This window comes from Pseudomonas sp. BNK-15 (assembly GCF_047456105.1).
GTDB classification, from domain to species: Bacteria; Pseudomonadota; Gammaproteobacteria; order Pseudomonadales; family Pseudomonadaceae; genus Aquipseudomonas; species Aquipseudomonas putida_E.
In genome coordinates, this window is record NZ_CP179898.1 from 2422421 (window position 1) to 2478532 (window position 56112).

Consider the following 56112-nt stretch of genomic DNA (forward strand, 5'->3'; position numbering starts at 1 on the left):
TGTGGGTGACGTTGCGCAGGCCGAAGGCGATGGTCACGCAGTCGAAGTGGTTGTCCGGGAATGGCAGTTTCTCGGCATCGGCCTGGACGAATTCGATGTTGCCGGCAACGCCACGGTCGAGCAGGCGGTCGCGGCCCACCTTGAGCATCGAGTCGTTGATGTCGGCGAGCACCACTTGGCCGGTAGGGCCGACCAGGCGCGAGAACTTGGCTGCCAGATCACCCGTGCCGCCGGCGATGTCCAGCACCCGATTGCCGCTACGCACACCTGACAGCTCGATGGTGAAGCGCTTCCACAGGCGGTGCATGCCGCCGGAAAGCACGTCGTTCATCAGGTCGTACTTGGCAGCCACCGAGTGGAACACTTCGGCGACTTTCTTCGCCTTCTGGCTCTCGGGCACATCCTGGTAACCGAAATGGGTGGTGGGTTCGGCGTGTTCGCCTTTGCGCTGGTCGTTCATATCGCTTCACCGGAAAAAATTATCGCCATTCTAGGGCGAACGGGCGCATTTGTCTTGGCGGGGTGTACCGTGCGGCAGGGGCGGGCATAATGCCGATTATGTCTTCATATCCAGGAACACCCGCATGACCCAGATCAGCGTCGAACGCAAACACTCCCTCGGTCGCGAGGCCGCCCGTGCCAAGGCCCAAGCGCTGGTGGACAAACTGAGCCAGGAATACGACCTCAAGGCCACCTGGAACGGTGACCGTGTGGACGTCGCCCGCAGCGGCGCCAACGGCAGCGTACATATTGGCGAGGACAGCATCCGTGTCGAATTGAAGTTGGGCATGATGCTGTCGATGATGAGCGGCACCATCAAGAGTGAGATCGAGCGGGCGCTGGACAAGGCTCTGGTCTGAAAGCTGCAGCTGCTCTTAGGGTGAAGATTCTAATTTCACTCATTACCTTATGCTCAAGCCCAGCCTCCATGGGCGGTTTCTCCCTCCACTCATGAGCATGAGGTATAGAGCATGGCCAAAGTGAATGTGAAGAAAAAGGATGACGCCCAAAGCACGCTGGGCGAGGTGCGCGGCTACGCGCGCAAGATCTGGCTGGCAGGCATCGGCGCTTACGCCCGTGTTGGCCAGGAGGGTTCGGACTACTTTCAGGAGCTGGTAAAAGCCGGTGAAGGGGTCGAGAAACGTGGCAAGAAGCGCATCGACAAAGAACTCGATGCCGCCAACACCCAGATCGACGAAGCGAGCGAAGAAGTCAGCCGCGTACGTGGCAAGGTCGAAGTTCAACTCGACAAGATCGAGAAGGCTTTCGACGCGCGGGTCGGTCGCGCCTTGAATCGCCTCGGCATTCCGTCTAAACATGACGTTGAGGCGTTGTCCATCAAGCTTGAACAGCTGCATGAGCTGCTTGAGCGCGTCGCGCACAAACCATAAGGAGAGCAGGATGGCTGGCAAGAAGAATTCCGACAAAGACGGCAGCTCCTGGGTCGGCGGGGTCGAGAAGTACTCCCGCAAGATCTGGCTGGCAGGGCTGGGTATCTATTCGAAGATCGACCAGGACGGCCCGAAGCTGTTCGACTCGCTGGTGAAAGATGGCGAGAAGGCCGAGAAGCAGGCGAAGAAAACCGCCGAGGATGTCGCCGATAACGCCAAGGCCTCGACCACTTCGCGTGTGTCCGGCGTGAAAGATCGCGCACTGGGCAAGTGGAGCGAGCTCGAAGAAGCCTTCGACAAACGCCTGAACAGCGCCATTTCGCGCCTCGGTGTGCCAAGCCGGAACGAGATCAAGGCCCTGCACCAGCAGGTCGATAGCCTGACCAAGCAGATCGAGAAGCTGACCGGCGCCTCGGTCACACCGGTCTCCTCGCGCGCTGCTGCAGCCAAACCGGCAGCCAGCAAGACTGCGGCCAAACCGCTGGCCAAGGCAGCAGCGAAGCCTGCGGCGAAAACCGCGGCGGCAAAACCTGCGGCCAAGACTGCTGCGGCCAAGCCAGCAGCGAAACCTGCAGCCAAGCCGGTTGCCGCCAAGCCTGCAGCCAAACCCGCTGCGGCGAAGAAGCCCGCCGTGAAAAAAGCGCCGGCCAAACCCGCCGCCGCCAAACCGGCAGCCCCAGCGGCCAGCGCCACACCGGCCGCTACCGCAGCGCCGTCGCCAAGCGCGGCACCGGCCAGCAGCGCGCCGTCGGCACCGGTGAGCGCTGAAGCCTGACACCGGGTTGCCCTCATCGCCGGCAAGCCGGCCCACAGGTACCCCGCTGGTTTCAATGCCAGCAGGGTAGGTGTGGGAGCCGGCTTGCCGGCGATGGGGCCAGCTCCAGCACCTTGTAAGCTATCTACCCCTCCAGATACCGCACCGCCAAATGCTCCGCCGCCTCCCGCGCAGGCGCCTGCAGATGCGGCGCCACCAGCATCATCACCTGGTACACCACGATCCCTACATCCCCCTCGCGCCCCAGTACCCGCTGGTAATCCAGCGAAAACATGAGCGTCAGGGTGATCTGCTCCACCAGTTGCCCCAGTGCCTGCGTCTCACTGACCACCTGGCCCTGGCCCTTGAGGCTGGCCAGCAATGCCGCCAGTGTGCGCTTGAGCGCATTGATCAGGCTGCGCATGCCCCGCGCCAGCTTGGGCAGGCGACCGGTCAGGTTCGACAGGTCCTGGAACAGGAAGCGGTACTGGGCCATGCGTTCGACAATCAGGTGCAGAAACAGCCAGTAGTCCTCGGCATCCAGGCGCACTTCCAGCGGCGGGTCCAGCAGCGGCACAAGCGCTTCTTCGAAGCGCTCGAACAGGCCGATTATCAAAGGCTCTTTGCCGTGGAAGTGGTAATACAGGTTGCCAGGGCTGATCCCTAGCTCGTTGGCAATCTCAAGGGTCGAAACGTTGGGCTCGCCCTGCTGGTTGAACAGCTGCAGGGCGCATTCGAGAATACGGTCGCGGGTCTTCATCCAGTCGTTGTGCTCATCGGGTCAGGACATAGGTGCCTGGCGCGGGGCCCAGCGGTGGGTAGGTTGCGTTGCCCAGCTCCACCCGCGGCGCCTTGAGCGGGCCGGAACGTGGGGTTATCCATTCCAGCCACAGGGGCCACCAGCTGCCGTCGTTGCGCTTGGCATCGTGGAACCAGGCCCGCGGGTCGCTCGATAGCCTGGGGTTGTCCAGGTAGTAGGCCTTGGGGTTTCCGGGCGGGTTGATGATGCTCTGGATGTGCCCGCTGTTGGCCAGCACGAACCGTCGCTCGCCGCCCAACAGCAGGGCCGAACGGTACACGGCATCCCATGGGGTGATGTGGTCATTGCTGCCGGCCACGGTAAAGCTGTCGAGGTTGACCTGCTTGAGGTCGATGGGCGTGCCGCAGACTTCCAGCCCGGCGGGGTGGGTGAGCGGGTTGAGCTTGAAGAAGTCCAGCAGTTCGCCATGCAGGGCAGCGGGCAGTCGCGTGCTGTCGGCGTTCCAGTAGAGAATGTCGAAAGCAGGGGGCGTTTTGCCCAGCAGGTAATTGTTGACCCAGTAGTTCCAGATCAGGTCGTTGGGCCGCATCCAGGCGAAGATCCGCGCCACTTCGCTGCCATCCAGTACCCCGCGCTGGTAAGAGCGGCGCTTGGCCGCTTCGATGGTCTGCTCGTCGGCGAACAGGCTGGCGGGGCTGTCAAACTTGCTGTCGAGCAAGCTGACCAGGTAGGTGGCGCTGCGCACCCGGCGCAGTTGGTGCTTGGCTTGCAGGTGGCCCTGCAGCGCGGCCATGGTCAGGCCGCCGGCGCAGGCCCCCATCAGGTTGGGGTCGCGGTTGCCGCTGATGCTGCGGCAGGCGTTGAGCGCCTCTTCAAGTGCCTCAACGTAGCTGGACAGGCCCCATTCGCGGTGGCGCGGGTCGGGGTTGCGCCAGCTGACCATGAACACCTGCAAACCGTTCTTGAGCATGTACTGGACGAAGCTGTTAGTCGCCTGCATGTCGAAGATATAGAACTTGTTGATCTGGGGCGGCACCACCAGCAAGGGCCGAGCGTGCTGTTTTTCACTCATCGGCTTGTACTGGATCAGCTCCAGCATCTCGTTGCGAAACACCACAGCGCCCGGGGTGGCGGCCAGGTTGCCGCCCACCTCGAAGGCGCGCTCGTCCACCTGGCGCGGCAGGCCGTCGTTGTGGCGCAGGTCATCGAGCAGGTGGGCCACGCCGCGCACCAGGCTCTGCCCGCCGGTATTGAGCAGTTCCTTGACCGCCAACGGATTGAGCAACGAGTTGCTCGGTGCCAGGGCGTCGTTGATCTGGTTGAACAGGAAATGCGCGCGGGCCCGGTCATCGTCGTCCAGGTGGCTTTCATCGATCCACAGGCGGGTCTGCTTCTGCCAGGCCAGATAGGCCTGCAGGCCACGGCGGTAAAACGGGTTCTGGCTCCATGTAGGATCGCTGAAGCGCGCGTCCCGCGGGCTTGGCGAATAGGGTGTGTCGCCGAGCATCACGCGCCCCAGCTGGCCGCTCAGGGCGAGCAGGTGGCGTGCGGTATGCAACGGGTTGAGCAAGCCATGGCGGCCAACATTGCGCAGCGTGGAAATCAGGTCGCGGCCGCGCAGGCCGACGATCGCGTTCTGTGCGTTCATGCTCATGGCGGGGAGCGTTGTCGTTCCTTTGGCCGGTTTGTCTTTCATGGCAGCACTCCTTCGTCAGGCCACGGTCGGGACAGAACAACAGCAAACAGCACCCTAGCCGCCGGAGGCCGGGCGGGGGTGCATGACCGCGCGCTGACGTTCTTGCTCGAGGAACTTCATGATGATCGGGGCGACGGCCTCAGCCCGGGTGATCAGGAACAAATGACCGTCGTCGATAATATGTAGCTGGGCATTGGGAATTCGCCAGGCCAGCAAGCGCATGTTGATCAGTGGGATCAGCGGATCGTCGTCGCCGGCCAGCACCAGGGTGGGCTGCTGGATCTTGTGCAGCCAGTGGATGCTGGTCCAGCCCAGCCCGGCGAACAACTGCCAGTAGTAGCCCAGCTTACCGCCGGAGCGCACCTTGGAGGCATGGTGCATGGCAAGGTCAGGGTTGCGGCGAAAGGCGCCGCCATAGATCAGCGGAGCGATGCGGATCACATGTGAGGGCTGGATGTAACGCCGAGGGCTGGCCATGTTCCACAGTACTTTCGGCTTGCCCGGCACCATCACTGCACCGGCGGCGGTAGCGGCCAGCACCAATTTCTTGCAGCGTTCCGGATAGTCATGGGCGAACTGCTGGGCCAGGGCGCCGCCCCAGGACACCCCGATCACGTTGACCTGGCCGTAGTCCAGGTAGTCGAGCATGCGTGCGGTCAGCTTGGCCAGGCCGGGGAAGCGATAGGGGTGGCGGGGGGTGGAGGAGCCACCCACGCCTGGCACGTCGAAGGCAATGACTTCGAGGTCCGGGTCCAGCGCTTCGATGAACGGGAACACCAGCTCCAGGTTGGCGCCGATGCCATTGAAGATCAGCAGCGGCGTCAGGTGCGGCTTGCCTGGGCGCACGGCAGTGCGGATGGACTGGTCGTCCAGCTCGACGGTCCGGAATATGTAGTGTGACGACATGCGCATGACTCTGTGGTGAATGAAGCGCCGTGGCCTGCCGGTGGGCAGCCACGGCGTTACAACTCAACGTTCGTGAACGTAAGTTCCCGGTGCGGCTTCACCTGCGGCATAGGCACGGTTGCCCAGGCGGGCCGGCGCCTTTTTCAGGTCGCCGGCGCGCTCGCTCAGCCATGCCTGCCAATACAGCCACCAGGAGTCGGCATGCTTGTCTGCGTTCTCTTGCCAGGCCAATGCGTCGCCGGGGCGGTCCGCGCCAGTCAGGAAACGCGCCTTGGGGTTGCCCGGCGGGTTGAGGATGCTCTGGATGTGGCCGCTGTTGGACAGGACAAACTCGATCTTGCCGCCAAACAGGTGCGCCGAGCGGTAGCACGACTGCCACGGGGTAATATGGTCGGCGGTGCCGGCCACACTGAAGATGTCGCACTTGACCTTTTTCAGGTCGATGGCGGTCCCGCACACTTCCAGTGCATCGGCGCGGGTCAACGGGTTGTTCTTGAACATTTCGATCAGGTCGCCGTGGAAGGCCGCCGGCAGGCGCGTGGTGTCGTTGTTCCAGAACAGGATGTCGAATACGGGCGGCTCGTTGCCGAGCAGGTAGTTGTTGACCCAGTAGTTCCAGATCAGGTCGTTGGGGCGCATCCAGGCGAACACTTTGGCCATGTCGCTGCCTTCGAGCACGCCGGCCTGGTAGGAGTGGCGCTTGGCCGACTCCAGAGTCTGCTCGTCGACGAACAATGCCACCTGGGTATCCAGGGTGGTGTCCAGCACGCTGACCAGCAGGGTCAGCGCATTCACCTTCTTCTCGCCCAGCGCGGCGTAGTGGCCAACCAGTGCGGTGCAGGTGATGCCGCCGGAGCAGGCACCGAGCATGTTCAGGTCCTTGCTGCCGGTAATCGCCAGGACCGCGTCGACCGCTTCCTTGAGTGCGTCGATGTAGGTCGACAGGCCCCACTCACGCTGGGCTTTGGTCGGGTTGCGCCAACTGATGATGAAGGTCTGCTGATGCGAGCGCAGGCAGAAGCGCGCCAAGCTTTTCTCAGGGCTCAGGTCGAAGACGTAGAACTTGTTGATCTGTGGCGGCACCACCAGCAAAGGGCGGGCGTGCACCTGCTCGGTGATTGGGCTGTACTGGATCAGCTCCAGCACGTCATTGCGGTACACCACGGCGCCTTCGCTGGTACCGAGGTTCTTGCCCACTTCAAAGGCGTCCATGTTGACCTGGCTGGGCATGCCACCGTTGTTGACCACGTCCTTGGCCAGGTTGGACAGGCCGTCGAGCAGGCTCTTGCCGCCGGTTTCGAAGAAGCGTTTGACCGCCGCCGGGTTGGACAGGGTATTGGTCGGCGCCATGGCTTCGGTCATCAGGTTGATGACGAATTGCCCGCGGCTGATGTCCTGGGGCGACAGGTCGCTGTTGCCGATCCAGTCCTGCAGCTCCTTGCGCCAGGCCAGATAGGTTTGCAGGTAGCGGCGGTACAGCGGGTTCTTGCTCCAGGCCGGGTCCTGGAAGCGACGGTCGTCGCCCTCGGGGGCCAGGCTGGACTTGCCCAGCAGCACGTTTTTCAGCTCCAGGCCGAAATGTGCCACGTGTTTGGCGCTGTGCAGCGGCTGGCGCACGGCCTGGCGCAGCACGGTACGCGCAGAGCTCAGCAGGTCCTTGCGGCGGATGCCGATGACCGGGTTCAGGCCCAGGGTGTTGTCCGAGGCTTGCCGCTGCAACTCATCGTTGTTCTTGTTACTCATCTACGACGCTCCGTTGTCCTGAGACGAGTACCGGTTTGCTGTGGCGCATGCACAGTCGACAGCCCGGTACTGCTACTCGGGTGACCAGTGATAAGGAACAGCGGTGCTGCGGGCCGGATGCAATCGGCGATGAGCTGCGGGGGAATCTGCGTGTGAAGACAGCCTGCTTTCGCTCGCGACCTCTACATACCGGCCATGCCCTGACTGCCTTCAAAGCAATGCAGGGAACTTGCCAGCTCCATTGGTTACCCGACTTTCATGTAATGCGCAAGACAGCCCTTGAATGAGCTGTCTGTAGGGCATTCAAGCAGATGAGATTAGAAAATGCGCTCTAAAGCGTGGAAGGCTTGAGCTAGAGCATCAGTTTGACCACTGTTTCGGCAGGATCGCGGGATTTGCCGGCCTTGTGCAACTCATCGAGGTACTCGGCCCAGAGTTGTTCCTGACGCAGGCACAGTTGCTCCAGGTATTCCCAGGTGAACAGCCCGCTGTCATGGCCGTCGTCGAAGGTCAGTTTCAGTGCATATTGGCCAGCGGGCTCAAGGCCGCTGAGGCCGACATTGATCTTGCCGAATTGCAGGATGGGGTTGCCGTGGCCCTGGACCTCGGCGGAGGGGGAGTGCACGCGCAGGAATTCGGCGGGCAGGTGATAGGCCTCGTCGGGACCGTAGGTGAGGCTGAGTGTCCTGGAGGCTTTGTGCAGGTTGATGGCGGTTGGCATGCGGGCCATGGTCTGAATCTCTTCTGAGCGACAAGCTTCAAGCTTCAAGCTTCAAGCTTCAAGCTTCAAGCTGCAAGAAGTGATATTAGAGCCACCATGGAAAGATCATGTGAGCGCAGTGCTGCAAGCGACGCCAAACAGCTTGTCGCTTGCAGCTTGCAGCTCGCCGCTTAAAGGATGTAGCGCGACAGGTCTTCGTTCTGGGCCAGCTCACCCAGATGGCCGTTCACGTACGCTGCGTCGATCTGGATCGGTGCTTCATCATGTGTACTGGCCAGGTCGCCTGCACTGAACGACACCTCTTCGAGCAGGCGCTCGAGCAGGGTGTGCAGGCGGCGGGCACCGATGTTCTCGGTCTTCTCGTTGACCTGGAAGGCGATCTCGGCCAGGCGCTTGATACCGTCTGCCTTGAACTCGATGTTCAGGCCTTCGGTCTTGAGCAGCTCGCGGTACTGCTCGGTCAGCGAAGCGTGCGGCTCTTGCAGGATGCGCTCGAAGTCTTCCGGGGTCAGCGCCTTGAGCTCCACGCGGATCGGCAGGCGGCCTTGCAGTTCAGGGACCAGGTCGCTCGGCTTGCTCAGGTGGAACGCGCCGGAGGCGATGAACAGGATGTGGTCGGTCTTGACCATGCCCAGCTTGGTGTTGACGGTGCAGCCTTCGATCAGTGGCAGCAGGTCGCGCTGCACGCCTTCACGGGACACATCAGCGCCGCCGACGTTGCCACGCTTGGCCACCTTGTCGATTTCGTCGATGAACACGATACCGTGCTGTTCGACCGCTTCCAGGGCCTTTGCCTTCAAGTCATCATCGTTGACCAGGCGGCTCGCTTCTTCGTCGCGAACCATCTTCAGCGCTTCTTTGACCTTGAGCTTGCGCGCCTTGCGCTTGCCCTTGCCCATGTTGGCGAACAGGCTCTGCAGCTGGTTGGTCATCTCTTCCATGCCGGGCGGCGCGGCGATTTCGACGCCGACGGCGTCGGCCACCTCGATTTCGATTTCCTTGTCGTCCAGTTGGCCTTCACGCAGGCGCTTGCGGAACAGCTGGCGGGTATTGGAGTCGCTGCTGGTCTGCGCGGCTTCCTCGCTGAAGCTGGTGACCCGGGCCTGCGGCAGCAGGGCGTCGAGAATACGGTCTTCGGCGGCATCTTCGGCGCGGTGGCGCACGCGGATGATCTCTTGCTCGCGCAGCATCTTCATCGCGGCGTCGGCCAGGTCGCGGATGATCGACTCGACATCGCGGCCAACGTAGCCCACCTCGGTGAACTTGGTCGCTTCGACCTTGAGGAATGGTGCGTTGGCCAGCTTGGCCAGGCGGCGGGCAATTTCGGTCTTGCCGACGCCGGTGGGGCCGATCATCAGAATGTTTTTAGGTGTCACCTCGGCGCGCAGCTCGGCTGGCAGCTGCATCCGCCGCCAGCGGTTGCGCAGGGCGATGGCCACGGCGCGCTTGGCGTCGTCCTGGCCGATGATGTGGCGGTTGAGTTCGTGGACGATCTCGCGGGGGGTCATGGACATGATGAAAATGGTCCTCGAGCAGAATGAGTCAGCGTGGAAAAGCCCCGTCACCGGGACGGGGCGCCAGAACAGCTGATCACTCGGCCAGGTCCTGCTCCTCGATGGTCAGGTTGTGGTTGGTGAACACGCAGATGTCACCGGCGATGTTCAGTGCGGTTTCGGCGATTTCGCGGGCCGAGAGGTCAGTCTTGTTCAGCAGGGCGCGGGCCGCGGCCTGGGCGTAGGCGCCGCCGGAGCCCATGGCGATCAGGCCGTCTTCTGGCTCGACCACGTCACCGTTGCCGGTGATGATCAGCGATGCGTCCTTGTTGGCCACGGCCAGCATGGCCTCCAGGCGGCTCAGGGAGCGGTCGGTACGCCATTCTTTGGCCAGCTCGACGGCGGCCCGCACCAAATGGCCGGAGTGTTTCTGCAGTTGGGCTTCGAAGCGCTCGAACAGGGTGAACGCGTCGGCGGTGGCGCCGGCGAAACCGGCGATGACCTCACCGTTGTACAGGCGACGTACCTTTTTGGCGTTGCCTTTCATGACGGTGTTGCCGAGAGATACCTGGCCGTCGCCGCCCATGACGACTTTGCCGTGACGGCGGACAGAAACGATGGTGGTCAAGGGGAGAGTCTCCACGCAGCGGGGCAAAATTGCCTGATGCAGACTCATATGGGGGTGGGGGGAAGGATTTCAACCGAGGGGGATGAATGGTTGCTATCAGCCTGTGCGGGGCGCGGTCGCTGTAGGAGCGGCCTTGTGTCGCGAAAGGGCCGCAAAGCGGCCCCAAGATCCCGGCACTATTCGGAAATTCCCGGGGCTGCTTCGCACCCCTTTCGCGACACAAGGCCGCTCCTACAGCGAGCGGTGTGCTTACTCAGCCCTCGTGGCAGACGTGCCCGTCGACCACGGTGTAACGCACCGCGCCGGGCAGGCAGTGGCCGATGAACGGGCAGTTGTCGCCGCGCGAGTACCACTGCTCGCCGGCAACCGTCGAGGCCTTGGCATCGAACAGCACCAGGTCCGCCGAGCCACCGACCTTCAGTTCACCCGCCGGCAGGCGCATGGCGGCCGCCGGGCCGCTGGTCAGGCGGGCGAGCAGGGTCGGCAGGTCGAGCAGGCCGTCTTCCACCAGCGTCATGGCCAATGGCAGCAGCAGTTCGACGCTGCTGATACCGGGCTCGGTGGCACCGAACGGGGCCAGCTTGGCATCGCGCTCGTGCGGCTGGTGATGGCTGGAGATCGCCTGGATCACGCCCGATCTGACCGCTTCGCGCAGGCCATCGCGGTCGGCGGCGCTACGCAGTGGCGGCTGCACGTGGTAGAGGCTTGAGAACTCCCGCAGCGACTCGTCGGTGAGGATCAGCTGGTACAACGCCACATCGGCGGTCACTGGCAGGCCGAGTTGTTGGGCCTGGGCGATCAGCCGCGCGCCACGGGCGCTGGTGATCTGGGTGAAGTGCGCACGTACGCCGGCCTGCTCGACCAGCAGCAGGTTGCGCGCCAGGGCCACGGTCTCTGCGGTTTCCGGAATGCCGGGCAGGCCGAGGAAACTGGCCATCGCGCCTTCATGGGCCAGGCCGCCCTGGGCCAGGTCGCGGTCCTGGGAGTGGAAGACCACGGTCAGGTCGAAGGTGGCAGCGTATTCCAGGGCACGGGCCAGGGTACGGTTGTTGGGGACTTCTTTCAGGCCGTTGCCGAAGGCTACGCAACCGGTGTCACGCAGGGCGACCAGTTCGGCCAGTTGCTCGCCTTCCAGGCCCTTGGTCAGGGCGCCGATGGGGTAGACCTTGCTGTTGCCGGCTTCGCGGGCGCGGTCGAGGATCAGCTCGGCCACTGCCGAGGTATCGAGCACCGGCTTGGTCTGCGGTGGGCAGCACAGGCTGGTGACGCCTCCGGCCACGGCGGCGCGGGTTTCACTGGCAATGGTGCCCTTGCGGCTGTAACCCGGCTCGCGCAGCGATACACCGAGGTCGACCAGGCCGGGTGCGGCGATCAGGCCATCTGCCTGGATTGTACGGCTGGCGCTGAAGCCAGCCGGGGCCGCGCCGATGGCGGCAATGCGGCCACCGTCCAGGTGCAGGTCGGTGACGTGGTCCAGGCCACTCTTGGGGTCGATGACCCGGGCGCCAAGAATGCTGAGGGTCACTGGGCGTTCTCCTGGTCGAGTTGACGTTGCGTGTTCTGCCCGCTCATGGCCATGGACAGCACCGCCATGCGCACGGCGATGCCGTAGGTGACCTGGTTGAGGATCACCGAATGCTTACCGTCGGCCACCGCCGACTCGATCTCCACGCCGCGGTTGATCGGCCCCGGGTGCATGACGATGGCGTCCGGCTTGGCGCCAGCAAGGCGCGCGGTGGTCAGGCCGAACAGGCGGTAGAACTCACCCTCGCTGGGCAGCAGGCCGCCGGCCATGCGTTCACGCTGCAGGCGCAGCATGATCACCACATCGACGTCCTTCAGCCCTTCTGTGAGGTCGGTGTAGACCTTCACGCCGTACTGCTCGATACCAATCGGGATCAAGGTTTTCGGGCCGATCACGCGGATGTCCGGGCAGCCCAGCGCCTTGAGCGCGAGCATGTCGGAGCGGGCCACACGCGAGTGCAGGATATCGCCGACGATCGCCACGGACAGGTTCTCGAAGCTGCCTTTGTGGCGGCGGATGGTCAGCATGTCGAGCATGCCTTGGGTCGGGTGCGCATGGCGGCCGTCACCGCCGTTGATCACCGCGACATCCGGGCATACATGCTCGGCGATGAAGTGCGCGGCACCCGAGTCGGAGTGGCGCACGACGAACATGTCGGCGGCCATGGCTTCGAGGTTGCGCAGGGTGTCGAACAGGGTTTCGCCCTTGCTGGTCGAGGAGGTCGACACATTCAGGCTGATCACGTCGGCCGACAGGCGCTGGGCGGCCAGTTCGAAGGTGGTGCGGGTGCGGGTCGAGTTCTCGAAGAACACGTTGCACACGGTCTTGCCGCGCAGCAACGGGACTTTCTTGACGGCCCGTGCGCCGACTTCGAGGAACGAGTCGGCGGTGTCGAGGATCTCGGTGAGCAGTTCGCGGGGCAAACCGTCGAGCGAGAGAAAGTGGCGCAGCTGGCCCTGATCATTGAGCTGCAGCGGGCGCTTGGCGTCGATTGGCGTCATCGCGAGTGGACTCTTAAAGGGCGGAAGCGGTGGCGAGGTCCTGGCGCTCGAGTGCGAGCGGTGCGGGGCCGGTCAATTTTACCCGTTCATGGGCCGCCAGCGACAGGGTGGCACCCAGCACGTTGGGGCGGATCGGCAGTTCGCCGGCGTCCAGGTCAAGCAGGCAGACCAGGGTCACGCTGGCCGGGCGGCCGTAATCGAACAGTTCGTTGAGCGCGGCGCGAATGGTGCGACCGCTCATCAGCACGTCGTCGATCAGGACCAGGTGCTGGCCTTCGACCTCGAACGGCAGCTCTGACGGACGCACTTGAGGGTGCAGGCCGTTCTGGCTGAAATCGTCGCGGTAGAACGACACGTCCAGGGTGCCCAGCGGGCTGGCATCGGCCAGTTCCTGCTGCAGGGCCTGGGCTACCCAGACGCCGCCGGTGCGGATGCCGATGTAACGCGGCTCGGTGATGCCGCGGCGGGCGAGATGGGCGCGAAGGTCGACAGCCATCTGCCGGATCAGATCGGCGGGATTGGGTAGGCTCATTGCGTGTCTCCTGGAGGGCGCCGGGTTGGGCCGACGGCAAAGCGGAAAATTAGGTATTGGCCTCCAGCCAGCCTTGCAGCAGCAGGGCCGCGGCGATGGCATCGACCGGGTTGTCACGGTAACTGCCGCGCTGGCCGCCGCGGGCCATGCGCTCGCCCTTGGCCTCGAAAGTGGTCAGGCGTTCGTCGTGGGTGTGCACCGGCAGGTTGAAACGGCCGTTGAGGCGGCGGGCGAACTTTTCGGCGCGGGCGCTCATTTCGCTTGGCGTGCCGTCCATGTTCAATGGCAGGCCGACAACGATGGCATCGGGCTTCCACTCATTGATCAGTTTTTCCACCTGGGCCCAGTCCGGCACGCCATTCTGCGCTTTGAGCGTACACAGTTCACGTGCCTGGCCGGTCACTACCTGGCCGACGGCCACACCGATCTGTTTGCTGCCGTAGTCGAAGCCCAGCAGCAGGCGCAGCTCGGCCATCAGGCGTGGCCCGCCTGGCTGGTCAGCAGGCTTAGGTTGATGCCCAGGCTGGCGGCTGCGGCTCCCAGGCGCTGTTCACTGGCCAGGCCAAAAATGATGTCTGGGTCGAACGGGCAGTTCAGCCAGGCGTTGTCGGCGAGCTCCGCCTCCAGTTGCCCGGCTTCCCAGCCGGCATAGCCCAGGGTGATCAGGCTCTTCTGTGGCCCTACGCCCTCGGCGATGGCGAACAGCACATCCTGCGAGGTGGACAGCGACAGGCCTTGCAGCTCGACAGTGGCCTGGTAGCTGCATTCGCTGCTGTGCAGTACGAAGCCGCGGTCGGTCTGCACCGGGCCGCCCTGGTAGATCGGCACCTGCAGGGTGCTGGCCGGCGGTTCCTCGTCCGGGCGCAACTGCTCGAGAATGTCCGCCAGGTTCAGCTCCTGAGGTCGATTGACCACCAGGCCCATGGCCCCATTGGCGTTGTGCTCGACGATGTACGTGAGGGTCTGGGCAAAGTTCGGATCGGCCATGTGCGGCATGGCGATCAGGAACTGATGCTTGAGGTAGCTCGGGGCGAGGTTTTTCATGGGGGATAGTGTGGCGCCAGGTGGCGAGGCTGACAAGGCATTCGAGCTTGCAGCTTGCAGCTCAGTTACTGGAAAGCCGATCCCCACGGGCAAACCGCCAGGTACGGATGATTTCCAGTCGGTCGTATTCCGCCAGGTCGCCGGTAAACGGCGCAAACGGCGCCGCCAGCCGCACGATGCGTTGGGCTGCCTGGTCCAGTACCGGCTGCCCGGACGACTCGAGCACCAGCACCTCATAGAGCGAGCCATCACGGTTGATCGACACCATCATCCGCAGGTTGCCGTAGATCTGCTGGCGGCGTGCTTCGTCGGGGTAATTGAGGTTGCCCACCCGCTCGACCTTCTTGCGCCACTCCTCCTTGTACCAGGCGCCCTTGTCGCGCATGGTCGAGGCAGCGTTCAGGCGGTGGATGCGCGGGCGCTTGGCGTACATCTGCTGTTCGTTGGACAGCTCGGCCTCGAGGCTGGCGATCTGGCTCGACAACTGCGAACTGTCGAAATCTGGCGTTGCTGCCGGTTTGGGCTGCGGCTTGCTTTCCTTCGGCTTGGGCTCGACCTTCTGCGCCTTGGGGGCTTGGGTGGCCACGGCGGATTTTTGCGGCGCAGGCGGCGGTTTCACTTCAGGTTTTGCCGCCGGCGGCGGGGTGACCTTGTTGATCTTGCTGTCCTGGAACGGCGCGACCTCGGTAGTGGTGGGTACCGCCTTCTTCTCCAGGGTGCCGCTGCCTTGCTGGTTGGCCTGGGCCTGGAAATCGGCCTTCTCCGGCGGCTTCTCGCTTTTGAAGGTGGCCAGGGTGATGTCCATGGTCTTGCGGATTTCAGCCGGCTTGACCACGGTAAAGCCCACGCCGAGGATCAGCGCCAGGTGCACCAGGGCAGCCAGGAACAGGGTAAAACCAAGCCGGTCCACCGGGCGAACGCGGGGTGGAAGCAGGTCGGCGGGGATGTCGGCGGGCAGCGTCATCAGGTATCCACAGTCAGCTACAAGCTACAAGCCGCAAGCTGCAAGTAAGGGCAGGTTGGTGCAGGCCGGCTTTTTTTGCGGCTTGCAGCTTGAAGCTTGCGGCTGCGCATCATACCCCACTCTGCGCTTTTGCTCCGCGTCGGCGGTCAGCGCGCCTTCAACTGGCGATCAATGGCATCCATCAGCTTGCCACCGATATCGGTGTTGTAGGCCGCGTCGATCTCGCGGATGCAGGTCGGGCTGGTGACGTTGATCTCGGTGAGGTAGTCGCCGATCACGTCAAGGCCGACGAACAGCAGGCCTTTTGCACGCAGGGTCGGGCCGACCTGGGCAGCAATCCAGCGGTCACGCTCGCTCAGCGGGCGTGCTTCGCCACGCCCGCCTGCGGCCAGGTTGCCGCGTGTCTCACCGCTGGCCGGGATGCGCGCCAGGCAGTAGTCGACCGGTTCGCCGTCGATCATCAGGATCCGCTTGTCGCCGTCCTTGATGGCCGGCAGGTAGGCCTGGGCCATGATTTGCTGGGCGCCGAGTGCGGTCAGGGTTTCGAGAATGACCGACAGGTTGGGGTCACCAGCCCGGTGGCGGAAGATCGAGGTGCCGCCCATGCCGTCCAGGGGCTTGAGGATCACGTCGCCATGCTGGGCGGCGAAGGCGCGAATGATGTCCGGGCGGCGGCTGACCAGGGTAGGCGGCGTGCATTGCGGGAACAGGGTGGCGAACAGTTTTTCGTTACAGTCGCGCAGGCTCTGTGGGCGGTTGACCACCAGCACGCCTTCGGCTTCGGCCTGCTCCAGCAGGTAGGTGCTGTAGACGAACTCCATGTCGAACGGCGGGTCCTTGCGCATCAGGATCACGTCCAGTTCGGCCAGCGGGCTGTCCTGCTCTTCGCCCAGCTCGAACCAGCGCGCCGGGTCGGCGAACACGTTGAGTGGGCGCATCCGCGCGCGGGCCTTGCCTTCGGCCTGGTACAGGTCGCGCTGTTCCATGTAGAACAGGCTCCAGCCACGGGCCTGGGCGGCCAGCAGCATGGCCAGCGAGCTGTCCTTCTTGTAGGAGATGGACGCGATGGGGTCCATGACAATGCCGAGGCGAACGCTCATGGGGGTGGTTCCTCTTGGCGGCGGGTAGCCGCGACGAATCGAAAGAAAAGTGGCTCAGGGTGGCGCCGCGAACGCCGCGGGTCAAGGGGCGCGGTAGATGGAATGGCCACCCGGAGTGTGCTAAAAATGAGCTGCAAGCCTTAAGCTACAAGCCTCAGGAAAAAGCCAGCCATGTGCCAGTCCGCCTTTTCTTGCAGCTTGACGCTTGCATCTTGCAGCTCAATTTTTTCTGGTAGGCATCTATGGAACAACCCCTGAAGGTGATGGTGATCGACGATTCACGCACGATCCGCCGCACTGCGCAGATGTTGCTCGGTGAAGCAGGCTGCGAGGTGATCACCGCCAGCGACGGTTTCGATGCCCTGGCCAAGATCGTTGACCACCAGCCACAGATCATCTTCGTCGACGTGCTCATGCCGCGCCTGGATGGCTACCAGACCTGCGCCGTGATCAAGCACAACAGCGCCTTCAAGGACATCCCGGTCATCCTGCTGTCGTCGCGCGACGGCCTGTTCGACAAGGCGCGCGGGCGGGTGGTCGGCTCCGATCAGTTCCTGACCAAACCATTCAGCAAGGAAGAACTGCTCGACGCGATCAGGGCCCACGTGCCCGGGTTCGCCGCGCACGAACAACACGCACCCTGACCACGCCCGAGGTGGCGTGGCTTTTATTTTCCTGATGGGGAAACAGCATGGCCCGAGTTCTGATTGTCGACGATTCGCCGACAGAGATGTACAGATTGACCGAGTGGCTCGAAAAGCATGGCCACCAAGTGCTCAAGGCCAACAACGGCGCTGACGCTGTGGCCCTGGCCCGCCAGGAAAAGCCCGACGCGGTGCTGATGGACATCGTCATGCCCGGCATGAACGGCTTCCAGGCCACCCGGCAATTGAGCAAGGACCCGGAAACCAGCGCAATTCCTGTGCTCATCGTTACCACCAAGGACCAGGAAACCGACCGTATCTGGGCGCAGCGCCAGGGTGCGCGCGGCTTCGTCACCAAGCCGGTGGAAGAGCACGCCCTGATCGCCAAGCTCAACGAAGTGCTGGGCGCTTGACCACCCGCCCCCAAGGCGCGTCGCTGACCGCCTTCGAGCTGTTGCTGGACATCGACCGGCGATGCCGACTGCTGGTTGCCGACCAGCCGCCGCAGGACACGCGCCTGCAGCAATGGAGCGGTATCGGCTTTCGCGTTGCCGGGCAGTGGTTCGTCGCGCCGATGGGCGAGGTGGCCGAAGTGTCGCGCGAGCCACGCAGCAGTCGGGTGCCGGGCGTACAGCCTTGGGTTTGCGGGGTAGCCAACCTGCGCGGCAGGTTGTTGCCGGTGATGGACCTGAGCAGCTTTTTCGGCCTCGGTCCCGCGGCAACGGGCAAGCAGCGGCGCGTGCTGGTGCTGGACCATGAGGACCTGTTCGTCGGCCTGCTGGTGGACGAAGTGCTCGGCCTGCAGCATTTTGCCCTGGATACCCTGGAACTTGCGCCGCCACAGCCGCTGATTCGCGCCGCTGCACGGTTCGTTCAGGGGCATTTCCCGCGTGAGCGCAACTGGGCCATCTTCAGCCCCTTCGCCCTGGCCCAGGCGCCGGGCTTTCTCGACGTGGCGCTATAGGACATTCGAACGTGAACAAGCCGGCCACCAATGTCGCCCCTACCAGCATGACCCCGCGCACGCGCAGCATCGCTCAGATCACTGTGCTGTTCGTGGTGCTGATCCTTTCGATCATCCTGCTGTTCGCCAATTTTGCGTACCTCAACACCCAGTCCAATCACGACAAACAGTACATCGGCCATGCCGGCGAGCTGCGCGTGCTGTCGCAGCGCATCGCCAAGAATGCTACCGAGGCTGCAACCGGCAAGGCGTTGGCTTTCAAGCTGCTTTCGGATGCGCGCAACGATTTCGAGCAGCGCTGGAGCTACCTGCGCGAAGGTGACAAGTCCACTGGCCTGCCAGCGGCGCCCGCCGCCGTGAAGGATGAAATGGAAGCGGTGCGCCAGGACTGGGAAAACCTGCGCAAGGACACCGATATCATCCTGGCCAGCGAGCAGACCGTGCTATCGCTGCATCAGGTGGCGGCGACCTTGGCCGAAACCGTACCGCAGCTACAGGTCGAGTACGAGAAGGTTGTGGAGGTCTTGCTGCAGAGTGGGGCTCCGGCCAGCCAGGTGGTGGTGGCCCAGCGCCAGTTGCTGCTCGCAGAACGCATTCTGGGGTCGGTCAACACGGTGCTGGCTGGCGACGACGCAGCCGCCCAGGCCGCCGATGCCTTCGGCCGCGATGCCAGCCGGTTTGGTCAGGTGCTCGAAGGCATGCTGGCGGGCAACCCGGCGATTCAGGTGACACGCGTCGAGGATGCCGACGCACGTGCGCGCCTGGCCGAAATCGCCGAACTGTTCCAGTTCGTCGCCGGTTCAGTCGATGAAATCCTCGAAACCTCGCCCGAGCTGTTCCGCGTTCGCGAAGCGGCCGGGAACATTTTCAGCCTCTCGCAAACATTGCTCGACGAAGCCTCGCACCTTGCCAACGGCTTCGAGAACCTGGCAGCCGGGCGTACCCTCGATACTGTGGGCGGGTATGTTCTGGGGCTGCTGGCGCTGGCCTCGATCATCCTGATCGGCCTGGTGATGGTGCGGGCAACCCATCGTCAACTGCAGGAAACCGCCGAGAAGAATGAGCGCAATCAGCAGGCGATCATGCGCCTGCTCGATGAGATCGAGGAGCTCGCCGACGGTGACCTGACCGTGACCGTGTCGGTGACCGAGGACTTCACCGGTGCCATCGCCGACTCGATCAACTATTCCGTCGACCAATTGCGCGACCTGGTGGCCACCATCAACCACAGCGCCGAGCAAGTGGCTGCCGCAGTGCAGGACACGCAAAACACTGCCCGCCAGCTGGCCAAAGCTTCAGAGCACCAGGCCGAACAGATCAGCGAGGCTTCCGAGGCGGTGGGTGACATGGTCGAATCGATCGACCGGGTTTCCGCGCATGCCTACGAATCGGCCAAGGTGGCCGAGCGTTCGGTGGCGATCGCCAACAAGGGCAACGAGGTGGTGCATAACACCATCAACGGCATGGACAACATCCGTGAGCAGATTCAGGACACCGCCAAGCGGATCAAGCGTCTGGGTGAATCTTCCCAGGAAATCGGCGACATTGTCAGCCTTATCGACGACATTGCTGATCAGACCAACATTCTCGCATTGAATGCCGCCATCCAGGCCTCGCTGGCGGGAGAGGCCGGCCGAGGGTTTGCCGTGGTGGCCGATGAAGTCCAGCGCCTGGCTGAGCGTTCGTCCTCGGCGACACGGCAGATCGAGGCACTGGTGCGCACCATTCAGGCCGATACCAACGAGGCAGTGATATCCATGGAACAGACCACCGCCGAGGTGGTGCGCGGTGCGCGCCTGGCGCAGGATGCCGGGGTGGCGCTGGCCGAAATCGAAGGGGTGTCGCAGAACCTCGCCGAACTTATCCACAGCATCTCCGACGCCGCCCAGTTGCAGACCTCTTCGGCAGGGCAGATCTCCCACACCATGTCGGTGATCCAGCAGATTACCGCGCAGACCTCCGCTGGCTCCGGCGCAACCGCCGACAGTATCCGCCACCTGGCGCGAATGGCCAGCGAGATGCGCCGCTCCGTGTCCGGTTTCACCCTGCCTGCACCTGCCGAGCGGCACTGAGGAGTCATGATGGCTGCAGCAGTAAGCCCCGAGCGCCACGATACCGTCGCCCTGGCCTGGACCAAGGCGGCCATCCTCGATTGCCTGGGCCAGGCACGCCAGGCCCTTGAGCGCTTTGCCGGGGAGACGGACGATTTGTCCATGCTGGCGTTCGTGGTGGATAACCTGCACCAGGTTCACGGCTGCCTGCGCATGCTCGAACTGCGCGGTGCCACGCGCCTGGCCGAAGAGCTGGAGTTGCTGGCCAGGGCCTTGGCCGAGGGCCAGGTCAGCCCCCGCGGCGACTGCCTGGGCCCGCTGTTCCGCGGCCTTGAGCAACTGCCCTCGTACCTGGAGCGGCTGCGCGGAGCGCGGCATGACTTGCCGTTGGTCATGCTGCCGCTGCTTAACCAGTTGCGGGCTTGCAGGGGGGTAGAGCCCTTGGCTCAAGGCAGCCTGGTCAGTGGTGCGGCGCAGCGCTTTGCAGGCTCGGACGACCTGGCCAATCTAGACCTGTCGCTGGGCAATTGGCGTGAGCAGGTTCAGGCAGGGCCTGGGCGTGACGCCCTGCGTTCGGTGATCAGCGCATTGTGCGACGACCTGATGCGTATCAAGGAGCGTCTGGACCAGTTCGTACGCGGGGATCGTCAGCACAGCGAACAGCTGGACGCCCTGTTGGCCCCCTTGCGTCATGTGGCCGATACCCTTGCGGTCCTGGGCTTTCAGCAGCCTCGGCGGGTCATCATCGATCAGGTACTGGCCCTGCAGGCGTTGGCCCAGGGTGAACGCGTGGCGGATGACGCCGCACTCATGGATGTGGCGGGCGCCTTGTTGTATGTGGAGGCGAGCCTCAATGGCATGGTCGGCCCGCTGGAGCAGGGCGGGCAGGGCGGCTTGCCCGGCTCGGACCTGGCCGAGATTCGCCAACTGGTGTTGAACGAGTCGCTGAACGTGTTGCAGCAGGCCAAAGACCTGATCGGAGATTGCCTGGAGTCCGGTTGGCCGCGTCAGCGCCTGCAACCACTGCCGGGGTTGCTGCAGCAAGTGCGAGGGGCGTTGGCGATGCTGATGCTGCCGGCAGCTGCCGAAGTCTTGGCCGGTTGTGCAGGTTACGTGCACGGCTGGTTGCAGCACCTGGACGTCGAGCCGCCGCCGGAGGAGCTTGACCACCTGGCCGATGCCCTCAGCGCCAGTGAGTGTTACCTGCAATGGCGGGTGGCCGACCCTCTTGCCGATGCCCAACCTTTCCTCGACAGGGCGCGCGCCAGCCTGGCGGCGCTCGGTGTGCGATGCTCGCTTGGCGTCATTGCCCAGGACGGCAGTACCGACGGGGTTGATGACGAGTTGCGCGAGGTTTTCCTTGAAGAGGCCGGCGAGCTGCTGCCACAGATCGAGCGGCACTGGTTGCGCTGGCGCGCTGATAACAGCCTGCGGGATGCCTTGCTGGAGGTGCGCCGGGACTTGCATACGCTCAAAGGCAGTGGCCGGATGGTCCATGCCCAGGCGGTTGCCGAATTGGCCTGGGGCGGTGAGCACCTGCTCAACCGGGTTCTGGAAGGGCGTATGGCGCTGGCCCCGGAGGGTGTGGTGGCCCTGCAGCAGGTCGTGGTTCATTTGCCCGACCTGCTGGCTGACTTTGCCGCCGGCCAGATGCCACAGGTGACCGAGATCGAGCAGCTGGCGAGCCATCTGCATGCGCTGGCGGAAAACGATTCGCCGGCAGGTGCCGAAATCGATGGCCTCGATCCGCTGTTGCTGGACATATTCCGCAATGAAGCGCAGGGCCATCTGGCCAGCCTGGAGGCATTTCTGCAGGGCGCCGGGGGCCATGACACCGATGTCAGCGACACCCTGCAACGCGCCTTGCATACCCTCAAGGGTAGCGCTGCGATGGCCGGCGTTTTGCCGATCGCCGAGCTGGCCACCGCGTTCGACCGGCTGGTACGCGAATACCGGGGCCACCACTTGCCTTTGCAAATGGCCGAGCTGGAATGGCTGGAAGCGGCGCGCGCACTGTTGCACCTGGGCCTCGCGCAATTGGGCAGCAGCCCGCTGGCTCCCATTCCGGGCGCGGCGCAGTTGATCGAGCAGGTCGGTGAGGCCGTGGACATGCGCTTGGCCAGCTTGCATGAGGAGCCGCAGCATGGGCGCCGGGGCAAGCGTGATCCACAGGTGATCGCCAGCTTCCTCGCCCAGTCGATGGACATTCTGCTGGATGCCGAGGCCCTGTTGTCGCGCTGGCAGGAGCAGCCTGGGCAACGCCAGTCGCTGGACAGCTTGCTCGATGAGCTGACCACCCTCTGTCACGGTGCGCACCTGGCCGACCTGAGGCAGATGGACGATGTCTGCGAAGCGTTGCTGGACCTGTATGGCGCGGTGGAAGAGGGCAGCCTTGCTGCTGATGAACGCTTCTTCGCCCAGGCACGGCAAGCCCATGGGGTACTTCTCGACATGCTCGACGAGATCGCTGCCGGCCAGGAACCGTCCGCCCGCCCAGCCTGCATCGACGGCTTGCGTGGCTTGCTGGACGACGCACTGGCACCCGATGCTACCGGCCTGGTGGCACCCGGGTCGGTCACGCGCCTTGATGGTCCCCCGGCGTTGGCCGAAGAGGCCGAAAACCCGGGCGACAAGGAGCTGCTTGAAGTCTTCCTCGAAGAAAGCTCTGACATTGTTGAAAGTGCCGCCGCCGCGCTTGCGCGTTGGCAGGCCGACCCGCGCAACAGCGCCGAGGTGGACAACCTGCTGCGTGATTTGCACACGCTCAAGGGCGGGGCGCGCATGGTGGAAATCGCCGCCATCGGCGACCTGGCCCACGAACTGGAGTTCTTGTACGAACTGCTGGCTGCCGGGCGCTTGCCGCCTGGTGCCCCGTTGTTCGCTCTGTTGCAGAACTGCCATGACCGCCTGGCGCACATGCTTGACGCTGTGCGCCTGGGGCAGCCGCTGCATGCGGCTACCGCGTTGATCGACTACATCCGCAACTTCAGCAGCGCCGCCCTGACCGACAGCGCTGCCGGGCAGGCCCCGGCCGGGGCTGCACCTGCCGACGCACCTGCCGCTACGCCGGAGCGGGCCCCCGGTGACCTGGTCAAGGTGGACGCCGAACTGCTCGATGACCTGGGCAACCTGGCGGGTGAGCACTCGGTCATCCGTGGGCGTATCGAGCAACAGGTCAATGACGCCCAGTTCGCCTTGAGCGAGATGGAAACCACCCTGGAGCGCATGCGCGACCAGTTGCTGCGCCTGGATATGGAAACCCAAGGGCGAATCAGCAGCCGTCAGCCGTTCGAAGGTGACGCCTACGAGGACTTCGACCCGCTGGAAATGGACCGCCATTCCCAGTTGCAGCAATTGTCACGGGCGTTGTTCGAATCGGCTTCTGACCTGCTTGACCTGAAAGAGACGTTGGCCCAGCGCGCGCAGGAGGCGCAGGCCCTGCTGCAGCAGCAGGCGAGGGTGAACAGCCAGTTGCAGGAAGGCCTCACCGCTACGTTGATGGTGCCGTTCGAGCGCCTGGTGCCGCGCCTGCAGAGGGTGGTGCGCCAAGTGGCCAGCGAGTTGGGCAAGCAGGTCGAACTGGTGGTCGGCAATGCCGAAGGTGAGCTTGATCGCAGTGTGCTCGAACGTATGGTTGCACCTTTGGAGCACATGCTGCGCAATGCTGTCGATCATGGCCTTGAAACCCGTGAAGCGCGCTTGGCTGCCGGCAAGCCTGAGCTGGGCACCATCCAGCTGAATTTGCTCCATGAGGGGGCCGATATCGTCATCGAGATGACCGACGACGGTGCCGGCGTGCCGCTGGAGGCTGTGCGGCGCAAGGCGATCAAGCGTGGCCTGCTGGACCCCCAGGCACACCTGAGCGACCACGAGATACTGCAGTTCATCTTGCGCCCGGGGTTTTCCACAGCAGAGAAGATCACCCAGATTTCCGGGCGTGGGCTGGGCATGGACGTGGTGCACGAAGAGGTCAAGCAACTGGGCGGCTCGATGAGTATCGAGTCGGCGCAGGGCAAAGGTGCGCGCTTTCTGATTCGCCTGCCGTTCACCGTGTCGATCAACCGTGCGGTGATGGTCCACCTGGGTGAGGAGCAATATGCCATCCCGCTCAACACCATCGAAGGTATCGTGCGCGTGCCGCCGGCCGAGCTGGCTCTCTGTTACCAGCGGGATGTGCCGCGCTATGGCTATGCTGGCCATGAATACGATTTGCGCTACCTGGGCGAGCTGCTGCAAGGCCTGCCACGGCCAAGCCTTCTGGGCCAGAGCGTGCCATTGCCGGTGTTGCTGGTGCATTCGCAGGAACAGTCGTTCGCCATTCAGGTCGATAGCCTGTCGCCGAGCCGCGAGATTGTGGTGAAGAGCCTTGGCCCGCAGTTCGCCGCCGTGCCTGGGTTGTCCGGCGCGACCCTGCTCGGTGATGGTCGGGTGGTACTGATTCTTGATCTGCTTGGCCAGTTGCGCGGCCAACAGCGTCGCCTGGCGCGGCTGCCGGGGGGAGCGGGGTGCAGCGCACGCTGTTCGGCCCGGCGCCGCGCCGGGCGTCGCTGGTGATGGTGGTGGACGATTCGGTGACCGTGCGCAAGGTCACCAGCCGCCTGCTGGAGCGCCATGGCATGAGCGTGCTTACGGCCAAGGACGGTGTCGATGCCATGGCGTTGCTGGAAGCGCACCGCCCGGATGTGTTGCTGCTGGACATCGAAATGCCGCGCATGGATGGCTTTGAAGTGGCCACCCGCATTCGTCGCGACGAGCGCCTCAAAGACCTGCCGATCATCATGATCACCTCGCGCACCGGGCAGAAACACCGCGACCGGGCCATGGCCATCGGCGTCAACGACTACCTGGGCAAGCCGTATCAGGAGTCGGTGCTGCTGCAGAGTATCGCCCATTGGAGCCAAACCCATGCTTGAGTTGATCGCAGGCCAGCGCAGCAGCCTGACCGGCCTGCTGTTGCCCTTGGGCGACCGAACCCTGGTGTTGCCCAATGTGGCGGTGGCCGAGCTGATCGGCCAGCGCAACCTGGTGTGCCAGCGTGCCGAGCCGGCCTGGCACCTGGGGTGGATCGATTGGCGCCAGCAGCACCTGCCGCTGATCGGCTTCGAGGCAGCGTGCGGTGATGAAACTCCGTGCGGCGAGCGGGCGCGTATCGTGGTGCTGAACGCTTTGGGCGATACCGGGCTGCGATATCTGGCGGTGTTGCTGCAGGACATTCCACGCTCGTGCAAGCTCGACAGCCAGCTCAATTATGTGGATGTGGCGCTGGGTAGCCTGGAATTGGCGGCTGTGCAGGTGGGCGAGCAGGTGGCACGGGTGCCAGACTTGGTTGGGCTGGAAAGGCTGGTGCGTGACGCGCAGTTGCAATGACTGAAGTTGTAAGCTTGCAGCTTGAACCTTGCAGGTGCTTGGGAGGTCTGTGTTTGCATGTATCACGGTGAACGCTTCAACGCTTGGACCCATCTGGTCGGTGCCGTTCTGGCCTGCATCGGCGCCATCTGGCTGATCGTCGCTGCAGGCCTGCAGGGCGACCCCTGGAAGATCGTCAGCTTCTCCATCTACGGCGGCACGCTGTTGCTGCTCTACAGCATCTCGACCCTCTACCACAGCACCCGCGGCCGGGCGAAGGTGATCATGCGCAAGCTCGATCACCTGTCCATCTACCTGCTGATCGCCGGCAGCTACACACCCTTCTGCCTGGTGAGCCTGCGCGGGCCTTGGGGCTGGAGCCTGTTCGGGGTGGTCTGGGGGCTGGCGGTGATCGGCATGCTGCAAGAAATCAAGCCACGCTCGGAGGCGCGGGTCCTATCGATCATCATCTATGCGGTGATGGGGTGGATCGTGCTGGTGGCGGTCAAGCCGCTGTTGCAAAGCCTGGGCACCGCCGGCTTTGCCTGGTTGGCGGCGGGCGGTGTGTTTTACACCGTGGGCATCATTTTCTTCGCATTTGACAGCCGATTCCGCCACTGGCACGGCATCTGGCACCTGTTCGTCATCGCTGGCAGCCTGATGCACTTCGTGGCGGTATTGCTCTACGTGCGTTAAAAATCGCCCCACAGCTGTTGCGCCACCGAAAGGGCCACCACCGGCGCTGTTTCAGTGCGCAACACGCGTGGGCCAAGACGGGCAGCTTGGAAGCCTGCCCCCTTGGCCTGTTCGACTTCGGCATCGCTCAAACCACCCTCGGGGCCAATCAGGAACGCCAGGCGTGCCGGTTTGTCATGACTGGTCAGCGGCTCTGCGACAGGGTGCAAGACCAGTTTCAGGTCAGCATCGCTGCCCTTGATCCAGTCGGCCAAGGTCACCGGTGGGTGGATGATCGGCAGCGTCGAGCGGCCGCATTGCTCGCAGGCGCTGATCGCGACCTGGCGCCAGTGGGCGAGGCGCTTGTCGGCGCGCTCGTCTTTGAGGCGCACTTCGCAGCGTTCGCTGACGATCGGGGTGATTTCATTGGCGCCCAGTTCGGTGGCCTTCTGGATGGCCCAGTCCATGCGCTCGCCGCGGGAAAGGCCTTGGCCTAGATGAATGTGCAATGGCGACTCGGCCTGGCCGGCAACGGCCTGGTCGAGGCTGACGCGCACGGTCTTCTTGCCCACTTCGAGCAATTGGCCCAGGTATTCCTGGCCGCTGCCGTCGAACAGTTGCACGGCAGCGCCGGGGGCCATGCGCAGTACGCGGCCGATATAGTGGGCCTGGGCTTCGGGCAGGTCGTGCTCGCCGAGGCTCAGGGGGGCGTCGATGAAGAAGCGGGACAGTCTCATGGTTCTGCTCAGGAAGAAGGTTGGACATCGTCCTTGTAGGCGCGGCCTTGTGTCACCAAAGGGCCGCACAGTAGCTCCGGTCATTTGGCGGCGCTGCTGATCCTTGGGGCTGCTGTGCAGCCCGTTCGCGACACGAGGCCGCCCCTACAAGGCGTGGCGATTGCTGGTCGGTTAGCCCGGATCGCGGAAGTCGGGGTGGAAGTTTGCCGGTACCGCCACGCTGACGCTGTCTCGCGTGGCGATATCGATGCCTTCACTGGCCACCTCGGCAAGGAAGTCGATCTGCTCGGGCGTGATCACGTACGGCGGCAGGAAGTACACCACGCTGCCCAGCGGGCGCAGCAGGGCGCCGCGGGTCAGGGCATGCTCGAACACTTTCAGGCCGCGGCGCTCCTGCCACGGGTAGGCGACCTTACCCGCCTTGTCCTGGACCATTTCGATCGCCAGGGCCATGCCGGTCTGGCGGATTTCGGCAACATGGGCATGATCGGCCAGGTGCGCAGTGGCGCTGGCCATGCGTGCGGACAACGCCTTGTTGGTCTCGATGACGTTGTCCTGTTCGAAGATGTCCAGGGTCGCCAGGGCCGCCGCGCAGGCCAGCGGGTTGCCGGTGTAGCTGTGCGAATGCAGGAACGCGCGCAGCGTCGGGTAGTCGTCGTAGAACGCCTGGTACACGGTATCGGTGGTCAGGCACGCGGCCAGCGGCAGGTAGCCGCCGGTCAGCGCCTTGGACAGGCACAGGAAATCGGGGCGGATGCCAGCCTGCTCACAAGCGAACATCGTGCCGGTGCGCCCAAAGCCCACGGCAATCTCGTCGTGGATCAGGTGCACGCCATAGCGGTCGCAAGCCTCGCGCAGCAGCTTGAGGTAGACCGGGTGGTACATGCGCATGCCGCCTGCACCCTGGATCAACGGCTCGATTATTACCGCCGAGAGGGTCTCGTGGTGTTCGGCCAGGGTCTGTTCCATGGCTGCGAACATGTTGCGCGAATGTTCTTCCCAGCCCATGCCCTCGGGGCGCAGGTAGCAATCCGGGCTGGGGACTTTGATGGTATCGAGCAGCAGCGCCTTGTAGGTCTCGGTGAACAGCGGCACATCGCCCACCGACATGGCGGCGATGGTCTCGCCGTGGTAGCTGTTGGTCAGGGTGACGAAGCGCTTTTTTGCCGGCTTGCCGATGTTCTGCCAGTAATGGAAGCTCATTTTCAGCGCCACTTCGATGCACGATGAGCCATTGTCCGCATAGAACACTCGGTCCAGACCGGCAGGCGTCATCGCGACCAGGCGCTCGGACAGCTCGATCACCGGCTGGTGGCTGAAGCCCGCGAGGATCACATGCTCCAGCTGGTCGACCTGGTCCTTGATGCGCTGGTTGATGCGCGGGTTGGCGTGGCCAAACACATTGACCCACCAGCTACTGACCGCATCCAGGTAGCGCTTGCCTTCGAAGTCCTCGAGCCACACGCCTTCCCCGCGCTTGATCGGGATCAGCGCAAGCTGCTCGTGGTCTTTCATCTGGGTGCAGGGGTGCCACAAGACCTTCAGGTCACGCTGCATCCACTGATCATTGAGGCCCATTGGCACTTCTCCTGGCGTTACGGCATGTTTGACCGCGTAAGCCTAAGCAATGCCGGGAGGCAGGACAACCGCTGCGGGTCAATGACGACAGGTGCGGGTCCACTCGAGCTTGCGGATATGCACGGTGCCGGCTCTGGAGGTGGAGATGGTCAGGCGTCGAAACGGCCCGGGGAGGTGCTGGTAGCAGGGTTGAGTGCAGAAATGGCCAGGCATGAACTCGGTGTATCCGCTGCCCGAAAGCGTCAGCCAGTAAAAATTGTGCGGGGTCGGGGCAATCCCGTCCCAATCGAAGCCCTCGGTATCCATGAGCATTGTCACATCTTCGAAATGCTGGTCGCTGACGACGTAGCATTCCAGGCGTAGGCTTTCGACTTCCTGGCTGAAGCTGATTTCCACTTCACTCTGCTCGCCAATCACCAGCTCGGTGCCATCTTCACCTTTGAAGGCTTCATGAACACCGGCCCATGAAGTGCCATTGCTGCGGATACGCAAGCCTGAGGGCGTCAGTAACGTTTGTTTGTGCCACAGGAGCTGCCTTTTGATGTGGGCAAAATGCTCCTCATAGGTCATGCGCAGTTCCTTTTGTCGGTTTTTCCAGTCACCCGGACCAGCGTTGCGCAAGGGCAGCAGGCTCGTCTACCGACAAAAATGCCAGTTGCCAAAAGGACTTGATGGCGCTGTGGTGGCAGGGTCGGCATACCTGACGTATTCTTAACGCATCATCTCGGGGCGTCTTTGCCTCTTCCCATTTCTGTAACGTCAACTCGGAGTTCGCCATCATGGCTGCTGCTTGGGTGCGCCTGTGCGCGTTGGTATTAATCGGTGTGTCCAGCGGCGCCGCGCTGGCAAAGGACAAGACACCTTCGGCAATCGTGGTGGGTGGCGGCCTGGCAGGCCTGACTGCAGCCTACGAGCTGCAGAGCAAGGGGTGGCAGGTGACCTTGCTGGAAGCCAAGGCGGGCATGGGCGGCCGTTCGGGCCTGGCCACCAGTGAGTGGGTCGGCAACAGCAAGGCTCAGCCGGTGCTCAACCAGTACCTCGAGCGTTTCAAGCTTGAAACACTGCCCGCGCCTGAGTTCGTACGCACTCCCGGGTATCTGATCGACGGTGAGTACTTCAGCGCCAGCGACCTGGCTACCAGGCAGCCGGCTACCGCCCAAGCCCTCAAGCGCTACGAGAAGACCCTCGATGACCTGGCCCGTTCGATCGATGACCCGCTCAAGCCACAGGCGACCAGTACGCTGTTCGCCCTCGACCAGATGAACGTTTCCACCTGGCTCGACAAGCTGCAGTTGCCCAGCACTGCACGGCAGCTGATCAACCAGCAGATCCGTACCCGCTACGATGAACCGTCGCGTCTCTCACTGCTTTACTTCGCCCAGCAGAGCCGTGTCTACCGCGGCGTCAGCGACCGTGACCTGCGTGCCGCCCGCTTGCCTGGTGGCAGCCCGGTACTGGCCCAGGCTTTCGTCAAGCAGCTGAAAACCATCAAGACCAGCTCGCCAGTCACCTCCATCGTCCAGGACCGCAGCGGGGTCACTGTCAAGGTTGGCAGCGCCAGCTACCAGGCCGATTACCTGGTCATGGCCGTACCGCTGCGTGCCCTGGCCAAGATCCAGATCACTCCGGCCCTGGACACCCAGCACGTCGCGGCGCTGAGGGGCACCAACTATGGTTGGCGCGATCAGCTGCTGCTCAAATTCAAGCAGCCAGTCTGGGAAAGCCGCGCGCGCATGTCTGGCGAAATCTTCAGCAACGCAGGCCTTGGCATGCTATGGATCGAGCCAGCACTCAAAGGTGGCGCCAACGTGGTGATCAACCTGTCGGGTGACAACGCCCGTCTGCTACAGGCCTTCGGTGACAAACAGATGGTCGACCAGGTATTGATCCGCCTGCATGCCTTCTATCCAAAGGCCCGTGGCGCGTTCACCGGTTATGAGGTCAAGCGCTACAGCGCCGACGCCGGGACTGGCGGTGCTTACCTGGCTTTTGGCCCCGGGCAGATCAGCAAGTACTGGCGCCTGTGGGAGCGCCCGGTGCAACGCATTGCATTTGCCGGTGAGCACACCGACGCGCTGTACCCAGGCACCCTCGAAGGTGCCCTGCGCAGTGGCCAGCGTGCCGCCAGCCAGGTGCAGGACCTGCTGGCCGGCAAGTCGTTCGACCCTGTAAAAGCTGCCCCGGTAGCGGCAACTGCTGGGTCGCAGAAGGACAAAGGTGGGTTCTTCTCCAACATGTTTGGTGGGTCATCCGACAAAGAAGACAACGCCGAAAAGGCACCTGCCAAAGCCGAGCCGGTGAAGGCCGAGGAGGCGCGGGTGGACAAGCCTGGTTTCTTCTCGCGGCTGTTCGGCAGCGCTGGCAAGCCCGAAGCCAAGGCTGCTCCGGCGCCTGTCGAGGCAAAAAAGGCCCCAGCCAAATCGGAGCCTGAAACACAGGCCGTTACCCACTCCCAGGCCAAGGCTGGCTGATGGGTGATCGCCTGGCCCTGTCACCGTCAAGCGGACGGCAGGGCCAGGGCTGACAACCTGGAATTACCCGCTATCGTTAATGTTTCCTTAATAGCCAACTCGGACAATTACTATCGGATTTGTCGATAATCCAAAGCAATTTTTTGTGCTTTTATTCGATACGTTACGCGTTAGTCTGTGCATAGCTTTCACGGGGAAACACGGCATCATGCAACTGCGCAATTCACCCTCTCGCTATGGCGTGGTCAGCATCCTCCTGCACTGGGGCGTTGCGCTGGCGGTCTTTGGCCTGTTCGGTCTTGGTCTGTGGATGGTCGGTCTCGATTATTACAGCCCTTGGCGCAAGGCAGGCCCGGACCTGCACAAGAGCATCGGCCTGGTGCTGCTGGCTGTCATGCTTGTGCGTGTGCTGTGGCGCTTCATCAGCCCACCGCCGCCGGCGCCTGCCAGCCACGGGGCATTTACCCGCCTGGCCGCCAGGTTGGGGCATTTGGCGCTGTACACAGGCCTGTTCGCGGTGATGATCGCCGGCTACCTGATCTCTACCGCCGACGGTGTCGGTATTCCGGTATTTGGCTTGTTTGAAGTACCTGCCCTTGTCAGTGACCTGCCTGATCAGGCAGACCTGGCCGGCGTTATTCATTTGTGGCTGGCGTGGGGCCTGGTGATTTTCGCCGCGCTGCATGCCCTGGCTGCCCTGAAGCACCATTACATCGACCGTGACGCGACCCTGGTTCGCATGCTGGGCCGCAAAGCTTGACTCTCAACCTCAATTGCAAGGAACTGAAAGGATGTTGAAAAAGACTTTTGCCGCTCTGGCGCTCGGTACCGCTCTGCTCAGTGCTGGTCAGGCCATGGCCGCCGAGTACAAGATCGACAAGGAAGGCCAGCACGCGTTCGTCGACTGGAAAATCAGCCACCTGGGCTACAGCTTCATTCACGGTACCTTCAAGGACTTCGACGGCAACTTCGCTTGGGATAGCGCCAAGCCTGAAGCCAGCAAGATCAGCGTCGACCTGAAAACCGCCAGCCTGTGGTCGAATCACGCCGAGCGCGACAAGCATATCGCCAGCGCTGACTTCCTGGACGTGAAGAAGTACCCGGAAGCGAAATTCGTTTCCACTGCCGTCAAATCGACCGGCGAAAAGACTGCAGACGTGACCGGTGACCTGACACTGCATGGTGTGACCAAGCCTGTGACCTTCAAGGCCACTTTCAACGGTGAGGGCAAGGACCCATGGGGCGGTGAGCGTGCTGGCTTCAACGCTACCACCACGCTGAACCTGAACGACTTCGGTATCAAGGGCCCTGGCGCAACCTCGCAGACCCTGGACCTGGACATCAGCGTCGAAGGTGTGAAGCAGAAGTGATCATTGCCTGAGCAATAAAAACGCCGCCCCATGGGGCGGCGTTTTTATTTGCCGGTAGCGTTAGCCGCCTTTGCGGGTCAGTAACGCAGGCCGCTCGCCACGTGGGCGGCTTGGCAGGTCTTCCAGTTGCTCAGGCGTTGGGAAACGGTCGAGCTTGGATTCCTTGCGGATGATCACAGGCTGGTTTTGCGGCTCTCGCGAGCTACGTACTGCCGGTTCCTGACGGGATGCGTCATCACGGCCGGCCGAACGGTTGCGGCCACCACCGTTGCTATCGCGGCGCGCATCACCTCCCTTGTTGTTGCGCGGCGGGCGTTTCTCGCCACTGGCGCTGCGCGGCTGGCCGCCGTTACGCCCTTGGCCACCACCACTGTTGCTGCCACCACTGTTGCTGCGCCCAGGGTTGGCCTGGCCTTGACCAGCGCCGGCATTGGCACCCGGGCGACGGTTGCGGCCCTGGTTCTTGGCATTCTGGTAGGGGCTGACGTAGTCGGCACGGTTACCGAAGTTGTCGATTTCGTCGTCCAGGAATTCATCCGGAGCACGGTCGGCCGGTGCCTTCGGCACACTGTTCTGGCTGGCTTGCTGTTGGCGCGGCTTCTTGTCACGCGGCTTGCGCGGCTGTTGCTGCTTGTCGGCGGGCTTTTCCTTGTCGGCAGGCTTGTCGGCGGCCTGCTGCTTGGCCTTGCCTTTATCCTTGCCCTTGTCCTTGCGGCCGCCACTGCCATCTTTGCCACCGTCACCACGGGCCTGCTGATTGCGGCCGCCGCGACCGTTGTTCTGCGGGCGTTCACGCACTTCAGGCTTCTCGGCCTCCACCTGGCTTGGGTCGAAGCCCATCAGGTCGCCATCGGCGATCTTCTGCCTGGTGACCCGCTCAATGCTCTTGAGCAGTTTTTCTTCGTCCGGCGCGACCAGGGAAATGGCCTCGCCCGAGCGGCCGGCACGGCCGGTGCGGCCGATACGGTGAACGTAGTCTTCTTCGACATTGGGCAGTTCGAAGTTGACCACATGCGGCAGTTGGTCGATGTCCAGGCCACGGGCGGCAATGTCGGTGGCGACCAGTACGCGTACGCTGTTGGCCTTGAAGTCGGCCAGTGCCTTGGTACGAGCGTTCTGGCTCTTGTTGCCGTGGATGGCCGCGGCGCTCAGGCCGTGCTTTTCCAGGTACTCGGCCAGACGGTTGGCGCCGTGCTTGGTACGGGTGAATACCAGTACCTGCTCCCAGGCGCCGAGCGTGATCAGGTGGGCCAGCAGCGCGCGCTTGTGGCTGGCGGGCAGGCGGTAGACGCGCTGCTCGATACGCTCGACGGTGGTGTTCGGTGGGGTGACCTCGATGCGCTCAGGGTTGTGCAGGAGCTTGTCGGCGAGGTCAGTGATGTCTTTGGAGAACGTCGCCGAGAACAGCAGGTTCTGCCGTTTGGCCGGCAGGCGGGCGAGGACCTTCTTGACGTCGTGGATGAAGCCCATGTCGAGCATGCGGTCGGCTTCGTCCAGGACCAGGATTTCCACGTGGGCCAGGTCGACACGGCCTTGCCCTGCCAGGTCGAGCAGACGGCCCGGGCAGGCCACCAGGACGTCGACACCCTTGGCAATGGCCTGGATTTGCGGGTTCATGCCAACGCCGCCGAAAATGCAGGCACTGACCAGCGGCAGGTCGCGAGCGTAAACCTTGAAGCTGTCGTGTACCTGAGCCGCCAGTTCGCGGGTCGGGGTCAGGACCAGCACGCGCGGTTGGCGCGGGCCGTGGCGCTGGGATTTGTCCGGGTGGCCTGCCGGGAACAGGCGCTCAAGGATCGGTAGGGCGAAACCGCCGGTTTTACCAGTACCTGTCTGTGCGGCGACCATCAGGTCGCGGCCTTGCAACACGGCGGGAATCGCCCGCTGTTGCACCGGAGTCGGCTGGGTATAGCCCGCAGCCTCGATAGCGCGGACAAGTGCCTCGGAGAGACCGAGGGAAGCAAAGGACATGGGCAATCCTGTTCTGTGGGGGCTGGGCCCGTAGGGATATTCTGCCTGGCGCGACGGGCATCGGTGAGATGCGATCGCGTCCGGTCCAGCTGGGCTTTCACTGCACATCCGGAAAACGGAGTTAGGACGCAAGGTGCGTCGGTGCCGATCGGGATGCCTGTTGCGAGGCCGAGCGTCCGGGCGTGAGCCGGGCGGGAAGGCCCGAGTATAACAGAGCTATCGCTGTGTGCTGCTTTCCTGCTGCTCAACGGTGTGAGGAAGGTGGTCAGTGCTGCCGATATAGCGTTCGATTATCGCTAGGTAAGCGGGCTCCTGCTTGAAGCGCCGCAGCCCTTCGGTAAACGCCAGCGCCAAGGCATCGCGGCCAGGTTTGCGTGCCAGCCCCAGGTATTGCGCTTGACGGCTGATGACCAGTGGCAGTTCCTCTACCTGTTGCTCCAGGCCGAGTTGGCGGCGCAGGTAGCGCCCGACCAGGCGGTCGGTAACCAGCAAATCGATGCGCCCGAGCACCAGCTTGCCAAAATTGGCTTCGTGGCTTGGCGCCGCTTCACGCCGAAAGCCTGATGCATCGTTGAACTGTGCTCCATAGGCATAGCCCGGTGAGGTGCCGACAGTCAGGTCGGTGAGGTCGCTCAGTCGGGTTATGGCATGGCGACGGCGGCTGGATTGATACAGCACGAATTCGACATCCGACATGGGCTCCAGCGGGTAGACCATGTATGCCTGGCGCGAGTCCACTTTGAAGATGTCCATGACCCCGTCGGCCTGGCCCTGTTCGATCATTGCCAGGCATCGCTTCCAAGGCATGAATTCCCACTCCAGCTCGACACCCAGGCGCCTGAACACCTCAGTGGTAACTTCGTAATCTATGCCCTTGGGCTGGCCGTTGTGCTGGTACACATAAGGCGCCCAGTCATCGGTAACCAGGCGCAGGCGTTCGGCCTGCGCCATGGGGCTCAGGCAGGCGAGCAGCAGGATGCAGAAGAAGCGGACGATGAACGGCATGAGGCGAGATTACGCGCTCGGCTTGGGTAAGGCCAGTTGCAGGCGCTGAGGCAGCACCTTCGCGGGAGTAGTACGCTCAACGCTGTGCGGACTGCAGCAGATGCGCTTCGATTTCCTTGCGTTGGGCGCCGAGCGAGAGGCGCAGGCATGGGTGGCGCAGGCACTGGCGTAATTGCTCCGGCTCCATTGGGCCATAACGCTCATTGAGATTCTGCAGTGCCTTGTCCCACCAGGCGGGTGCGCAGGCACGGTCAAATTCGTTGGGGTAGGGGTAGCTGCCATACAACAGTTCGCGGGCAAACTGGCGCTCGCGGCTGGGCAGGGTCAGGCTCATGGCCTTGTAACCCAGGCGTTGCAAGGTCGGCGGGCGCGGCAACTGGTCATTCACCAACAGCACGTCGGCCAAGGCGGCGGCGCTAAGTGGCTGGTCTGCCTGCTTGCGCAGCCAGGCCTGTATCTTGGCCCGGAACTGAGCCTTGCGGCTCCAGTAGTGATGGATGACATCGGTGCATTCAGCCAGCGCCAGCTTGCGGTAGGCGGCGACCGCCAGGCAGAACTCTTCCAGCGTATAGGCCGTGCGAACCAGTGGATGGAATTCGTCCATCATCGCGATCGAGTGGTCCAGTATCCCCGCATCTTCGGCGGTCAGGCCAATCACCCCGGAGTTGACCATAGGCATCTGGCCGTCTGCCAAGCCCCGCGCCTGGAGAATGTTCTGCAGGTTCTGGTAGAGCAGGCACTGCTGATTTGCGCCGTAGCGCCCGCCGATAGCGTTGCACAGCAGGCTGCCGGCTTTGACCCGCTGGAACAGGTTCAGCGGCGACTTGCGGAAGAATGTGTCGGTGTCGATCAGCACGGCCTGCGAATGCTGCTGGAGGACTTGGCGCAACACGACATGCTTGCTGCGGAAATGGTAGCCGTGAGGTTCGTTCCAGGCCTTGCGCGTTGCCTCATCGAGCAGATGAACGGTAACCGGCAGCTTGCCGTAGGGCTCGGGGTTGTCGGTGTAGACCTGTATATCCATGGCCTCGCCCGCAGCCGTGCCCAGGTGGGCCAGGGCGCTGACGATGCTGAAGCAGGCTTCCTGATGATAGGTGGCAGGGCCGAAGGCCAGGTAAACCAGTTGAGGGCGCTGGGGTGTGAAATGTTGCATGGCTGGCAAGACCCGTCTGAACCGGAAATGAAATAAGGCCTTAGTCTATGACTAAAGCCTTAAGCATTTCTGAATAGGATTTTACCAAATGATTTCAGCGAGGCAGCTTCAGGTTGTTCCAGATCGCCAGGCTCGCCTCTGCCTGGTTCAAGGTGTAGAAATGCAGGCCCGGTGCGCCGCCTTGCAGCAGTTGTTCGCACATGCGGGTGATGACTTCTTCACCGAAGGCCTGGATGCTGGCGGTATCGTCGGCATAAGCTTCCAGCTGCTTGCGGATCCAGCGCGGGATTTCGGCGCCGCAAGCGTCGGAGAAGCGCGCCAGCTTGCTGTAGTTGGTGATCGGCATGATGCCGGGCACTACAGGAATGTCCACGCCCAGCTTCTGTGCGCGCTCGACAAAGTAGAAATAGCTGTCGGCGTTGAAGAAGTACTGGGTGATGGCGCTGTCGGCACCGGCCTTGACCTTGTGCACGAAGTTGGCCAAGTCGGTTTCGAAGTTGCGTGCCTGCGGGTGCATTTCCGGATAGGCGGCCACTTCCAGGTGGAAGTGATCAGCGGTTTCCTGGCGGATGAACTCGACCAGGTCGCTGGCATAACGCAGTTCACCACTTGCCATGCCCATGCCCGACGGCAGGTCGCCGCGCAGGGCGACGATGCGCTTGATGCCGGCAGCCTTGTATTGGGCGAGCAGCGCGCGCAACTCGTCCTTGGTGTCGCCGACGCACGACAGGTGCGGGGCGGCAGGCACCTTCACTTCGCTTTCCAGCTGCAGCACGGTGTTCAGCGTGCGGTCGCGGGTGGAGCCACCGGCACCGTAGGTGCAGGAAAAGAAGTCCGGGTTGCAGCCAGCCAGCTGGCGGGCAACACCCATCAGCTTTTCATGACCGGCGTCGGTCTTGGTCGGGAAGAATTCGAAACTGTAGCGGCGTTCTTGTGACATCACTCGTTCCTCAAGCAGCAAGCTTCAAGCGGCAAGCTGCAAGTAAAAGCCAGATCGGTGATGGCCGATCTGGCTTGGCATCGTTCAAGATCGTGGGTGCTGGAGCTGCAAGCGGCAAGGGCACGGTCTGCCTTTTCTTGCCGCTTGCAGCTTCAAGCTTGCCGCTTAGTAGCGGTAGGCGTGCGGCTTGAACGGGCCTTCGACAGTCACGCCGATGTAGTCGGCCTGTTGCTGGGTCAGCTTGGTGACCACGCCGCCGAAGCCGCGGACCATTTCCAGGGCCACTTCTTCGTCGAGCTTCTTGGGCAGTACTTCAACGGTCAGGCGTTCGGCTTTCTTCTCGGCCGAAAGGTCAGCGAACTTCTGCTCGAACAGGAAGATCTGTGCCAGTACCTGGTTGGCGAACGAACCGTCCATGATGCGGCTTGGGTGGCCGGTGGCGTTGCCCAGGTTCACCAGGCGGCCTTCGGCCAGCAGGATCAGGTAGTCGTCGTTCTGCGGGTCGAAGTCGCCAGCGCCGGTACGGTGGATCTTGTGGACCTGCGGCTTGACCTCTTCCCATGCCCAGTGCTTGCGCATGAAGGCGGTGTCGATCTCGTTGTCGAAGTGGCCGATGTTGCAGACCACGGCGCGCTTCTTCAGGGCCTTGAGCATGTTGGCGTCGCAGACGTTGACGTTACCGGTGGTGGTGACGATCAGGTCGATCTTGCCCAGCAGGGCCTTGTCGATGCTGGCTTCGGTGCCGTCGTTGATACCGTCGATGAACGGCGAGACCAGCTCGAAGCCGTCCATGCACGCCTGCATGGCGCAGATCGGGTCAACTTCGGTGACCTTGACGATCATGCCTTCCTGGCGCAGCGACTGCGCAGAACCCTTGCCCACGTCACCGTAGCCGATCACCAGGGCCTGCTTGCCCGACAGCAGGTGGTCGGTACCGCGCTTGATGGCGTCGTTCAGGCTGTGACGGCAGCCGTATTTGTTGTCGTTCTTGCTCTTGGTGACCGAGTCGTTGACGTTGATCGCCGGGACCTTCAGCTCGCCTTTGGCCAGCATGTCCAGCAGGCGGTGCACGCCGGTGGTGGTTTCTTCGGTGACACCGTGGACGCGGTCCAGCACGGCCGGGTACTTCTTGTGCAGCAGCTCGGTCAGGTCACCGCCGTCGTCGAGGATCATGTTGGCGTCCCATGGCTGGCCATCCTTGAGGATGGTCTGCTCCAGGCACCACTCGTACTCTTCCTCGGTTTCACCTTTCCAGGCGAACACCGGGATACCGGCGGCAGCGATGGAGGCTGCGGCCTGGTCCTGAGTGGAGAAGATGTTGCAGGACGACCAGCGCACTTCGGCACCCAGGGCAACCAGGGTTTCGATCAGCACGGCAGTCTGGATGGTCATGTGGATGCAGCCCAGAATCTTCGCACCCTTGAGCGGCTGCTCGGCGAGGTACTTGCGACGCAGGCCCATCAGGGCAGGCATTTCCGATTCGGCGATGATGGTTTCGCGACGACCCCAGGCGGCCAGGGAGATGTCTGCGACTTTGAAATCGGTAAAACCTGCAGGCGTGTTTACAGCGCTCATGAGAGCCTCCATTCGTAGTGTGCGAATGGGCGCCGTTGTGCGTTGAGCGTCCGCGGGAGCGGACAACGCCCCATCCGAGCCTGACAGGATGACCCTGCTGCAGCGCCCCTCGGACAGGTGGCGGGCATGGCACCGCGGCGGGTGGCCATGTGAATCGGCGCAGATTATAGCCTTGGCGGGAGTCATCGCCCAAGGTTTTCTGTCGATTAATAGCGACGATAGTCGATGATCAATGGAGCGGCGCCGGCCGCTCTGCCATCATTACCGCACGTTAGCCAAGCAGGTCAGGAGTACAGATGAACTTTCACACCCGCAAATGGGTAAAACCCGAAGACCTCAACCCCAACGGCACACTGTTCGGCGGCAGCCTGTTGCGCTGGATCGACGAAGAGGCGGCGATCTACGCCATCGTCCAGCTGGGCAACCAGCGTGTGGTGACCAAGTACATGTCGGAGATCAACTTCGTCAGTGCCTCGCGCCAGGGCGACATCATCGAGCTGGGCATCACCGCAACCGAGTTCGGCCGCACCTCGATCACCCTCAAGTGTGAAGTGCGCAACAAGATCACCCGCAAGAGCATCCTGACTGTCGACAAGATGGTCTTCGTCAACCTGGGCGAGGATGGCCAGCCGGCGGCCCACGGGCGCACCGAGATCAAATATGTTCAGGACCAGTTTCCGGACAGCGCGGTGGAATAACGTGATGGGGCTGCTTCGCAGCCCTTTCGCCGGCAAGACGGCCCTGGGTTTTCAGGGTTGTGCGCTGACCTTGCGCACCACCCGCCCGATGCTCAAGCCCTGCACCAGGATCGACGACAGCACCACGATGTAGGTGATCGACAGCAGCAGGTCACGCTCCTCGCCCAATGGCAGCGACAGTGCCAGGGCTACCGAAACGCCACCGCGCAGGCCGCCCCAGGTCAGTACCCGCACGGTGCCTTTGGGCACGCTGCGCCAGCGGCGCAAAAGCACGATCGCCGGGGCCACGGTCAGCAGCCGCGACAGCAGCACCGCCAGCGCCAGCACGCTGCCAGCCGCCAGGTGCAGCCAGTTGAACGGCAGCAGCAACAGCTCCAGGCCGATCAGGGCGAAGAGCAGGGCGTTGAGCATGTCGTCGATCAACTCCCAGAAACCGTCCAGGTAGCGACGGGTCATGTCGTTCATCGCCAGGTTGCGCCCCAGGTTGCCGATGATCAGCCCGGCCACGACCATCGCGATCGGTGCCGAGACGTGCAGCTCGTAGCACATCGCCGAACCACCGATGACCAGCGCCAGGGTCAGCATGACCTCGACCTGATACTGCTCGACGCTTTTGATCATGCGGTAGGTGGCGTAACCGAGCAGCCCGCCAAACACCGCCCCGCCAATGGCTTCGCGGGCGAACAGGATCGCTGTGTCAGTGATGCTTGGCGTTTCACCCAGTTGAATGATGCCCAGCAGGACGGTGAACACCACCACGGCGGTGCCGTCGTTGAACAGAGACTCGCCGACGATGGTGGTCTTCAGCGGTTTGGAGGCGTTAGCGGTCCGCAGGGCCCCTAGCACAGCGATCGGGTCGGTGGGCGAGATCAGTGCACCGAACAGCAGGCAGTAGATCAGCGGCACCTGCCAGCCGAACAGCGCAAAGACCCAGTGCGACAGAAAGCCGATCACCACGGTGGCGATCAGCACGCCGAGCGTTGCCAGCAGCCCGATCGGCCAGCGGTAGCTGCGCAGATCGGTGAGGTTGACGTGCAGTGCGCCGGCGAACAGCAGAAACGCCAGCATCCAGTGCATCAGCAGGTCATTGAAGTCGATCTGGTTCATCAGCCCTTCGACGCGTTCTTCAAGGCCCGGGAAGCCGATCAGGCTAAGCCCCTGCAGCATCAGCGAGAACAGCAGTGCCGTGACCATCACGCCGATGGCGGGGGGCAGGCCGATAAAGCGGTAATTGACGTAGGTGAGGAGTGTTGTGAGGCAGATAAACGCAGCAACTAATTCAAGCATCCCAAATCCTGTAACAATGGCTTCCAAGTCGTAACCCGAATGGCTCGGGCAGTTCTTTGATGATCTGGCGAGGGTCTCGGGACACAGTTTTTGACCTGGTTGGCTGGTTTCGTTCCGCATTTGATGCAGAACCGCCTCGCGCCCATTGTCACTACCAAGGCTATATATTCAGTGGCTGATAACGTCACAAGGACCTGAAGGCGTGCTGGCAACTTCCCTGGTATTGATCGCGGCATTGCTGCACGCGACCTGGAACACCCTGATCAAATTCAGTGGCGAGCGCTTGCTGGTGATCGCCAGCATGGACTCGGTAGCCCTGGCCTTTGCCGTGCTCGCAGTGGCCTTCGTGGACCTGCCGCCTGCCGAGATCTGGCCTTGGCTGATCGCCTCGGCATTGGCCGAGCAGTTGTACCGATTCCTGCTGATCCAGGCATATCGGGTAGGCGATCTGGGGCTGGTCTATCCTCTGATGCGTGGCCTGTCACCGCTGGTGGTGCTGGGGCTGACCCTGGCGTTCGCCGGCGAGTCGCTCAGCCAGCAGCAAATCATCGGCATATTGCTGATCCCGTGTGGCATGGCGTGCCTGCTGTGGCAGGGAGGTGGGGGTGAGCGCCTGCCCTGGTCGATGCTGCCAGTGGTGGCGCTGATCGGCCTGTGCATCGGTTGCTACACCTGGTTCGACGGGCAGGCCGTGCGGTTGTGGGGTAAGCCCTGGGACTACCTGGTATGGCTGACCCTGCTCAGCGCCTGGCCGTTTCCGCTGCTGGCCTGTGTGGCACGGCGGGGGCCGTTCGTGCTGTTCTGGCGCACCCAGTGGCGCTTGGGGTTGGCAGTGGGCTTTTGCGTGTTGTTCAGCTACGCGCTGGTATTGTGGGCCATGCATCTGGGTTCGGTGGCCGAGGCGGCGGCCTTGCGCGAGCTGAGCGTCATCCTGGTGGTACTGCTGGGCATGCGCTACCTCAAAGAACCTTTTGGCGGCCCGAGACTCCTAGCTTGCGGGCTGGTACTGGCAGGCATGCTGGTGATGAAGCTCTAACCTAACGACTGAAGGAGTCCTGTCCATGACCGTTGCCCTGTGGTGCATCCTGATCGCATTGTTCCTGCCGCCGCTGTGCGCCTTGATCGCCAAGGTGAGCAGTGGCCGTTTCGGCTTGAAGGACAATCACGACCCACGCGCCTTCCTCGACACATTATCGGGCCTGCCACGGCGTGCCCATGCCGCCCAGCAGAACAGCTATGAAGCGTTTCCGGCATTTGCCGCGGCGGTGCTGGTGGCCGATATCGTGGGCAATGCCGAGCAGGTGACGCAGGACGTGCTGGGGGTCTTGTACATCACCAGTCGGCTGCTTTACATCATCTGCTATCTGGCGGACTGGGCGGCTTTGCGCTCGCTGGTGTGGTTCGCCGGGGTGGCCCTGATCGTGTCGTTCTTCGTCGTTTCGGCCTGAAGCCTGGCTGCCCTCCTCGCGTGTGAGCCGCGAGGAGGGCAGCAGCCAGTCAAAGGACTTTGGGTACTTCAGGCAGTGGCTTGCCCTTTGGCCATAGCATCCAGATCTGCCCCTGCTGCTTCATGTTCCCCGCCAGTTCGCCGGCCTCAGGCCCGGTGCCCCAGAACAGGTCCGCACGCACTTCGCCGGTAATCGCGCCACCGGTATCCTGAGCGCCCACCGGCCGAACCACCGGTGTGCCGTCCGGGCGTGTGGTGGACAGCCAAAGCAGGCTGCCCAATGGAATGACCTTGCGATCGATGGCCACGCTGTAGCCCGCGGTAAGCGGCACATTCAGCGAGCCGCGCGGGCCTTCGTTGCTGTCAGGGCGGGTGCTGAAGAATACATAGCTGGGGTTGCTCGCCAGCAATTCCGGCACACGCTGCGGATTGGCCTGAGCCCAGGCATGAATGGCGCCCATGCTCACGTCTTCCTTCTTCAACTGGCCCTGCTCGATCAGCCAGCGACCTATCGGCCGGTACGGGTGGCCGTTCTGGTCGGCGTAGCCCAAGCGCAATTGACGGCCATCTTCCAGCTTTACCCGGCCAGAGCCCTGGATCTGCAGAAACTGCAGGTCCATCGGGTCGGTCAACCACGCCAGTACCGGGGCCTTCACGCCGTCCCGGTAGATCACCTCGGCGGTGTCATAGGGCTTGAGCACGCGGCCGTCGAGGCGGCCTCGCAGGCGCTTGCCCTTCAGTTCCGGGTAAACGCTGGCCAGGTCGACCACGATCATGTCATCGGGGATGCCATACACCGGTACATTGGCCGCTTCGGTGCGTGTCAGGCTGCCGGGGTAGACCGGTTCGTAGTAGCCGGTGATCAGGCCATTGGCGTTGTTCTCGGCCGAGCGCAGGCCATAGACCTGCAATTGCGCTTGCAGGAACGTGCGCACCTGGGGCGCCTCCAGGGCAATCGGCTGTGCTGCTTCGCACGTGGCGGCCCACACCGGATCACGCTTGAGCTTTTCACAGCCAGTGCGCCAGGCGTTGAAACCCGCGACCAGGTCGCTGTCGCTGACGCTGGGCAGGTCGGCCCAAGCCGCAGGGGTGTAAGTAGCGACGGCGTGGGGTTCGGGCTTGGCGTTTTCGCCGCCGTTGCAGCCGGCCAGCAAGGCCAGGGCCGGCAGCGCCCAGGCGAGATGGCGCAGAGCAGATTTCATGGTTGAATCCTTGGAGGGCAGCAGCGGATGGCTGCCCATAGTGTTCGTAAGGGTATTGGTCTTTGCATGGCAGGCGAGGATACTGGTGGCCCTTTCCTCTGCCAATGTGACTGTGATGTTCAAATGTTTCACCGCCATACTGCTGATCAGCCTGTCCCTGGTAGCCTGCGACCGTGTCGATCCTAACTCACCCTTGGGGCAGCGCAAGGCGATCTTCAAGCAGATGCTCAAGACCAGCGAGGACATGGGTGGCATGCTGCGCGGGCGGTTGCCGTTCGATGGGGCTAAGTTTTCCGAGGGTGCGGTGAAACTCGATAGCCTGGCCCATGCGCCCTGGCAGCATTTTCCGCAGGTAAAGGATGATGGCGACAGCAGTGCGCGGCCCGAGGTCTGGGAGCGTCAGGCGCGCTTTCATGACTTGGCGCAAGCGTTGGAAGGGGTGACAGGCGAGTTGCTGGCGGTGACACGCAAGCAGCCGCTGGATGCGGCGATGCTCAAGGCACCTATGGACAAGGTCGAGGCAGCCTGCAAGGCCTGCCATACAGAGTTTCGTAATCATTGATGCGCCAGCCAATAGTTTGCGGACTGCTGGCTGGCGCGCGTGACTGAAGGCTCAGATTACTTGGTCAATTCGGCTTTGGCGTCTTCGAGTTCTGCTTTGGATTCGGCCAGTTTCTTTTCGCGCTTGGCAATTTTGCTCGCTTCGCCTTTTGCCTGCGCCTGCTTCAGGTCTGCTTCCCGCTCTTGGACTTCTGCTTCGGCTTCGCGCACTTTTTGTTCACGCTCTTCTTTCAAGCCGGCATCGGTGCAGTGCTCGGTGTTCTCCTGCAGGGCCTTCTCCAGGCCGCGGATCTCACCCGAATTATTGTGCGCCCTGGCATATTGCAGCTGGTTTTCGATGGCGCTGCGTTTGGCTGCGCAACCGGTCAAGCCAGGCGTGGGCTGAGCTGCTTGGGCGGCGGATGCGCTCAAACCGAGAACAGCCAGCATGACTACGGAAGAAACAACTTTCATGGAAGCCTCCTTGTAGGGGCATATGGCAGTAGCGCTGCGATGGTGCCCCTTCCCTAAGACCAAGTGAACCCTTCAGTGGGTAACTTCAGAAAAGTCCTACAAGCCAAGAGGAGTAGGAACTTGCTGTCAACGCTCCAGGTCTTCGACAGCTTCCTGCAACTCCTTTTTCGCCTCGGCAAGTTTGTCTTTGCGCTTGTTGATGCGCTCCGGGTCGCCCTTCTTCATGGCCTTGTCCAGGTCCTTGGTGCGCTGGTTGACCTCGTGGCGCGCCTCGAGCACCTTCTGTTCGCGCTCTTTGCGCAAGCCGGCATCGGTGCAGTTCGCGTCAACTTCGCTCAGCGCTTTTTCCAGCCCGGCCTGTTGGTTGCTGTTGTTGTGGGCCTTGGCCTGTTCGATCTGTTCAGCAATCGCTTGGCGCTTGGCTGCGCAACCGGTGAGCGCGGGTTGTTCTTTGGCGGGCTGGGCGGCGTTAGCTGAAAAAGCCAGCGTTGCCAGCACGAAAAGGGTGGAAATACGTTTCATGAAAAGCCTCTTGGACGGGGCGGGGCAGCAGAAAGTGGGGAAATCCTGCCTTGGTTTTACCGATTTATAAACCCTTGGCAGGTTTTTCCAGGCTCAGATTCGGAAATCCCCTTACAGGTCGTTGCGCATTCGCTAGTGGGATTTGGCCTCTTCAGCCATGTGAAAACCGTCGACGCCATTGTTCCCCAGATGTGTTGCAATGCGCTGTACTTCTCCCTGGGCGAAGAAGTCTGCGAGCTGCCTGGCGCGTGTTTCGCCTATGCCGGGCAAGGCTTGCCATTCGCTGGGGGAACGGCTGGCAAGCGCCGGCCAGTACTCATGCTCAGGCACGTTGCCGTGGGCAGGCACGCCAAGGCCCCTCAGCCAATGGGCGAAAGGCCTGGAGCGGGCAATGTCGAAACCGCGTTGCAGCCGCATGGCTTTGACTTCACTGATGCCCGGCACTTGTTGCAGTTGCTGGGCATCGAGCGCCAACCAGTCCGTCAGCGATGTGACCAGGCCCGCGTGCACCAGCAGCCGCCAGGTGCCCGGGCCGGCGCCTGGCATGGCCAGCCCTTGCTTGCCCCCGAGCCAGGCCAGGCGGGCGATGAACTGCTCTTCACACCCCTCGCCGGCTTGCCAGCAACTGTGAGGACCGTATCTTCCAGGTACAGGTACCGTCAGCGGTTGTCGCTCGACAGCGCGGTGGACCACCTTTTCGAAACGTGGAATGGTCAGCCCGGCTAGGCTGATCGCCACCCGGTCGCCTGGGCGAATGTCCAAGGTTTGCCAGCGGGCCATGGAGCCGAGGCTGACTTGGCTGATCCGGCGGTCGTCCAGGGTGACCGGCTGCAGCTTGAGCACTGGCGTCACCCTGCCGGTGCGGCCGATTAGAAAGTGTACGTCGCGCACCTCTGCCAGCGCCTGGGCGAAGGGGTATTTCCACGCGGCGATCCAATAGGGGGCGTTGGGCCGCCAGCGGGCGGCTGGCGGGCGGCTGTCCTGGCGCAGAATCACGCCGTCGGTGGCAAAGGGCAGCGGTGAGCGATACCAGTGCAGGCGCCAGTGGGTAGCTTGCGCGGGGGTGTCGATAGCTGTGCTGAAACGCTGACTGTCGGGGAACCCCCAGGCTGCAAGTTGTGTGAGGCGCTCGCCCTGGTTGTCAGGCCCATGCGGCCAGTCCCAGACGAACAGGCCGATGCTCGCGCCCAGTTTCGGGCCAAGCTGCTTGCGCGCCAGCATCCCGGCCACGCTACCGCGCGCATTGCTGCTGCCTGCCTCAGCTTGCACGTGCGCTTGCAGGCGTAGGTACAACTCGCCTTGCAATACGACGTCCAGCGGCTGAGGCAATTGCCGGGTGATGCTGTCGAGGTCCTTGATGTGGCGGCTCCAGTCATGCCCTTGGCGGCCATCACCGCGGCTGAGCAGCTGTACCAGCCGGCCTTGGCGATAGACCAGCGAGACCGCCACTCCGTCGACTTTCGGTTGCACCCACACGCCCTTCTTGCCGGTCATCCAGCGTGCAACGCCAGCTGCGTCAGGGAGTTTCTCGACGCCAGTGTGGGCAACGGGGTGGGCAATTGGGCCGCGTGCGCTGGCCAGTGGGCTTGGGCCTGTGGGTTCCAGGCCAAAGCACTGTTGCAGGTGTAGCAGGTGGTGTCGGGCCTGGTCGTAGAGCTCATCGGCTACGAGCGCTATACCCTGGCGGTGGTAATGGTCGTCCCAGTTGGCCAGGGTGGTGCGCAGTTGTGCAACTTCGGTTCTGGCTTGCTTGGCATCCCAGTCTGGGCAGTGGCCGGCTTGGGCGATGGATGTGTGGAGCAGCAACAGGGCGGCGAGGCGCAGGAAAGGTGACATGGCCAGCATCCTTGCGTGGCGGAGTGGAGTGTTCAGGCTAGGCAAGCGTGGGGGAGGTTGGCGGGTTCAGTTGTCAGGTGATGTGTCGAGGGGCGATACCATGGAAACTACAAAAAAGCCCCTGCCGATCACTCGGCAAGGGCTTCGATGCACCGCTGCAGGAGAAATTACAGGCCGGCAGCATCACGCAGCGACTGGGCGCGGTCGGTGCGCTCCCAGGTGAAGGTGGTGAAGGTGTCGTCGCCGACAGTCTTCTGCTGCGGGGTACGGCCGAAGTGGCCGTAGGCAGCGGTTTCCTGGTACATCGGGTGCAGCAGGTCGAGCATCTTGGTGATGGCGTACGGACGCAGGTCGAAGCACTCACGCACCAGCTGGATGATCTTGTCGTCCGAGACCTTGCCGGTACCGAAGGTGTTGATCGAGATGGAGGTCGGCTGGGCTACGCCGATGGCGTAGGACACCTGAATCTCGCAACGTTCGGCCAGGCCGGCGGCGACGATGTTCTTGGCTACGTAACGGCCGGCGTAGGCGGCGGAGCGGTCGACCTTGGACGGGTCCTTGCCGGAGAACGCGCCACCACCGTGACGGGCCATGCCGCCGTAGGAGTCGACGATGATCTTGCGGCCGGTCAGGCCACAGTCACCCACCGGGCCACCGATGATGAAGTTGCCGGTCGGGTTGATGTGGTAATGGGTGTCCTTGTGCAGCAGTTCGGCAGGCAGGGTGTGCTTGACGATCAGCTCCATCACGGCTTCCTGCAGGTCTTTTTGCGAGACTTCAGGGTTGTGCTGGGTCGACAGGACCACCGCGTCGATGCCGACTACCTTGCCGTTTTCATAGCGGCAGGTGACCTGGGACTTGGCGTCCGGGCGCAGCCAAGGCAGCAGCCCGGATTTGCGCGCTTCGGCCTGACGCTCGACCAGGCGGTGCGAGAAGCAGATCGGCGCCGGCATCAGCACGTCGGTTTCGTTGCTGGCGTAGCCGAACATCAGGCCCTGGTCACCCGCGCCCTGGTCTTCCGGCTTGGAGCGGTCGACGCCTTGGGCGATGTCCACCGACTGTTTGCCGATGATGTTCATCACGGCGCAGGTGGCGCCGTCGAAGCCGACGTCGGAGCTGTTGTAGCCGATGTCGATGATGACTTTGCGCACCAGCTCTTCCAGGTCGACCCAGGCCGACGTGGTGACTTCGCCGGCGATGATGGCGACACCGGTCTTGACCAGGGTTTCACACGCCACGCGGGCGTATTTGTCCTGGGTGATGATGGCATCCAGGACCGCATCCGAAATCTGGTCGGCGATCTTGTCCGGATGCCCTTCGGACACGGACTCGGAGGTGAAAAGGGAGTATTCGCTCATCTCGACGGGTTCCTAAAATTTACCGATGGTGTGTGTCGCCAGCCGTCCGCTGAAAATGGCGGACCTGTATCTGGAAACCGTTACGCAAGCCCACATAGAGGCTGTCCCCCGGGGCCAGCCCGGCAGCGTTGGCCCAACGGGCCAGGTCGTCCTGTTCAAAACCAAGCCAGAGATCGCCGCAGGCTTCCCGCGCCCAATCCTGATCGTGGCTGCACAGTTCGGTGACCAGCAGGCTGCCGCCTGCCTTCACCCGTTTGGCCAAAAGGCGCAGGGCCAGGGCCGGGTCGCTGAAATGGTGCAGGACCATGTTCAGCACAACGCAGTCGGCTTCCACATCCGTTGCACCCAGTGCATCGGCCAACTGCAGGTTTACATTATCCAGGCGTTCGCGTTCGCAGACCTGGCGCGCCAGCTCGAGCATGGTCGGGCTGTTGTCCAGGGCTGTGACACAGGCGAAGCGCCGGGCCAGGTCGGGCAAAAAGCCGCCGTCGCCGGGGCCGACTTCCAGCGCGCTGGCGGTCGGCTCGAAATTCAGTGTGTCGAGCAGCGCCAGCAGGCTTTCGCGGTACTGCGGCAGGCCGGCGATCAGGTCCTGCTGGGCGCGGAACTTTTCTTCCACGCGCAGGAAAAAGTCCTGGCTGGTGGCGGCGCGGCGTTGTTGCACCTGAGCGATGCGCGCCTGCACGTCCAGCGGTAGTGTCAGGTCGTCGACCTCTTCGAGCAGCGCGGTGTGCAGGCGGCCGCCCAGGCGGTGGCTGTCGGGCAGGGCCCTGCGGTAGAAAACCGCATTGCCTTCGCGGCGCGTAGCCACCAGCTCGGCCTGGGCCAAAACCTTGAGGTGATGGCTCATGCCCGACTGCCCGATGTCGAAAATCTGTGCCAGCTCCAGGACGCCGAACGAGTCGCTGGCCAGGGCGCGCAGGACATTCAGGCGCAGTTCGTCGCCACTGGCTTTGCACAGGGCTGCCAGTGTGTCGCTTCGCTGAGGGATCGGTTGCGCACGGAGGTTCATGACGCGGCAGTCTAGACAGGCATCGTTGCCCTAGCAAGACCAATATCAAAAAGTTTTGATATTGGCGATGAGCTGCAAGAAATAGAGCCTTGCGCGCACGCTTCGGCTTTCTCTTGCTGCTTAAAGCTTGCCGCTTGCCGCTTAAATGTTTGCCCCCAGCCCCCCAGTGGGGGAAAATGGCCGCCTTTTTCGTTACACCACCTATTCAAGCCCCAGGAGATAAGCGATGCCCAGCCGTCGTGAACGTGCCAACGCCATTCGTGCCCTCAGCATGGATGCCGTGCAAAAGGCCAACAGCGGCCACCCAGGTGCCCCCATGGGCATGGCGGATATCGCCGAAGTGCTTTGGCGCGACTATCTGAAGCACAACCCGAGCAACCCGAGCTTCGCCGACCGTGACCGCTTCGTGCTGTCCAACGGCCACGGCTCGATGCTGATCTACTCGTTGCTGCACCTGACCGGCTACGACGTCACCCTCGACGACCTCAAGTCGTTCCGCCAGCTGCATAGCCGTACCCCGGGCCACCCCGAGTTCGGCTACACCCCGGGTGTGGAAACCACCACCGGCCCGCTGGGCCAAGGTTTGGCCAATGCCGTGGGCTTTGCCTTGGCGGAGAAAGTGCTGGGTGCCCAGTTCAACCGCGAAGGCCACAACATCGTCGACCACAACACCTACGTGTTCCTCGGCGACGGCTGCATGATGGAAGGCATCTCCCACGAAGTCGCCTCGCTGGCCGGCACCCTGGGCCTGAACAAGCTGGTGGCCTTCTATGACGACAACGGCATTTCCATCGACGGTGAAGTGGAAGGCTGGTTCACCGACGACACCCCCAAGCGCTTCGAGGCCTACAACTGGCTGGTGATCCGCAACGTCAACGGCCACGACGCCGACGAGATCCGCACGGCTATCGAGACTGCGCGCAAGAGCGACCGTCCGACCCTGATCTGCTGCAAGACCATCATTGGTTTCGGCTCGCCCAACAAGCAGGGCAAGGAAGACTGCCACGGTGCTCCGCTGGGCAACGACGAAATCGCCCTGGCCCGCAAGGAACTGAACTGGAACCACGCTCCGTTCGAAGTTCCTGCCGACATCTACGCCGAATGGGACGCCAAAGAAGCAGGCGCCAAGGCTGAAGCCGAGTGGAACACGCGGTTCGATGCCTATGCCGCCGCCTTCCCGGAACTGGCCAGCGAACTCAAGCGCCGTCTGAGCGGTGATCTGCCAGCCGACTTCTCCGAAAAGGCCGCTGCCTACATCGCTGAAGTCGCTGCCAAGGGCGAGACCATCGCCAGCCGCAAGGCCAGCCAGAACACCCTGAATGCCTTCGGCCCACTGCTGCCGGAATTCCTTGGCGGCTCGGCCGACCTGGCCGGCTCCAACCTGACCCTGTGGAAGGGCTGCAAGGGTGTGGACGCCAACGACGCCAGCGGCAACTACGTGTTCTACGGCGTGCGCGAGTTCGGCATGACCGCGATCATGAACGGGGTTGCCCTGCACGGCGGCCTGGTGCCTTACGGCGCGACGTTCCTGATGTTCATGGAATACGCCCGTAACGCCGTGCGCATGTCCGCCCTTATGAAGCAGCGCGTCATCCATGTGTACACCCACGACTCCATCGGCCTGGGCGAAGACGGCCCGACCCACCAGCCGATCGAGCAACTGACCAGCCTGCGCAGCACGCCGAACCTGGACACCTGGCGCCCGGCCGACGCAGTCGAGTCGGCTGTGTCCTGGAAGCACGCCCTGGAGCGCAAGGACGGCCCATCGGCGCTGATCTTCTCGCGCCAGAACCTGCAGCATCAGGACCGCGACGCCCAGCAGATCGCCGATATCGCCCGCGGCGGTTACGTGCTCAAGGACTGCGCCGGCGAGCCCGAGCTGATCCTGATCGCCACCGGTTCGGAAGTGGGCCTGGCCGTTCAGGCGTTCGACAAGCTGACCGAGCAGGGCCGCAAGGTACGTGTCGTGTCGATGCCGAGCACCAGCGTGTTCGACGCACAGGATGCGGCCTACAAGCAGTCCGTACTGCCGCTGCAAGTGGGTGCTCGCATCGCCATCGAAGCGGCTCATGCCGACTTCTGGTACAAGTACGTGGGCCTCGAAGGCCGTGTCATCGGCATGACCACTTACGGTGAATCGGCTCCGGCCAGCGCACTGTTCGAGGAGTTCGGCTTCACCCTGGAGAACATCCTGGGTACTGCCGAAGAGCTGCTGGAAGACTGATGCAACCCTGGAGGGCTTGGCCCTCCATCGCGACGCAAGGCCGCTCCTGCAGTTACCGCGCAGCCTCGATGTTGGCGCGGTGCCTGTAGGAGCGGCCTTGTGTCGCGATGGGCCGCAACGCGGCCCCAACAGCCACCATGCGTTAGCGAGCCCACCAATGCCCCACCCGCGTCCCTACAAAGTTGCACTCAACGGTTACGGCCGCATCGGCCGCTGTGTCCTGCGCGCACTGTTTGAGCGTGGGGCAAAGGCTGGCTTCGAAATCGTTGCATTGAACGACCTGGCCGACCAGGCCAGTGTGGAATACCTGACACGCTTCGACTCCACTCACGGCCGATTCCCCGGCGACGTGAAGGTCGACGGCGACTGTCTGCATATCAATGGTGACTGCGTGAAGGTCATGCGCAGCGCCACCCCCGAGGGCGTCGACTGGGCCGCCCTGGACATCGACCTGGTGCTGGAGTGTTCCGGCGCCTATCACACCCGTGCCGATGGCCAGCGCTTTCTTGATGCCGGTGCGCCGCGGGTGCTGTTCTCGCAGCCCATGGCCAGCGAGGCCGATGTGGATGCGACGGTGGTCTACGGCATCAACCAGGCTTGCCTGACCGGCACCGAGCGCCTGGTGTCCAACGCCTCCTGTACCACCAACTGTGGCGTACCGCTGCTGCGGGTACTGGACCAGGCGTTCGGCATCGAGTACGTACAGATCACCACCATTCACTCGGCAATGAACGACCAGCCGGTGATCGATGCCTACCATCATGAGGATTTGCGCCGTACGCGCTCGGCTTTCCAGTCGGTGATCCCGGTGTCCACTGGCCTGGCGCGTGGTATCGAGCGCCTGCTGCCGGAACTTGCCGGGCGAATACAGGCCAAAGCGGTACGCGTGCCTACCGTCAACGTGTCGTGCCTGGACATCACCCTGCAGACCGCCCGTGACACCAGTGCGGTCGAAGTCAATCGGGTGCTGCGCGAGGCGGCGCTGGATGGCCCGCTCAAAGGCTTGCTGGCTTACACCGAATTACCCCACGCCAGCTGTGATTTCAACCATGACCCGCATTCGGCGATCGTCGATGCCAGCCAGACACGCGTCTCGGGCCCCCGCCTGGTGAACCTGCTGGCCTGGTTCGACAACGAATGGGGTTTTGCCAACCGTATGCTCGACGTTGCCGAACATTATCTGCACGTCGTCCACCCAACCCGCACCAAACAGCCCTGAAGGACTGCATTCATGACCGTGTTGAAGATGACCGACCTCGACCTGCAAGGTAAACGCGTACTGATCCGCGAAGACCTCAACGTGCCTGTGAAGGACGGTGTGGTAACCAGCGACGCGCGTATCCTGGCTGCGCTGCCGACCATCAAGCTGGCCCTGGAGAAGGGCGCGGCGGTAATGGTCTGCTCGCACCTGGGCCGCCCGACCGAAGGTGAGTTCTCGGCCGAGAACAGCCTCAAGCCGGTTGCCGACTACCTGAGCAAGGCCCTGGGCCGCGACGTTGCACTGGTCGCCGACTACCTCGATGGCATCGAGGTCAAGGCCGGTGACCTGGTGCTGTTCGAGAACGTTCGCTTCAACAAGGGCGAGAAGAAGAACGCCGACGAGCTGGCGCACAAGTACGCGGCCCTGTGCGACGTCTTCGTCATGGACGCCTTCGGCACCGCTCACCGTGCCGAAGGCTCCACCCACGGCGTCGCCAAGTTCGCCAAGGTCGCTGCGGCAGGCCCGCTGCTGGCCGCCGAGCTGGACGCCCTGGGCAAAGCCCTGAAGGCACCGGCCAAACCAATGGCGGCCATCGTTGCCGGCTCCAAGGTTTCCACCAAGCTGGACGTGCTGAACAGCCTGAGCTCGGTTTGCGACCAGTTGATCGTTGGTGGCGGCATCGCCAACACCTTCCTGGCCGCCGCCGGCCACCCGGTGGGCAAGTCGCTGTACGAGCCTGACCTGGTGGAAACCGCCAAGGCCATCGCCGCCAAGGTCAGCGTACCGCTGCCAGTCGACGTGGTGGTTGCCAAGGAGTTTGCCGAGAGCGCCGAGGCCACCGTCAAGGCCATCGCCGACGTGGCCGCCGACGACATGATCCTGGACATCGGGCCACAGACTGCGGCCAACTTCGCCGAACTGCTGAAGTCGTCGAAAACCATCCTGTGGAACGGCCCGGTCGGTGTGTTCGAGTTCGACCAGTTCGGCAACGGCACCAAGGTACTGGCCAAGGCTATCGCCGAGAGCGCTGCATTCTCCATCGCCGGCGGTGGCGATACCCTGGCAGCCATCGACAAATATGGCGTCAGCGCCGAGATCTCCTACATTTCTACCGGTGGTGGTGCATTCCTCGAGTTCGTCGAAGGCAAGGTACTGCCGGCCGTGGCGATCCTTGAAGAGCGGGCAAAAGCCTGACAATGGCGGCGCCTGGCAAAGGGAGCGACCTGATGGTCAAGCAATTGCCTGTGATCTTGCTGGCTGGTTTGCTGAGCGCATGCTCCAGCAGCCCGTCCTCGGACAACGATCCGGCGCAGCCGCCCAAGGGCGGCTGCTACCAGTCTGAGTGGCAGGCCGAGACCGTGCCGGTAATCAGCAAGCGCGTGGGCCCGGAAGGCCTGGAAAAGTATGACGAAGACCACCAGCGCAAGGCGCCTGGCTGCCCATGAACCGATGCGCTTCGTCGGAGCAGGCAACCAAGCGACCATTGTGTGGTCATCTAGAGGATATGCAATGAAAGCGCTGATGGCCTTGATGGCCCTGGCGACACTGGCAGGATGCTCGCTGCTGCAGCCGGCGCAACCCGCCCCGGCAGCCGCCTGGACCCGTTGGGTCTGTGACAGCCAGACCGAAGTGCTCTGGCGCTTCGCCGATGCACAACAGGATTCGGTCGACGTGCGCCTCGGCGGCGGCGACCAGGTCTACCGGCTCAAGTCCGAGCCGAGTGCGTCGGGCGCGATGTACAGCGATGGCGTGCTGGCCTTCCACACCAAGGGCGAGGAAGGCCCGGTGTACTGGGTGGCAACCAACGATCTGATTGGGCGGGGCTGCAAGGCACCGTGACTGGCCGGGCCGCACCGGTGGCCCACACTACTTGAACAGCAACCGCCCCTGCGGCAGGCTTGCACGAAACAAAACGACGCTTGTCGGGAGAGAGATACACAATGGCACTCATTAGCATGCGCCAGATGCTGGACCACGCCGCCGAGTTCGGTTACGGCGTTCCAGCTTTCAACGTCAACAACCTCGAGCAGATGCGCGCCATCATGGAAGCGGCCGACAAGACCGACTCCCCAGTGATCGTCCAGGCTTCGGCCGGTGCCCGCAAATACGCTGGCGCGCCGTTCCTGCGTCACCTGATCCTGGCCGCCATCGAAGAATTCCCGCACATCCCGGTGTGCATGCACCAGGACCACGGCACCAGCCCTGACGTGTGCCAGCGTTCGATCCAGCTGGGCTTCAGCTCGGTGATGATGGACGGCTCGCTGGGCGAAGACGGCAAGACCCCGACCGACTACGAGTACAACGTCCGCGTCACTCAGCAGACTGTCGCCATGGCGCACGCCTGTGGTGTTTCGGTCGAAGGCGAGCTGGGCTGCCTGGGTTCGCTGGAAACCGGCATGGCCGGTGAAGAAGACGGCATCGGCGCCGAAGGCGTGCTGGACCACAGCCAGATGCTCACCGACCCGGAAGAAGCCGCCGACTTCGTCAAGAAGACCCAGGTGGATGCCCTGGCCATCGCCATCGGCACCAGCCACGGTGCCTACAAGTTCACCAAGCCGCCAACCGGTGACGTGCTGGCGATCGACCGCATCAAGGAAATCCACAAGCGCATCCCCAACACCCACCTGGTGATGCACGGTTCTTCCTCGGTACCGCAGGAGTGGCTGGCGATCATCAACCAGTACGGCGGCGACATCAAAGAGACCTACGGCGTACCGGTCGAAGAAATCGTTGAAGGCATCAAGCACGGCGTGCGCAAGGTCAACATCGATACCGACCTGCGCCTGGCCTCCACCGGTGCCATGCGCCGCCTGATGGCGCAGAACCCGAGCGAGTTCGACCCGCGCAAGTTCTTCGGTGAAACCGTGAAAGCCATGCGCGATGTGTGCATCGCACGTTACGAAGCCTTCGGCACCGCCGGTAATGCCTCGAAGATCAAGCCGATCTCCCTGGAAGGCATGTTCCAGCGTTACCTGAAAGGTGAGCTGGCCGCCAAGGTCAACTGATCACAGGCCGCCTTAAAAAGACCCACAGAAATGTGGGTTTTTTTATGGCTGAATGCCCGGCAAACGACCGTTAGTCGACTACCCTTACCTTTAGTCACTGATAGCGTTCTGATTGCATTGCGTGTTACACACTCGAGTCTAGAGTGTTAAACCGGATCCAGATGCAAGTCGAAGTCGGTCATACAAGAGAAAGCAGCATGGATGGCGCTTACCCTCAACCACCGGATGGCAACTCGGTTCTCCTGGTGGTGGACGATTACCCTGAGAACCTCATTAGCATGCGAGCCTTACTGGCCCGCACAGATTGGCAGGTGCTGACAGCAGGTTCAGGGACGGAAGCCTTGAGCGCCTTGCTGGAGCACGAAGTCGACCTTGTGTTGCTCGACGTGCAGATGCCCGAAATGGACGGCTTCGAGGTTGCCCGGCTGATGCGTGGCAGCCACCGTACCCGGCTGACCCCGATCATCTTTCTCACCGCTAACGAGCAGTCCGATGCCGCCGTGCTCAAGGGCTATGCCAGTGGTGCGGTGGATTACCTGTTCAAGCCGTTCGACCCGCAGATCCTCAA

53 protein-coding genes, 1 pseudogene and 1 riboswitch (2 of these 55 only partly in view) are annotated in these 56112 nt (G+C 63.0%); of the genes and pseudogenes, 24 read left to right on the plus strand and 30 right to left on the minus strand.

Annotated features, from left to right (window positions below; genetic code table 11):
* Positions 1–460 carry the 5' portion of a bifunctional demethylmenaquinone methyltransferase/2-methoxy-6-polyprenyl-1,4-benzoquinol methylase UbiE gene (gene ubiE, locus ACMGF5_RS11070; protein ID WP_012312396.1) on the minus strand. Its footprint begins 311 nt before the window's first position, so only the first 460 of its 771 coding nucleotides appear in the window; the start codon lies at positions 458–460; its stop codon lies off the left edge, out of view.
* Positions 461–584: 124 nt separating this feature from the next.
* Between ubiE and ACMGF5_RS11075 the strand changes: the two genes are divergently transcribed.
* From ACMGF5_RS11075 to ACMGF5_RS11085, 3 genes are all read left to right on the plus strand, one after another.
* Complete coding sequence (locus tag ACMGF5_RS11075; protein WP_046785014.1) at positions 585–860, plus strand: polyhydroxyalkanoic acid system family protein; 276 nt, start codon at positions 585–587, stop codon at positions 858–860.
* A 111-nt stretch (positions 861–971) separates the two neighbouring features.
* Positions 972–1391, plus strand: a complete 420-nt coding sequence (locus ACMGF5_RS11080; RefSeq protein WP_046785015.1) for a phasin family protein — start codon at positions 972–974, stop codon at positions 1389–1391.
* A gap of 10 nt (positions 1392–1401) precedes the next feature.
* Positions 1402–2166: a phasin family protein gene (locus tag ACMGF5_RS11085; protein WP_115273413.1), complete on the plus strand. Its 765-nt coding sequence runs from the start codon at positions 1402–1404 to the stop codon at positions 2164–2166.
* A 124-nt stretch (positions 2167–2290) separates the two neighbouring features.
* On the opposite strand, the gene ACMGF5_RS11090 is transcribed toward ACMGF5_RS11085, so the two are convergent.
* The 14 genes from ACMGF5_RS11090 to gshB form a co-directional block, all read right to left on the minus strand.
* The gene (locus ACMGF5_RS11090; RefSeq protein WP_196997369.1) at positions 2291–2905 is read right to left on the minus strand and encodes a TetR/AcrR family transcriptional regulator; all 615 of its coding nucleotides are present in this window, start codon (positions 2903–2905) and stop codon (positions 2291–2293) included.
* Between the two features lie 13 nt (positions 2906–2918).
* Complete coding sequence (gene phaC, locus ACMGF5_RS11095) at positions 2919–4601, minus strand: class II poly(R)-hydroxyalkanoic acid synthase (RefSeq protein ID WP_115273415.1); 1683 nt, start codon at positions 4599–4601, stop codon at positions 2919–2921.
* A 54-nt stretch (positions 4602–4655) separates the two neighbouring features.
* Positions 4656–5507, minus strand: a complete 852-nt coding sequence (gene phaZ, locus ACMGF5_RS11100) for a poly(3-hydroxyalkanoate) depolymerase (RefSeq protein WP_046785019.1) — start codon at positions 5505–5507, stop codon at positions 4656–4658.
* Positions 5508–5570: 63 nt separating this feature from the next.
* The gene (gene phaC, locus ACMGF5_RS11105) at positions 5571–7250 is read right to left on the minus strand and encodes a class II poly(R)-hydroxyalkanoic acid synthase (protein ID WP_046785020.1); all 1680 of its coding nucleotides are present in this window, start codon (positions 7248–7250) and stop codon (positions 5571–5573) included.
* A gap of 352 nt (positions 7251–7602) precedes the next feature.
* Positions 7603–7980 carry a gamma-butyrobetaine hydroxylase-like domain-containing protein gene (locus tag ACMGF5_RS11110; protein WP_046785021.1) on the minus strand — a complete coding sequence of 126 codons (378 nt, stop codon included), beginning with the start codon at positions 7978–7980 and terminating at the stop codon, positions 7603–7605.
* A gap of 161 nt (positions 7981–8141) precedes the next feature.
* The gene (hslU, locus tag ACMGF5_RS11115; RefSeq protein WP_414157781.1) at positions 8142–9485 is read right to left on the minus strand and encodes an ATP-dependent protease ATPase subunit HslU; all 1344 of its coding nucleotides are present in this window, start codon (positions 9483–9485) and stop codon (positions 8142–8144) included.
* Positions 9486–9561: 76 nt separating this feature from the next.
* On the minus strand, positions 9562–10092 hold the full coding sequence (hslV, locus tag ACMGF5_RS11120) for an ATP-dependent protease subunit HslV (protein ID WP_012312406.1): 531 nt from the start codon (positions 10090–10092) through the stop codon (positions 9562–9564).
* Positions 10093–10345: 253 nt separating this feature from the next.
* Entirely contained in the window at positions 10346–11617 is a 1272-nt protein-coding gene (locus ACMGF5_RS11125) for a dihydroorotase (protein WP_414157782.1), read from the minus strand.
* A complete protein-coding gene (locus ACMGF5_RS11130) occupies positions 11614–12618 on the minus strand; it encodes an aspartate carbamoyltransferase catalytic subunit (protein WP_012312408.1) in 1005 nt (334 codons plus the stop codon). Before ACMGF5_RS11130 ends, ACMGF5_RS11125 begins: the two co-directional genes overlap by 4 nt.
* 13 nt (positions 12619–12631) lie before the next feature.
* Complete coding sequence (gene pyrR / locus ACMGF5_RS11135) at positions 12632–13150, minus strand: bifunctional pyr operon transcriptional regulator/uracil phosphoribosyltransferase PyrR (RefSeq protein ID WP_046785024.1); 519 nt, start codon at positions 13148–13150, stop codon at positions 12632–12634.
* A gap of 49 nt (positions 13151–13199) precedes the next feature.
* Positions 13200–13625, minus strand: coding sequence for a Holliday junction resolvase RuvX (gene ruvX, locus ACMGF5_RS11140; protein ID WP_012312410.1), 426 nt, complete (start codon positions 13623–13625; stop codon positions 13200–13202).
* The gene (locus tag ACMGF5_RS11145) at positions 13625–14194 is read right to left on the minus strand and encodes a YqgE/AlgH family protein (protein WP_039602035.1); all 570 of its coding nucleotides are present in this window, start codon (positions 14192–14194) and stop codon (positions 13625–13627) included. The genes ruvX and ACMGF5_RS11145 overlap by 1 nt, the downstream gene beginning before the upstream one ends.
* 61 nt (positions 14195–14255) lie before the next feature.
* A complete protein-coding gene (locus ACMGF5_RS11150; protein ID WP_414157783.1) occupies positions 14256–15158 on the minus strand; it encodes a TonB family protein in 903 nt (300 codons plus the stop codon).
* A gap of 146 nt (positions 15159–15304) precedes the next feature.
* On the minus strand, positions 15305–16258 hold the full coding sequence (gene gshB, locus ACMGF5_RS11155; protein ID WP_039602037.1) for a glutathione synthase: 954 nt from the start codon (positions 16256–16258) through the stop codon (positions 15305–15307).
* A gap of 242 nt (positions 16259–16500) precedes the next feature.
* Between gshB and ACMGF5_RS11160 the strand changes: the two genes are divergently transcribed.
* From ACMGF5_RS11160 to trhA, 7 genes and pseudogenes are all read left to right on the plus strand, one after another.
* A complete protein-coding gene (locus ACMGF5_RS11160; RefSeq protein WP_039602038.1) occupies positions 16501–16902 on the plus strand; it encodes a response regulator in 402 nt (133 codons plus the stop codon).
* Between the two features lie 47 nt (positions 16903–16949).
* Positions 16950–17315, plus strand: a complete 366-nt coding sequence (pilH, locus tag ACMGF5_RS11165) for a twitching motility response regulator PilH (RefSeq protein WP_012312415.1) — start codon at positions 16950–16952, stop codon at positions 17313–17315.
* Positions 17312–17866: a chemotaxis protein CheW gene (locus ACMGF5_RS11170; RefSeq protein ID WP_046785027.1), complete on the plus strand. Its 555-nt coding sequence runs from the start codon at positions 17312–17314 to the stop codon at positions 17864–17866. Before pilH ends, ACMGF5_RS11170 begins: the two co-directional genes overlap by 4 nt.
* Before the next feature lie 47 nt (positions 17867–17913).
* Positions 17914–19938 carry a methyl-accepting chemotaxis protein gene (locus ACMGF5_RS11175; RefSeq protein ID WP_239539541.1) on the plus strand — a complete coding sequence of 675 codons (2025 nt, stop codon included), beginning with the start codon at positions 17914–17916 and terminating at the stop codon, positions 19936–19938.
* Between the two features lie 9 nt (positions 19939–19947).
* Positions 19948–24830, plus strand: a pseudogene (locus ACMGF5_RS11180) (Hpt domain-containing protein).
* Positions 24823–25284: a chemotaxis protein CheW gene (locus ACMGF5_RS11185; RefSeq protein WP_204919447.1), complete on the plus strand. Its 462-nt coding sequence runs from the start codon at positions 24823–24825 to the stop codon at positions 25282–25284. Before ACMGF5_RS11180 ends, ACMGF5_RS11185 begins: the two are co-directional and overlap by 8 nt.
* A 57-nt stretch (positions 25285–25341) precedes the next feature.
* Positions 25342–25959: a PAQR family membrane homeostasis protein TrhA gene (gene trhA / locus ACMGF5_RS11190; protein ID WP_161871010.1), complete on the plus strand. Its 618-nt coding sequence runs from the start codon at positions 25342–25344 to the stop codon at positions 25957–25959.
* Here the strand turns inward: trhA and ACMGF5_RS11195 are convergent.
* From ACMGF5_RS11195 to ACMGF5_RS11205, 3 genes are all read right to left on the minus strand, one after another.
* Positions 25956–26675 (minus strand): 16S rRNA (uracil(1498)-N(3))-methyltransferase, encoded by a 720-nt coding sequence (locus ACMGF5_RS11195; RefSeq protein ID WP_046785030.1) that lies wholly within the window; start codon positions 26673–26675, stop codon positions 25956–25958. The two genes, trhA and ACMGF5_RS11195, sit on opposite strands and share 4 nt — an antisense overlap.
* Positions 26676–26846: 171 nt before the next feature.
* Positions 26847–28253 (minus strand): adenosylmethionine--8-amino-7-oxononanoate transaminase, encoded by a 1407-nt coding sequence (locus ACMGF5_RS11200; protein ID WP_414157784.1) that lies wholly within the window; start codon positions 28251–28253, stop codon positions 26847–26849.
* A gap of 78 nt (positions 28254–28331) precedes the next feature.
* A complete protein-coding gene (locus tag ACMGF5_RS11205; protein ID WP_115273422.1) occupies positions 28332–28823 on the minus strand; it encodes a hypothetical protein in 492 nt (163 codons plus the stop codon).
* 209 nt (positions 28824–29032) lie between these two features.
* Between ACMGF5_RS11205 and ACMGF5_RS11210 the strand changes: the two genes are divergently transcribed.
* The 3 genes from ACMGF5_RS11210 to ACMGF5_RS11220 all read left to right on the plus strand — a co-directional run bounded on the left by ACMGF5_RS11210 (position 29033) and on the right by ACMGF5_RS11220 (position 32094).
* Complete coding sequence (locus ACMGF5_RS11210) at positions 29033–30724, plus strand: flavin monoamine oxidase family protein (protein WP_115273423.1); 1692 nt, start codon at positions 29033–29035, stop codon at positions 30722–30724.
* Between the two features lie 208 nt (positions 30725–30932).
* Positions 30933–31484 carry a cytochrome b gene (locus tag ACMGF5_RS11215; protein WP_046785034.1) on the plus strand — a complete coding sequence of 184 codons (552 nt, stop codon included), beginning with the start codon at positions 30933–30935 and terminating at the stop codon, positions 31482–31484.
* 31 nt (positions 31485–31515) lie between these two features.
* Positions 31516–32094, plus strand: a complete 579-nt coding sequence (locus ACMGF5_RS11220) for a YceI family protein (protein WP_414157785.1) — start codon at positions 31516–31518, stop codon at positions 32092–32094.
* 60 nt (positions 32095–32154) lie between these two features.
* On the opposite strand, the gene ACMGF5_RS11225 is transcribed toward ACMGF5_RS11220, so the two are convergent.
* The 5 genes from ACMGF5_RS11225 to ahcY all read right to left on the minus strand — a co-directional run bounded on the left by ACMGF5_RS11225 (position 32155) and on the right by ahcY (position 38738).
* Positions 32155–34065, minus strand: coding sequence for a DEAD/DEAH box helicase (locus ACMGF5_RS11225; RefSeq protein ID WP_204919451.1), 1911 nt, complete (start codon positions 34063–34065; stop codon positions 32155–32157).
* Between the two features lie 216 nt (positions 34066–34281).
* A complete protein-coding gene (locus ACMGF5_RS11230) occupies positions 34282–35070 on the minus strand; it encodes a substrate-binding periplasmic protein (RefSeq protein ID WP_046785036.1) in 789 nt (262 codons plus the stop codon).
* Between the two features lie 76 nt (positions 35071–35146).
* The gene (locus tag ACMGF5_RS11235; protein WP_174140999.1) at positions 35147–36223 is read right to left on the minus strand and encodes a hypothetical protein; all 1077 of its coding nucleotides are present in this window, start codon (positions 36221–36223) and stop codon (positions 35147–35149) included.
* 94 nt (positions 36224–36317) lie between these two features.
* On the minus strand, positions 36318–37163 hold the full coding sequence (gene metF, locus ACMGF5_RS11240) for a methylenetetrahydrofolate reductase [NAD(P)H] (protein ID WP_115273425.1): 846 nt from the start codon (positions 37161–37163) through the stop codon (positions 36318–36320).
* A 165-nt stretch (positions 37164–37328) separates the two neighbouring features.
* Positions 37329–38738, minus strand: coding sequence for an adenosylhomocysteinase (gene ahcY / locus ACMGF5_RS11245; RefSeq protein WP_046785039.1), 1410 nt, complete (start codon positions 38736–38738; stop codon positions 37329–37331).
* A 20-nt stretch (positions 38739–38758) separates the two neighbouring features.
* Positions 38759–38855: riboswitch (S-adenosyl-L-homocysteine riboswitch) on the minus strand.
* A gap of 179 nt (positions 38856–39034) precedes the next feature.
* On the opposite strand from ahcY, the gene ACMGF5_RS11250 reads away from it, so the two are divergent.
* Positions 39035–39436 carry an acyl-CoA thioesterase gene (locus tag ACMGF5_RS11250; RefSeq protein ID WP_012312432.1) on the plus strand — a complete coding sequence of 134 codons (402 nt, stop codon included), beginning with the start codon at positions 39035–39037 and terminating at the stop codon, positions 39434–39436.
* Between the two features lie 51 nt (positions 39437–39487).
* On the opposite strand, the gene ACMGF5_RS11255 is transcribed toward ACMGF5_RS11250, so the two are convergent.
* Positions 39488–40723 carry a cation:proton antiporter gene (locus tag ACMGF5_RS11255; protein WP_115273426.1) on the minus strand — a complete coding sequence of 412 codons (1236 nt, stop codon included), beginning with the start codon at positions 40721–40723 and terminating at the stop codon, positions 39488–39490.
* A 202-nt stretch (positions 40724–40925) separates the two neighbouring features.
* Between ACMGF5_RS11255 and ACMGF5_RS11260 the strand changes: the two genes are divergently transcribed.
* Both ACMGF5_RS11260 and ACMGF5_RS11265 read left to right on the plus strand, forming a co-directional pair.
* Positions 40926–41759, plus strand: coding sequence for an EamA family transporter (locus ACMGF5_RS11260; RefSeq protein ID WP_115273427.1), 834 nt, complete (start codon positions 40926–40928; stop codon positions 41757–41759).
* Between the two features lie 25 nt (positions 41760–41784).
* Positions 41785–42171: an MAPEG family protein gene (locus tag ACMGF5_RS11265; RefSeq protein WP_012312435.1), complete on the plus strand. Its 387-nt coding sequence runs from the start codon at positions 41785–41787 to the stop codon at positions 42169–42171.
* Positions 42172–42220: 49 nt separating this feature from the next.
* Here ACMGF5_RS11265 and ACMGF5_RS11270 read toward each other — a convergent pair whose 3' ends face one another.
* On the minus strand, positions 42221–43372 hold the full coding sequence (locus tag ACMGF5_RS11270; protein ID WP_046785041.1) for a murein transglycosylase A: 1152 nt from the start codon (positions 43370–43372) through the stop codon (positions 42221–42223).
* Positions 43373–43487: 115 nt separating this feature from the next.
* Between ACMGF5_RS11270 and ACMGF5_RS11275 the strand changes: the two genes are divergently transcribed.
* On the plus strand, positions 43488–43934 hold the full coding sequence (locus ACMGF5_RS11275; RefSeq protein ID WP_115273428.1) for a c-type cytochrome: 447 nt from the start codon (positions 43488–43490) through the stop codon (positions 43932–43934).
* 56 nt (positions 43935–43990) lie between these two features.
* Here ACMGF5_RS11275 and ACMGF5_RS11280 read toward each other — a convergent pair whose 3' ends face one another.
* From ACMGF5_RS11280 to ACMGF5_RS11300, 5 genes are all read right to left on the minus strand, one after another.
* Complete coding sequence (locus ACMGF5_RS11280) at positions 43991–44386, minus strand: DUF1090 domain-containing protein (protein WP_039601823.1); 396 nt, start codon at positions 44384–44386, stop codon at positions 43991–43993.
* A gap of 126 nt (positions 44387–44512) precedes the next feature.
* Complete coding sequence (locus ACMGF5_RS11285) at positions 44513–44908, minus strand: DUF1090 domain-containing protein (protein ID WP_115273429.1); 396 nt, start codon at positions 44906–44908, stop codon at positions 44513–44515.
* Between the two features lie 132 nt (positions 44909–45040).
* Entirely contained in the window at positions 45041–46744 is a 1704-nt protein-coding gene (ligB, locus tag ACMGF5_RS11290) for an NAD-dependent DNA ligase LigB (protein ID WP_196997375.1), read from the minus strand.
* A gap of 167 nt (positions 46745–46911) precedes the next feature.
* Complete coding sequence (gene metK, locus ACMGF5_RS11295; RefSeq protein WP_046785045.1) at positions 46912–48102, minus strand: methionine adenosyltransferase; 1191 nt, start codon at positions 48100–48102, stop codon at positions 46912–46914.
* A gap of 19 nt (positions 48103–48121) precedes the next feature.
* Positions 48122–49114: an ArsR/SmtB family transcription factor gene (locus ACMGF5_RS11300; protein ID WP_125923472.1), complete on the minus strand. Its 993-nt coding sequence runs from the start codon at positions 49112–49114 to the stop codon at positions 48122–48124.
* A 226-nt stretch (positions 49115–49340) separates the two neighbouring features.
* Here ACMGF5_RS11300 and tkt point away from each other — a divergent pair, with 226 nt between their 5' ends.
* From tkt to ACMGF5_RS11335, 7 genes are all read left to right on the plus strand, one after another.
* A complete protein-coding gene (tkt, locus tag ACMGF5_RS11305) occupies positions 49341–51338 on the plus strand; it encodes a transketolase (protein WP_119688164.1) in 1998 nt (665 codons plus the stop codon).
* 157 nt (positions 51339–51495) lie between these two features.
* Complete coding sequence (epd, locus tag ACMGF5_RS11310) at positions 51496–52557, plus strand: erythrose-4-phosphate dehydrogenase (RefSeq protein ID WP_046785048.1); 1062 nt, start codon at positions 51496–51498, stop codon at positions 52555–52557.
* 12 nt (positions 52558–52569) lie between these two features.
* Positions 52570–53733, plus strand: coding sequence for a phosphoglycerate kinase (locus tag ACMGF5_RS11315; protein ID WP_046785049.1), 1164 nt, complete (start codon positions 52570–52572; stop codon positions 53731–53733).
* A 32-nt stretch (positions 53734–53765) separates the two neighbouring features.
* Positions 53766–53984 carry a hypothetical protein gene (locus tag ACMGF5_RS11320; protein ID WP_012312446.1) on the plus strand — a complete coding sequence of 73 codons (219 nt, stop codon included), beginning with the start codon at positions 53766–53768 and terminating at the stop codon, positions 53982–53984.
* A gap of 64 nt (positions 53985–54048) precedes the next feature.
* Complete coding sequence (locus ACMGF5_RS11325) at positions 54049–54378, plus strand: MliC family protein (RefSeq protein ID WP_414157786.1); 330 nt, start codon at positions 54049–54051, stop codon at positions 54376–54378.
* Positions 54379–54479: 101 nt separating this feature from the next.
* Positions 54480–55544: a class II fructose-bisphosphate aldolase gene (fba, locus tag ACMGF5_RS11330; protein WP_008093958.1), complete on the plus strand. Its 1065-nt coding sequence runs from the start codon at positions 54480–54482 to the stop codon at positions 55542–55544.
* A 197-nt stretch (positions 55545–55741) separates the two neighbouring features.
* Positions 55742–56112, plus strand: partial view of a putative bifunctional diguanylate cyclase/phosphodiesterase gene (locus ACMGF5_RS11335; protein WP_115273433.1) — the beginning only. The gene runs 1750 nt beyond the window's last position; 371 of the gene's 2121 nt are visible here — the first part of the coding sequence; its start codon is at positions 55742–55744; the stop codon falls past the right edge of the window.

Coding starts and splice junctions, on each gene's coding strand:
- phaZ (WP_046785019.1), bottom strand. CDS start 5,507: ATGTCGTCACACTACATATTCCGGACCGTCGAGCTGGACGACCAGTCC.
- ACMGF5_RS11265 (WP_012312435.1), top strand. CDS start 41,785: ATGACCGTTGCCCTGTGGTGCATCCTGATCGCATTGTTCCTGCCGCCG.
- ACMGF5_RS11230 (WP_046785036.1), bottom strand. CDS start 35,070: ATGCCGTTCATCGTCCGCTTCTTCTGCATCCTGCTGCTCGCCTGCCTG.
- ahcY (WP_046785039.1), bottom strand. CDS start 38,738: ATGAGCGCTGTAAACACGCCTGCAGGTTTTACCGATTTCAAAGTCGCA.
- ACMGF5_RS11220 (WP_414157785.1), top strand. CDS start 31,516: ATGTTGAAAAAGACTTTTGCCGCTCTGGCGCTCGGTACCGCTCTGCTC.
- ACMGF5_RS11300 (WP_125923472.1), bottom strand. CDS start 49,114: ATGAACCTCCGTGCGCAACCGATCCCTCAGCGAAGCGACACACTGGCA.
- ACMGF5_RS11210 (WP_115273423.1), top strand. CDS start 29,033: ATGGCTGCTGCTTGGGTGCGCCTGTGCGCGTTGGTATTAATCGGTGTG.
- pilH (WP_012312415.1), top strand. CDS start 16,950: ATGGCCCGAGTTCTGATTGTCGACGATTCGCCGACAGAGATGTACAGA.
- ACMGF5_RS11205 (WP_115273422.1), bottom strand. CDS start 28,823: ATGACCTATGAGGAGCATTTTGCCCACATCAAAAGGCAGCTCCTGTGG.
- metF (WP_115273425.1), bottom strand. CDS start 37,163: ATGTCACAAGAACGCCGCTACAGTTTCGAATTCTTCCCGACCAAGACC.
- epd (WP_046785048.1), top strand. CDS start 51,496: ATGCCCCACCCGCGTCCCTACAAAGTTGCACTCAACGGTTACGGCCGC.
- phaC (WP_115273415.1), bottom strand. CDS start 4,601: ATGAAAGACAAACCGGCCAAAGGAACGACAACGCTCCCCGCCATGAGC.
- ACMGF5_RS11200 (WP_414157784.1), bottom strand. CDS start 28,253: ATGGGCCTCAATGATCAGTGGATGCAGCGTGACCTGAAGGTCTTGTGG.
- ACMGF5_RS11275 (WP_115273428.1), top strand. CDS start 43,488: ATGTTCAAATGTTTCACCGCCATACTGCTGATCAGCCTGTCCCTGGTA.
- ACMGF5_RS11255 (WP_115273426.1), bottom strand. CDS start 40,723: ATGCTTGAATTAGTTGCTGCGTTTATCTGCCTCACAACACTCCTCACC.
- gshB (WP_039602037.1), bottom strand. CDS start 16,258: ATGAGCGTTCGCCTCGGCATTGTCATGGACCCCATCGCGTCCATCTCC.
- ACMGF5_RS11195 (WP_046785030.1), bottom strand. CDS start 26,675: ATGAGACTGTCCCGCTTCTTCATCGACGCCCCCCTGAGCCTCGGCGAG.
- ACMGF5_RS11270 (WP_046785041.1), bottom strand. CDS start 43,372: ATGAAATCTGCTCTGCGCCATCTCGCCTGGGCGCTGCCGGCCCTGGCC.
- ACMGF5_RS11250 (WP_012312432.1), top strand. CDS start 39,035: ATGAACTTTCACACCCGCAAATGGGTAAAACCCGAAGACCTCAACCCC.
- ACMGF5_RS11280 (WP_039601823.1), bottom strand. CDS start 44,386: ATGAAAGTTGTTTCTTCCGTAGTCATGCTGGCTGTTCTCGGTTTGAGC.
- ACMGF5_RS11320 (WP_012312446.1), top strand. CDS start 53,766: ATGGTCAAGCAATTGCCTGTGATCTTGCTGGCTGGTTTGCTGAGCGCA.
- pyrR (WP_046785024.1), bottom strand. CDS start 13,150: ATGAGCCTACCCAATCCCGCCGATCTGATCCGGCAGATGGCTGTCGAC.
- ACMGF5_RS11185 (WP_204919447.1), top strand. CDS start 24,823: ATGCTTGAGTTGATCGCAGGCCAGCGCAGCAGCCTGACCGGCCTGCTG.
- hslU (WP_414157781.1), bottom strand. CDS start 9,485: ATGTCCATGACCCCCCGCGAGATCGTCCACGAACTCAACCGCCACATC.
- tkt (WP_119688164.1), top strand. CDS start 49,341: ATGCCCAGCCGTCGTGAACGTGCCAACGCCATTCGTGCCCTCAGCATG.
- ACMGF5_RS11085 (WP_115273413.1), top strand. CDS start 1,402: ATGGCTGGCAAGAAGAATTCCGACAAAGACGGCAGCTCCTGGGTCGGC.
- ruvX (WP_012312410.1), bottom strand. CDS start 13,625: ATGGCCGAGCTGCGCCTGCTGCTGGGCTTCGACTACGGCAGCAAACAG.
- phaC (WP_046785020.1), bottom strand. CDS start 7,250: ATGAGTAACAAGAACAACGATGAGTTGCAGCGGCAAGCCTCGGACAAC.
- ACMGF5_RS11325 (WP_414157786.1), top strand. CDS start 54,049: ATGAAAGCGCTGATGGCCTTGATGGCCCTGGCGACACTGGCAGGATGC.
- trhA (WP_161871010.1), top strand. CDS start 25,342: ATGTATCACGGTGAACGCTTCAACGCTTGGACCCATCTGGTCGGTGCC.
- ACMGF5_RS11235 (WP_174140999.1), bottom strand. CDS start 36,223: ATGCAACATTTCACACCCCAGCGCCCTCAACTGGTTTACCTGGCCTTC.
- ACMGF5_RS11215 (WP_046785034.1), top strand. CDS start 30,933: ATGCAACTGCGCAATTCACCCTCTCGCTATGGCGTGGTCAGCATCCTC.
- ACMGF5_RS11145 (WP_039602035.1), bottom strand. CDS start 14,194: ATGAAAAACCTCGCCCCGAGCTACCTCAAGCATCAGTTCCTGATCGCC.
- ACMGF5_RS11130 (WP_012312408.1), bottom strand. CDS start 12,618: ATGACGCCAATCGACGCCAAGCGCCCGCTGCAGCTCAATGATCAGGGC.
- ACMGF5_RS11285 (WP_115273429.1), bottom strand. CDS start 44,908: ATGAAACGTATTTCCACCCTTTTCGTGCTGGCAACGCTGGCTTTTTCA.
- ACMGF5_RS11225 (WP_204919451.1), bottom strand. CDS start 34,065: ATGTCCTTTGCTTCCCTCGGTCTCTCCGAGGCACTTGTCCGCGCTATC.
- ACMGF5_RS11090 (WP_196997369.1), bottom strand. CDS start 2,905: ATGAAGACCCGCGACCGTATTCTCGAATGCGCCCTGCAGCTGTTCAAC.
- ACMGF5_RS11075 (WP_046785014.1), top strand. CDS start 585: ATGACCCAGATCAGCGTCGAACGCAAACACTCCCTCGGTCGCGAGGCC.
- ACMGF5_RS11150 (WP_414157783.1), bottom strand. CDS start 15,158: ATGACGCTGCCCGCCGACATCCCCGCCGACCTGCTTCCACCCCGCGTT.
- fba (WP_008093958.1), top strand. CDS start 54,480: ATGGCACTCATTAGCATGCGCCAGATGCTGGACCACGCCGCCGAGTTC.
- ACMGF5_RS11175 (WP_239539541.1), top strand. CDS start 17,914: ATGACCCCGCGCACGCGCAGCATCGCTCAGATCACTGTGCTGTTCGTG.
- ligB (WP_196997375.1), bottom strand. CDS start 46,744: ATGTCACCTTTCCTGCGCCTCGCCGCCCTGTTGCTGCTCCACACATCC.
- ACMGF5_RS11080 (WP_046785015.1), top strand. CDS start 972: ATGGCCAAAGTGAATGTGAAGAAAAAGGATGACGCCCAAAGCACGCTG.
- ACMGF5_RS11315 (WP_046785049.1), top strand. CDS start 52,570: ATGACCGTGTTGAAGATGACCGACCTCGACCTGCAAGGTAAACGCGTA.
- ACMGF5_RS11160 (WP_039602038.1), top strand. CDS start 16,501: ATGGAACAACCCCTGAAGGTGATGGTGATCGACGATTCACGCACGATC.
- ACMGF5_RS11110 (WP_046785021.1), bottom strand. CDS start 7,980: ATGGCCCGCATGCCAACCGCCATCAACCTGCACAAAGCCTCCAGGACA.
- metK (WP_046785045.1), bottom strand. CDS start 48,102: ATGAGCGAATACTCCCTTTTCACCTCCGAGTCCGTGTCCGAAGGGCAT.